Genomic DNA, 44656 nt, shown 5'->3' with positions numbered 1-44656 from the left:
ATGCCAGGCGACAACGTTGAAATGTCAGTAGAATTAATCCACCCAATCGCAATGGACCCAGGTCTACGTTTTGCGATCCGTGAAGGTGGTCGTACTGTAGGTGCTGGTGTTGTTGCGAAAGTAACTGCATAATCACTTTCAGTGAAAAAAAGCGCTCTTTTTAGAGCGCTTTTTTTATACTTAATTGTCTAACAATCACTATAAAGGCTGGCCCTAACTGATATTCCAATGTCCTTATTTCCCCTTAATCCTTTTTATTAAATTTGTATGATAAGAATCAAGAAAACGAACAATAAAGTTTGAGTAACTAGGGTTACTTACTAAGGAGCTTTGGGTATGAATGCTAAAGTGAATATTACGAATCGTGCAGGCGCAAGCTTTCCAGTACGTCGTATGAATTTTGACTTTAATGATGTACCAGAATATTGGATGAATGGTTCTGCTGGACTCACACATTTTATGACTGCATTGTCAGCATTGTTTCCGGCTGGTGAGAAATTCTTTATAGATAGTGTACGAGCAGTACGTTATCACCCAGCTATTAAAGATGATGAAGCACTCCAAAAAGAGATTAGTGCTTTCATTGGGCAAGAAGCAATGCACACTCAAGAGCATGTAAACTTCAATGCTTCTGCTCAAAAGTTTGGTCATAATGTAGAAACTTTAGAGAAATTTACCGATACGGCAATTCAAACAGCAATTAAAACTTTTGTAAAAATTGTCAAACCTTTCGGTATGACAAAAGAAATGGTTGACTTGACTGCTACAACGGCTCTTGAGCATTTTACCGCTACTATTGCCTCGCAATTATTAGTCAATAAGCACATTCAAGAGCTTATGACAGATGAGACAATGTCAACAATGTGGTATTGGCATGCGATTGAAGAAAATGAGCATAAAGCCGTAGCTTATGACGTGTACGAAGGTGTATTTGGTAAAGGTTTAAAAGCCTATGCGTTACGTACAAGTTCTTTGGTATTTGCTATGACTTTAATCTTTTTGATCCAGTCATCCTTTGTGCTTCGTTTATTAAAGCAAGATAACAAGTTGAATTTAGATGAACTATCAGTAATTTATAAATACGGATATAGCCCATCTAAAGGTATTATTAGTGGTATGGCTAAAGAAATGTTAGCTTACTTTAAACCTGGCTTTCATCCAAATGACCTAGATACTGTTGGGCTATTGAAAACATGGAAAGCAAAATTAGGTTTATAGTTTTAATTCATAATTTATAAAGGGCCGATAGTGGCCCTTTTTATTTTCTATAACTATTTTAAAGAGATCGCGGGGTGGATATTGCACTTTTATGGATCTACGAATGACCTCATCTGATATTTCTCTGTCCTCATCTGCACTTAATTGGCACATCGAAAAACGTATGATTATAAATATTAAGAAAATAAATAAAGTTATAAGTGAATTAGCTATTCACTTAAAAGGAGTCTGAGATGAATGCTAAGGTAAATATTTCCAATCGTGCTGGCGCTAGTTTCCCCGTGCGTCGTATGGATTTTGAATTTGCTCAGGTCCCACGCTATTGGGCAAATTATGATGCTGCATTAACACATTTTATGACAGCATTATCGGCCCTTTTTCCAGAGGGTGAGCAGTTCTTTGTAAACAGTACGCGTGCTGTTCGAAATGATCCAAAGCTTGCTGATCCAGATCTTCAAAAAGAAATTAGTGCTTTTATTGGTCAAGAAGCGATGCACTCCAAAGAGCATTTAGCATTTAATGCTTCAGCACAGGCTTATGGTTATGATGTGCGCCATATGGAAAAGCAAACAGGAAAAGTCATTAAGATGGGTACAGCGGTTGTAACCAAATTAATGAAACCTTTTGGCTATACCAAAGAAATGATTGATTTGACTGGAACCTGTGCTCTAGAGCATTTCACATCGACCATTGCAGCTGAACTTTTACAAAACCCTGAAATTCAAGCTATGTTCCAAGATGACACCATGTATCATTTGTGGATGTGGCACGCAGTTGAAGAAAATGAACATAAAGCTGTCGCATTTGATGTGTATACAAGCATGTATGGACAAGGTCCAAAAGCTTATTTTATGCGTTCAACAGCCTTGATTATTGCAATGGCATTAATCTTCGCGACTCAGTCTTATTTTACAGCTAAGCTACTTAAGACTGATGATAAATTAACTTGGAAAGATACGAAGTACATGCTTAAGTTCATGTATGGTCGTAAAGGTTTTATGACTCGTCAAATTCCAGAGTTACTTGATTTTTTAAGACCAAAATTTCATCCAAATGATTCAGATACTACTGCATTGCTAGCAACTTGGCGTGAAAAATTAGGTCTTTAAAATTACTTTAAAAAAAGGGCAATTCAATTGTCCTTTTTTTTGCTCGTTTTTTCGTGGGAAGTTTTTATAATACGCACTACTTTAGAATCTTCATTGCGTTGAAACTCATGATTCGTACTATGCAAAACACTGATGTGGATATTGTCGTTCAAATTGAAAAATCAGTTCAGACACATCCGTGGTCAAGACAGCAATTTATTGAATCTTTGAATTCTTATCAATGTACAGTGATTGAGTCACAAAACAGAGTCGTTGGATTTTGTATCTTACAGCCTGTTTTAGATGAAGCGAATTTGTTGCTCATGGCCGTTGATCCTAAAATGCAAGGGCAGGGTTTAGGATATGAGTTATTAAATGCATCAATTGAAAAATTAGAAAATCAGCCAGTACAAATCTTTTTAGAAGTTCGTGAAAGTAATAAAGCTGCTATCGGTTTATATGAAAAAACAGGCTTTCACCAAATTGACCTGCGTCGCAATTATTATCCTACCCAAGATGGTGGACGGGAACATGCGGTCATTATGGTAAAAACCTGTACAGATGATTTCGCATCTTTATTTAATGATTAAATTATTCCATTCAGAAGGTAACGTGGTCATAAGAGACGTACCTAGCTGTTGGATTTCCTCTGGTGATAATGACCGATTTAAACGGCGCCATTGTCCATCGAGTAGAAGTTCTAAAGGTGTATATTGCGATTTGTAGTTCATTTTGGCTGAGTGCGGTACCCAATAGCCTAAATAAAGGTACTCTAAACCGAGCGATTTCACATATTCAATTTGGTTAAGAATAGAGTAAACACCAAGTGATCTGCGGTGCTCATCGGGATCAAAGAATGTATAGACAGCCGATAGCCCATCATCCATTAAATCACAAGTAGAAACGCTAATGAGCCGATTGTCTTTCCAAAGCTCAAGAAAAAAACTATCTGTGCAGCTATGTACTAAAAACTTTTCAAATTGATCTAAGCTCGGTGGAAACATATCACCATCTGCATGGCGTTCATTAATATATCGTTCGTATAAATCATAATGAATCTGTGCTGCTTGTCGCGTAGGCAGAACAGTCATGGTGAGATCTTGATTTCGTTTCCATGCTTTTTTTTGCATGCTGTTCATTTGGAAATCGGCCACTGGGACACGACAAGACAAACATTGTCTGCATAAATGGCATTCAGGGCGATAAACAAAGTCACCACTACGGCGAAAGCCTAAACGAGAAAGTTCTGAAAGAGTGACCACATCAATTCGGTGAATGGGATCTAAAAACACCATGCGTGCAGATTTATTTTCTAAGTAGCTACAATCATGAGGTGGAGTAATATAATACTGCAGATCATTTAAAAGGGACTTCGGGTGATATGATTTCATGATTGGTCCCTCCTGTTATCATTCCATTAATTTTGCATCTAATGCTATTGTTTTACTTGAAAATACACGTTCTTGATACTTTTTCCAATTGATAGAGGGGTGAATAATTACATCTTGTAACGATTTTAAGTAGTCTTGACGAGAAAGTGTACTGGCTCCCAGACTAATTAAGTGACTGTTTACGAGTTGGCAGTCTATCCATGGTAGCTGATTTTCTTGTCCTATGAGCATTAATGTATAAAAAGCCATTTTTGAAACATCGGTTTCATTGCTAAACATTGACTCACCAAAACATCCTTTGCCAATCGTAACACCGTATAAACCTCCTACAAGCTCCTCTTGTTGCCATACTTCAATGCTATAACCATAACCAGCTTTAAACATCTCACAGTAGCCTTGAATAATATCTTCACTAATCCATGTTTCGTCTGCATAACTTCTTGGCAAAGAACAAGAGCGAATAACTTGTTCAAAGGCATGATTAACCGTAATTGCATAGTCATGTTTTTTCATGTTTCTAAGGAGTGACTTGCTTGGCTTGTAGTTTTGAGGATAGATAACACAACGGGGTTCTGGACTCCACCAACAAATCGGCTCATCTTCATTAAACCAAGGAAAAAGACCATGGGTGTAAGCTTCAAATAGTGTAGAAGGGGAGAGGTCTGCTCCAATACAAATTAAACCATGCCCATCTGGGTCAGCTTCAATCGGGTCAGGAAAAATGAATTGAGAAAGTGGAAGTGTATTCATAAAAATAAAATAAGAGAGCTTTAAGGTTATGCTATAAAAATTAATATATGTCAGCTAGTCATTATTCTAAAAAAAACAGCCGTTATAAGAACGGCTGTTTTAAAACTCTAGAAATCTATTAATTAAAGATTATCTAGATATTTTTCAGCATCTAGAGCCGCCATACAGCCAGACCCAGCAGAAGTAATCGCTTGGCGGTAAATGCTATCTGCGACGTCCCCAGCAGCAAAAACACCAGCTACAGAAGTTGCTGTTGCATTACCAGACGTGCCACTTTGTACTTGGATGTAGCCATCACGTAAGTTTAATTGGCCTTCAAACATTCCAGTGTTTGGCTTGTGACCAATCGCAACGAACAGACCATGAACCTCTACGTCTTGCTTAGAGTCATCTTGAGTTGATTTAAGGCGAACACTAGTTACACCAGTATTGTCACCCAATACTTCTTCAACTTCGTGATTCCAGATAATGCTGATTTTGCCTTCTTTTTCTTTGGCAAATAAATGATCTTGCAAAATCTTTTCAGAACGTAAAGTATCACGGCGGTGTACTAAAGTTACATGTGAAGCAATATTTGATAAATAAAGTGCTTCTTCAACAGCGGTGTTACCACCACCTACAACCATTACTTTTTGGTTTTTATAGAAGAAACCATCACATGTTGCACATGCGCTTACGCCTTGACCCATAAAGTTTTGTTCAGACTCTAGGCCAAGATATTGAGCTGTGGCACCAGTTGCAATAATTAAAGCGTCACATGTGTACTCTTCCATGTCACCTTTAAGAACGAAAGGACGTACATTTAAGTCCACTTCGTTAATATGATCATAGACGAGTTCTGTACCAAAGCGTTCAGCATGTGCTTGCATACGATCCATTAATGCAGGACCTGTTAAACCTTCAGGATCGCCCGGCCAGTTGTCAACTTCGGTTGTTGTTGTAAGCTGCCCACCTAGTTGTAAACCTGCAATTAAAGTAGGTTTAAGGTTTGCACGTGCTGCATATACCGCTGCACTATAACCCGCAGGACCAGAACCGAGAATAATTAACCGAGAATGACGAGCACTCATTGAGGGTATCCTTATTTATTTCGAGAATTTTGAAAATTATACGTGAATTTGCCGACCAATAGCGTTAAATCAATGTGGATAATATTGATCAGGTCAATCGAATTAAGTTATATAACAATATAGAAGTGCCTTATGTTAACAACAACTGTAAAGAATCATGCACCTTTTTTGTAAGAACAGGTGCATAATATAAAGTTCATTCGTTGAAGATCTAAAATGTAGTTCTTCACATCTCTAAACCAATAATTAAATGGGTTACAGGACAGTATATGACTGCGGTGTCAAGTGTTTATGCACAGCGCTTATTGATGACATTATTCTTGGTTTCTTTTGGTATTTATATGTTTTTGGCAACAGTAACATATACACCATTTGACCCGGGCTGGATGCATATTTCCAGTGATACTCAGCAAGTATCCAATGCAAGTGGTATTGCTGGCGCATGGATTGCAGATTTGCTGTTTGGTTTTTTAGGATGGGCAAGTTTGCTTATTCCAATTTTCCTTTTCATTGAAGCAATTCAGGTTTGGTGGCCACGTAGTTTCTTAAATCGTCCATTTCGTTACGCTGCTCAATTCTTTTTAATTCTAGTAATATCTAGCCTACTTTATTTGCACTGGAATGTGCCGGCAGATACTTTAGATAATGCAGCTGGGGGAATTATTGGTTATGAGTTAGGTCAAAGCTTATCTCAATTATTAACAATTTACGGTGCGACCTTATTTTTATTGGTTTTCGGAGTGGTCTTGTTTACTCTTGCATTTGGGGTGCAATGGAATAAAACATGGATTACGCTCAAAGCTACACCAAGTTATTTGCAAGATTTATTTTATAAAAATGTATCACCGAATGAATCGGATTATGACTTAACAACTCAACCTGCCAACAAAGCAGGCGCAGCTAAAGTTGCTGAAAATACAGAGACAAATGAGAATGCTTCAGATGAGAAAGAAATACCAGCTCAATCTGATACAGCTCAACCGCAATCTACGACAACACGACATGATGCGGTTGCTGAGCGCTTATTTGCAGATGTGCTAGCGAAAGAGCAGAGCCGACCTGAAGCTGTTGCAGATACACCAGTTGCAAATACTCAAAACTTTGAGCATACGCTTGAGCAGGCTCATAAACTTGAACGAGATAGCCAACGGTTAGTTGCAACTGGCGAAGTATGGCGTGCTTTACAGCGCGATGATGCGAGTCATAAGCAAGAAATTGATGCGCTTTTAAGAGCTGCTGATGATTCGACAGAAACAGGGCAAGTTCCTGCTCATGAGCAATTCCAGCAAACAATTTCTCAAGTAAATCAAAATCAGCCTTCATCTAAACAAGACATTCATGGTCTTGATTGGAATGATGATGAGATCTTTGATGAGTTACTTGCTGCGGTTCCAAACAGTAAAACTGCAACAGATGTGCATACACCGTTTGTTCAAGATCACCATGTAGAAACCGAACAAACTTCGCAATCTATTAATATTGCGAATGAAACATCTTCGCCTAACTCTAATTTAAATCAGTCACCTAAAAATTTAGCAAATGAACAAGTCTTTGAAGATTTTGATGATTTATTAATAGATGAAGACATTGCTCCAGCAGAGCCTGTAAGAGCAAGTAGTTATGCGCAATCTTCAGCATTTGTAAAAGCTCCTATTCAAACGACTATTCAGGCTGACAAACTTTCAAAAGAAGAGTTTATTGAGGCTTGGCAGGAGACTGCTGGGAAACCGCAGGAAAATTCTGATTTTGATGAAGATGATTTCGATTTTGATGCGCCATTAACTGATGCATCAGGTCGACCAATGTCTCGTGCAATGCAAGTTGCCAAAAAGCGTTTGGATTTGCCAACGTTACCTGGTCTTGAACTACTCGATAAGGTCGATCCGAATAAGAAAGTCAACTTTACTGAAGAGCAGCTTTCTCGTTTGTCTGAGTTACTTGAAATTAAACTGCAAGAATTTAATGTTAAAGCTCAGGTGGTAGAGGCTCAACCAGGGCCAGTTGTTACTCGTTTTGAGTTAGATTTAGCGCCGGGTGTTAAAGCATCTAAGGTAACAAATATTTCACGTGACTTGGCACGTTCAATGTCGATGGCATCTGTACGTGTGGTGGAAGTCATTCCTGGTAAACCATACATTGGTATTGAAGTGCCAAACAGTGCCCGTGAAATGGTACGTTTGATTGAGTTATTGGAAACACCGACATATCGAGACCCTAGTGCATTAATTAGTATGGCGATGGGTAAAGATATTTCTGGTAACCCTGTACTCACTGATTTGGCGAAAGCACCGCATATGTTAGTTGCTGGTACGACAGGTTCTGGTAAATCGGTTGCAGTCAACTCGATGATTTTATCGATGTTGCTTAAATACACACCTGATCAATTACGTTTAATTTTAATTGATCCAAAACAGCTAGAACTTGCGAACTATAGTGATATTCCACATTTATTAACTCCAGTCGTTACTGACATGAAAGATGCGGTAAGTGCCTTGAACTGGTGTGTGAATGAAATGGAACGTCGTTATAAGCTTATGTCGTTCCTAAAAATTCGTAAATTAAGTGACTACAACCGTAAAGTTGAAGAAGCGATTGCGAATGGTGAGGACTTAATTGATCCGACTTGGAAGCCAAGTGATTCTGCGACACAAGAACGTGCACCTCGTTTAACGCCATTACCATCTATTGTCATTGTTGCTGATGAGTTCGCTGATATGATTATGCAAGTGGGTAAAAAAGCAGAAGAAATGATTACCCGTTTGGCGCAAAAATCTCGTGCTGCTGGTATTCACCTATTGCTTGCAACTCAACGCCCATCTGTAGATGTTATTACGGGTTTAATTAAAGCTAATATTCCAACGCGTGTAGCATTACGTGTAAACAGTAAAATTGACTCACGTACTATTTTGGATGCGGGTGGTGCAGAAGACTTGTTAGGTCATGGTGATATGCTGTTCTTAGGCCCTGGTAAAATTGAGCCGGAACGTGTGCATGGTGCTTTCATTAGTGATGATGAAGTAAACCGTATCTGTGATGCTTGGCGTGAACGTGGCGAGCCTGATTATATTGATGAAATCTTGACTCCATTTGATGAAGAACCTGCATCACGTGGCTTTGAAGAGGGTGAGGGTGGTTCTGACCGAGATGCACTCTATGATCAATGTGTGTCATTCGTATTAGAAACTCGAAAAGCGTCTACATCTTCGCTACAGCGTAAATTTAGCCTCGGTTATAACCGTGCCGCTCGAATCATTGATCAAATGGAAGAGAACGGCATTGTGAGCTCAATGGGCCCTAATGGTAAGCGGGATATTCTAGTTTAAGCCAATATAATTTAAGCCTCTTCGGAGGCTTTTTTATAACTTAAATAAAGTGAACCTATTTATAAATGACTTAAAGATTTTATCGTCTAGTAAAAAATGCTAATGTATTTTCCCTAAACAAATAACAATGAATTAAATCAGGAGAAAGACATGTTATTAGCTCTGATTACTTTAGCCTTTATTCACTTTTGTGCGCTGATCACTCCTGGGCCTGATTTTTTTCTTGTATCTCAAACCGCCATTAGTCGTTCTCGTAAAGACGCTATGCTGGTCGTTGCTGGTATAACGGCGGGTGTTATGTTTTGGGCGTGCTTGGCGCTGATGGGGCTAAATCTTATCTTTGAAAAAATGGCTTGGTTAAAGCAAGGGTTGCTCATTGCTGGTGGCTTATATCTGTGTTGGTTGGGCTATCAGATGCTACGTTCAGCTTTTTCAAAAAATGAGCAAGAGAGCAATGTTGCTGTTGAGCTCCCTAAAGCACCTTACTTATTTTTTATAAAAGGTCTAATAACTAATCTATCAAATCCGAAAGCTGTTATTTATTTTGGTAGTGTTTTCTCTTTATTTTTAGCTAATCCTCAACTTGATCAGGTTCACTGGCTACTCTTTATTATTGTCACAGTCGAGACAGTTTTATGGTTTTGCTTTGTGACTTTTATTTTTTCATTACCAAGTTTTAGAGCAGCTTATCGTAATTTTTCAAAATGGATTGATGGTATTTCGGGCGGTATTTTTACCGTATTTGGTATTTTCCTGATTGGTAATCGATAAGTCTAGATAAGAAAAAAGCCTCTTTTAGAGGCTTTTTTAATTGCTAAATTTTAGATCATTGATATAGGAATAATATAATAAAACTGAAAAGAATCAGCAGCCACATGATAGATCCTATAATAATTAAAATGATTTGAGGTGTATTGAATTTTTCTTGCTCAATTGTCGTATTTAGTTGTTTTTGTGCATAGTTCAACGCTTTAAAGGCTGGGATTAAAAATATAATGCTGCAGAGCGAGATAAGCCAGTAAGGATCAGGTAAGCCAACCAGTAAAGATGTAATGAGATATCCTAGATACATCCAACCTGAAGAGAAATCATTAGTATACCCTTGTTCTTTTGCGTATTTTTTTATGTGATTAAATAGTGAATATAAAAATAATATAGAAAAAATTGCACGAGCAGCGGGCATAATATTTAACTTATCTTTGATTAGAAAAAATCGCCATGCTTTAAACATCCACCAAATTGGGTATAAGCCAAACGAAATTAAGGATAGAAAGATAAACTTATTAACACTAATAATTTTCAAATTTTCTATATGATTTGACTGGATGGATTGTGTTTGTTTTAAATTAATATGTTCTGGGTTCATAAATTTATATTTAGAATTAAATGGTATTGATGACTTTAAGATTATTTGTAATAAATGTAAATAATTTAGGTAATTGAATAAACCACATAATCTATCTATTAAGTTTTACTAGGATAGATTATGCAGTGTTATTCAAATAGAAAAGCTAGGCAAACTTTGCTAGAACTTCTAAAAATGGTGCTGATTGACGCGGAAACTTAGCAATTACATCATGGATGCGTTGGCCTTCAGGGTCTTTGGCATTAATATCACGTCCGTCCGCAATAAATTGCGTTAAAAGACGCTCATAGTCTGTTGGGCGCATATGTTTGAATGCATGGTAGAGCACATGAAAATCTGCATTCACACCACTTGGAGGAAGTTGGTTGAGGTAGGCAAAAACACGCTCATCGGACCATTCTTCATTGAAAGTTGCTGGCTGTGATAATGCCATGACAATCTCCTCATTTTAAAAAAGGCAAAATAACTTGCGTTATTTTGCCTTGATTCTGATTTATTGAATAGTCAGAAATAGAATTATCGTTCTTCAGGTAAATTGATATTCATTTCTAACATTTCGATATTAGCTTCAGATCGAACTTGCATTTGGATATGCTGTTCACCTACACCGCTAACATAACGACTAACCACTTGCATGATTTCTTTTTTCATCTGATCAATTTTGTCTTGGCTTAAACGGCGGCCTAAACCTTGTTCAGAAGCAACAATAACTTTCAAACGATCTTTGGCAGTTTGAGCACTTGATGGTTTTTCTTCGCTGCTAAATAATTTACTCCAGAATCCTGCCATATCTACGCTCCAAATAGTCGTGCTAACCAGCCTTTAGGTTGAGCTGTGATGTGTCGATAAGGACGGTCTTCGCCAAGGAAGCGTGCAACCAAATCATCATACCCCTGACCAGCTTTAGTTTCTGAATACAGAATAACTGGCTTACCTTCGTTTGATGCTTGTAATACACTTGGACATTCTGGAATAACACCTAATGTCGGTACGCGTAAAATATCTTTAGAAATATCATCAATTGTCAGCATTTCCTGACGGTCAGCACGTTCCGGGTTAAAACGTGTAATACATAAATGTTTACGTATACGCCCTTCGTTGTGTTCAACTTTCTTGGTTTTGCTATCTAACATACCAATAATACGGTCAGAGTCACGTACTGAAGAGATTTCAGGGTTTGTTACAATGATTGCTTCATCTGCATGATACATTGCTAAAATCGCGCCACGCTCGATCCCTGCAGGTGAGTCACAAATGATGTAATCAAATTCTTGAGATAACTCATCAATAACTCGAGCAACACCTTCGTCGCTCAACGCATCTTTATCACGTGTTTGTGAAGCCGGTAAAATATAAAGGTTTTCGATATCTTTATCGCGAATAAGGGCTTGCTGCAGACGTGCTTCGTTATTAATAACATTAACAAAATCATAAACAACACGACGCTCACAACCCATAATTAAATCAAGGTTACGTAAGCCTACATCAAAATCAATCACAACAGTTTTATGACCACGAAGGGCTAAACCTGTTGCAAAAGATGCGCTCGTTGTAGTTTTACCTACACCACCTTTGCCTGATGTTACGACAACAATTTTGGCCACCGAATCCACTCCTATTATGGTCATACACCCTTAAAAGGGCTGTTTTTTGGTGATTTGCTTAATAAATTAAAGTTCTAGAGCTTCAAATTCAAGCTCTTGCTTTTCATTTAAATAAATATGTACTGGTTTTTTTACCACATGTTTAGGGATATCATCTGCGACACAATACGTTCCGGCAATGGAAACGAGCTCCGCCTCTAAAGATTGGCAAAAAATGCGTGCAGCTGCGTGCCCGCCCGCACCAGCAATGACTCTACCACGAACTGTGCCATAAATATGTATATTTCCTGAAGCGATTACCTCGGAACCACTATTCATGCCAGCCTTTAAAATAATATCGCCGTTATCCTGTACAAGGGATTGGCCTGTACGCAAAATTTCATCATGATAAGAGGTAATATGAGCGACCGCTATCTTGTTTAGTGGTTTTTTTGTTTCTGATGAAGACGAGGCAGGGGCCGTAGTAGGTTTTTCCACAATCGCCACTTGTTCAGCTGTTGCTTTAATGCGCTGTAATGGTTGATCTGCCGGTAAAACAGGGAATTGAATAGCGCGAGCTTCATCTCCTAAAATACCGTCGATTACCGCCATTGGTTGTAAACCTAAGCTCACCAGAAGTTGAATTAAAGCAATTAACTCTTGCTCAACTGTACTGTCAATAATCACTAAAGTTCCTTGATAGGAACCTTCATTTAAAATATTTGATAATTGCTGGCGGATCACATCATGATCATTGGTATCGAAGGTTATCCTGCTAAAGTTAACCATTCTGCCGGTAATCCGTATATCAGCCATAAGTCTTCCTTCAAGGCGTTAAACGAGCTGTAATATCGTTAAGTTTATTGTAAATAGGGCAAATGCTAGAACAATTCGTGCCAATTCTCTAGCGTGATTCATAAAAAATTAAATAAATGCTTATTCTTTGATTCGATCATACTCCGCAAGGGTTTGTTGCCATTGTTTGACCTTAACTTGTTTGCGTACAGACTCCAGTGTCTCAAACACGACAGATTCAACCAATTGCTCAAGCTGACGATTATTAATATTTATTTCACTTACTCTTTGAGAAATTAATTGATAAGTGGGATTTGGAGTATCTTGAGATCCCTCAATTAAAGGTTCAATTAAACCTGCACTAATATTTTCACCTAATCTTTGACCAATACTTTGAATTTGTTGTTCAATGCGTCCGCCCACCAAAGGAATTAAGCGTAATAATTGAGTTAACTCAGGCGTATCAATGATGGCTTGATCTACAATTTTACCCACACCTTTTGTAATGGCAGGCTTTTGTTCTTTTAAAGCGGTCGCTAAAGACTCTTGTAATAATGCGGTTAGAGCGACAGTAAATTGTTCACGATGATGATTAACCAAGTCGTGAATAATTTGTTTATGACTAGAACTGGTTTCAAGTTCATATCTAATGCCATCAATCACGGTAATTACAACGCGGTCAGATAACTCTTCCATTACGACGCGATAGTAAAACAACCCAGTTTTTCGCCAGCTTTCCGGAACAACTGGATAGCCTAACTCATGTAAACGGTAAGCAATAATCCCTGCGCGGAATAGACGTAAAAAACGGAGTTGAGGAATAATAGCTAAAATTTCATACCAGTGAATAAACGGGAAAAAGAACCAACGCTTATGGTGCTTGTTGATAATCGCAATAGCCCAGCGCACAAGCAACTCAACAATTAAAAAACCAATAAACCAAGCTTCTGATGTAATCACCCACGGATGTAGTGAAGTACGATAAAAGCTGAGTACTTGGGGCAAGTGAATATGTTCAAAGAACCATGCCCCAATACTGCTCATTAGAAAGAAATTAGTCGCAAGACAGAACAAGTTAAAAATGATAATAAACACCATAAAGATGTCGTAGACCAAAAACAGCTTAAATGAAAGGCTGTTTGGGTCTACATGATGATATTTCGTTTTTTTCCCAGAACTGTTTTGCATAATAACGGGCGCTTTCTTAAATATTTACAGTGGTATATTGAGACTTCATTTGTTCAATAAGTTGATCTTTTTCAGTCCAAATGTCATGAACCCATTGCTGAAAACGTTCACGATAAGCCGCATCATCTTCATAATTGCCGCCAAGCACCCACTCCGGAATTTCAATTTTACGTAAGTTAACCGCAATTTTTGAAACATCTCCGAGCCAGAAATCACTATAACCCGGTACACCATCAGGATAGACGATAGTCATATCAACTAGGGCATCGATTTTGTCACCCAAGATATTTAATGCAAGTGCTAAGCCACCTGCTTTGGGTTTTAGCAAATGCTTATAAGGTGATTTTTGCTGATCATGTTTTTCTTGAGTAAAACGAGTCCCTTCCAAATAATTTAATAGTGTGAAGGGCTGACTTAAAAGCTGCTCACAAGCTTTACGTGCTTCCATCATGTCACGGTCTTTAAGTTCAGGATTCTTCGCGATCTGTTCTTTAGTGTGACGCTTCATCATTGGGAAGCCTAAAATTTTAAATGCTTGCCCAACAAAAGGAATAAAGATGAGTTCCCATTTAGTAAAGAAACGGGTAAGGGGCATACGGGTTAAACCAAAATATTGGTTTACGGTCGTATCTACCCAACTTTGATGATTACAGGTCATTAAATAACGACCTTGCATATTCAGATCAAGTCCTTCATCAATGGTAATGTCCCATTTTAGATTAGGAAGAACATGGTCAATTAGCCAATTATTTACCCCTAACCAGCTATTTGTAATTTGAATATTAGTTTCATCTATTTTTGATGATTTCTTTAAAAGCTTGGTCAGACCTAATGCAAGAACAGGAGGACCATGAAAAAAAGTACTTCCTGTAATGACTGTACCTACAGTGAGTCCACGTGTAATTTTTTTTAGCGCAGATTGTTTATTGGGTGCAGTTGGCATATAAATGACCCCGAATGTCTCAAATCCATAGAAAAGTTGTTCAACTATAACTGTCATAATATGAAATACAACGTTATCTTAGACAACAATGAAGAAATTGTGATGAGCTAGCATCTTAAAGTGCATCAAAATATTACAAAAACATAACTAAACTGTTTATTATTAACAAAATATCAATGTTTTATACTTCCTTTTTGTTTCATTATTCATTCAGACAACAAAACACACAAAGTGAGGAGGCATGCAATGCGTGCATTAGTTATTTCAACAGTGGTAGGGGCAGCAGTAGTTCTTTCTGGTTGTCAAACAACTGGTAATAATCTTGGTGGCGTTGAATACGATAAAGCCGCATTAGGTACTTTAATTGGTGCAGCAGCTGGTTATGGTATTTCTAAATCAAATGCAAACTCTAGCCGTCAAAACAATCGTGCTGCGGCAATTGGTGCAGTTCTTGGTGCTGCTGGTGGTGTATACCTTGACCAGAAAGAGAAAAAATTACGTCAACAAATGGCGGGTACTGGTGTAGACGTTGGCCGTAACCCAGATGGTTCTGTTCAATTGATCATGCCTGGTAGCATTACTTTTGATACAAACAAATCAAACATCAAGCCAAACTTCTACGCAACTTTGAACAAAGTGGCTCAAACTTTGGCTGAAGATAACAAGAGTGCAATTCTTGTAACTGGTTATACTGATAACACTGGTAATGACTCTATCAACATTCCATTATCACAAGCACGCGCTCAATCAGTACGTAGTTATTTAGCTAGCCAAGGCGTATCTGCTAGCCGTATCGACGCGCAAGGTTATGGTTCATCTAACCCGATCGCAGATAACTCAACTGCATCTGGCCGTGAACAAAACCGCCGTGTAGAAATCAGCATTTATGCTAAACAATAAGATCTAGTTTATTGTTTCAAAAACCACCTTCGGGTGGTTTTTTTATGGGTGCATTACAAGAAATAATCACGACATTCTGCGGCGCATAAATTGCATTATTAGACATCATTTATACATATCCGTAGATTTACTATTGGGATTCTAAAAAAGAGATGACTATAATCATGCTCGAAAAATTAAGAGGTAATACACGATGTCATCTGCCAGTCAATTGAACAACAAGCAAGAAGAAGCCATGAAATATACTCAGGGCCCTTTATTGGTGCTTGCTGGCGCTGGTTCAGGTAAAACATCAGTAATTACGCGTAAAATTGCCTATTTAGTGCAACATTGCCGTATTCCTGCACATCGTATAACCGCGATGACCTTCACAAACAAAGCTGCGCGTGAAATGAAAGAGCGTGTGACCAAGCTTTTGTCGCGTGAAGAAGCAAAAGGTTTATCAGTTTCTACCTTCCATACTTTTGGTTTAAACCTTTTACGTTTAGAACTTAAAAATTTACCTTTAAAAGCTAATTTTTCGATTTTGGATGCAGATGACTGTAAACGTATTTTGATGGATCTTATGCATCGCGACAATTTATCGGGTGCAGAGAGTAAAGAATTAATTGCTAAAGCAATGAAGAAAATTTCAGATTGGAAAAACGATCTGATTTTGCCGGAACAAGCACATTCGACTTGTGAAACACCGGAAGATGTCCAGTTTGCTCATCTTTATCAACTTTATGAACGTAATTTACGTGCCTACAATGCCGTCGATTTTGATGACCTCATTGTTATGCCAACACGCTTATTGCAAGAAAATGCAGAAGTACGTGACAAATGGCAAAACCGCGTTCGCTATTTATTGGTTGATGAGTATCAAGATACCAATACGGCTCAGTATATTTTGGTCAAACTTTTAGTTGGGGTAATGGGGCAGTTTACCGCGGTAGGTGATGATGACCAGTCGATTTACGCATGGCGTGGTGCTAAACCTGAAAATATGGCATTGCTTAAGCAGGATTTCCCAAATTTACATATTATTAAGCTTGAACAAAATTACCGTTCGACCAGCCGTATTTTAAAAGCTGCGAACTGTGTGATTCAAAATAATCCACATATTTTTGACAAGAAATTGTGGAGTGATAAAGGGCATGGGGAAGTCATCCGAATCATTACATGTCGTAATGATGACGATGAAGCAGAGCGCGTGGTAAAAGACTTACTGACTCATAAGCTAATGAACGGTAAGAACTGGAAAGATTATGCCGTTTTGTATCGCGGAAACTTTCAGGCACGTGTATTAGAAACCCAGCTTCGCCAAATGCAAATTCCGTATAAACTCTCTGGCGGTACATCGTTCTTCGCGCGTGCAGAAATCAAAGACGTGATGAGTTATTTACGTCTTATTATTAATCCAGAAGATGACAGTGCTTTCTTACGTATTATTAATACACCTAAACGTGCAATTGGCCCTGTTACTCTAGAAAAGTTAGGTTTATTTTCACAAGAAAATAATTTGTCTTTACTCGGTGCTTCTGCTGACCAGCGTTTAAGCATGGTGCTTCCTAAAAAGGCAGAAACACAGCTTCATGAGTTTGCCGATTTTATCGCGACATTTACTCGTGAATTGTTAGAAGATGATGAGCCTGTGCCTAAAGTTCGTCAAATGATGAATGAAGCGGGTTATATGGATTATGTTCGAGAACAGTCAGCAACACCTGCACAAGAGAAAAGTAAGCTCGATAACATCGAGAACTTATTTACCAGTATTCAAAATCTGATTAATCGTGCTGAAGATGTTGATGAAAAGAATATTGAAAGTGTCATCCGAAAACTAGTTTTGCTCGATCTGTTAGAACAGCAGCAGGAAGAAGAAGATACAGACAAAGTTAACCTTCTTACTTTGCATGCAGCAAAAGGTCTGGAATTCCCATATGTGTACATTATGGGACTTGAAGAAGAACTATTGCCTCACAAGAACTCGATTGCAGCAGAAACCATTGAGGAAGAGCGCCGTCTCATGTACGTGGGAATTACACGTGCACGCCAAGGTTTAACGTTAACTTTAGCGGAACAGCGCAAAAATGGCGGACAGATGAAACAAATGACGCCTAGCCGTTTCCTTGATGAGCTTCCACAAGATGAGCTCGAGTGGTTAGGGCGTAAAAAGAAAATTGCGGCTAATGTTGACCCTAAAGAACAGGCTCAACAATATCTGGCAAATTTAAAAGCTTTATTAAAGCGTTAATTTTTTTAATTTTTAGGAAATCCCATGAAAGTTCAAGTGAAATTGCTCGATCCGCGTTTAGGTAAAGAATGGCCTTTACCTTCATATGCAACAGCAGGTTCAGCGGGTTTAGATTTACGTGCCTGTTTAGATGAAGCAATTGATATTGAACCAGGACAAACTGTTTTAGTTAAAACAGGTATGGCAATTTATATTCATGATGTAAATTTTGCTGGTTTAATTTTACCGCGTTCAGGTTTAGGTCATAAACACGGTATCGTGCTTGGCAACTTAGTTGGTTTGATTGATTCGGATTATCAAGGTGAATTGATGGTTTCAGTTTGGAACCGTGGTCAAACTACATTCCGTTTAGAACCAGGTGAGCGCTTGGCACAGTACGTTTTAGTGCCAGTCGTACAAGCTGAATTTGAGCAAGTAGAAGAATTTGAAGAAACTTTACGTGGCGCTGGTGGCTTTGGTCATACAGGTAAACAGTAAGTTTTTCTAAAATATTAACGAAAATCAAACGCCTGTTGAACAGGCGTTTCTTTTTATATCTTGAATGTTACAATGGATTATATTACAACACGCTTTACTCATATTCTTTTAACTTTTTTAGCAAACAAACCTTTCAAAAATTTTGAATAATCTATGTTTTTGCGATAGATCGAATTGATCTTTAAATAGAAGATACGCTATGAATGTAAGACACTCATTTCCAAAAAGTATTTTTCGTGCTTACGATATTAGAGGCAAACTTTCTTACTTAACCACGGACGTTGTCCGTTCAATTGCCTACGGATTGGCACAACAATACAAACAAGCAAAGCAAACTCAATTAGTGATTGGCTATGATGCCCGTCTCACAAGCCCAGCCTATGCACACTTAATTGAAGAAATTTTAATAGAACAAGGTTTAAAAGTGACTAATATTGGTTGCTGTTCATCACCAATGATGTACTACATTGCACGAGATTTTGGTGGCAATGGCATTATGGTGACAGCAAGCCATAACCCAAAATCTGATAATGGTATTAAGTGGATTTTAAAAGGCGAACCGCCGTCTCCGGAAATGATTCAACAGGTGGGTGAAGAAGCCCAAACTTATGTACCAAGCCATTCAATTTCTGTACTTGAGTTAACCTTACCGCAATTTAAGGCTGAATTTTGCCAGCAATACCAACAAGCCATTTTTAAAGATATTCAGCTAAAACGTCCTTTAAAAGTTGTTTTAGATGGTTTGCATGGTTCAGCTGGGCATTGTTCAAAACTAATCTTAGAAAAAATGGGGTGTGAAGTCATTGCTTTACGCACTAATCCAAATGGAGAGTTTCCAGATCACGCACCAGATCCATCACATGCAGCTCATTTAATTAGCTTGCGAAAAGCCGTGGTCGAGCAGCAGGCTGATATTGGTATTGCTTTGGATGGCGATGGAGACCGCGTTGTTTTAGTCGATGAAAAAGCACAGATATTGACCGCAGACCGCTTATTGTCGCTTTTTGCGCAAATGTGCCTTGAGCAGCATCCAGAGCAAGAGATTGTTTTTGATGTGAAATGTTCACGTATGGTTCAAGAGACTGTCGAAAAACTCGGTGGAAAGGCAAAAATGATCCGCACGGGAAGTAGCTTCCTACGGGCTTATTTGTCTCAGTCGGGTGGGCGTGCCATTTTCGGTGGAGAATATGCAGGTCATTATGTGTTTAATGATGGCCGTGGTTTTGGCTACGACGATGGTTTATATGCCGCATTACGAGTAATGGAGTATTTTACTCAATCGAGTGCTACAACAATTTCTGAATTATTTGCTCCATATCCAGAAAGATGTTGTACAGAAGATACCTATATTGGTACTTATCAGTCCGATCCAAAGTATGTATTACAAGATATTGAGATTTTAAGTCATCGTTTAGGGGCACGTATTAGTAAAATCGATGGCGTACGTCTTGATTTTGATGATGGTTTTGGCATTATTCGAGCATCAAATACTGGTGAATACTTCACAGTACGATTTGATGCAGATAATCCTTTACGATTAAAGGAAATCCAGCAAAAATTTGTGGATATGTTACAAGAACACTATCCGCAAATTGCACAAGAACTTTCAGAGGCCTAAGTAAGGAGAGGCGTAATGCCACAACATCAGCATATCGGTGTCGACAAAGCAAAAATCTTGATTGAAGCTTTGCCGTATATTCAACGCTTTACTGGTAAAACGCTGGTGGTGAAATACGGTGGCAACGCAATGACTGATCCGGAGCTTGAAAGTTCATTTGCTCGAGACATTGTTTTACTTAAAACTGTAGGATTAAATCCGATTGTTGTTCACGGTGGTGGGCCACAAGTGGACTCATTCTTAAAGCAGTTAGGCCGTGAATCTGACCGTATTGATGGTATGCGTGTAACTGATGCTGCAACTATGGAAGTGGTTGAAATGGTGTTAGGTGGGAGCGTAAATAAATCAATCGTTAATTTGATTAATAAACACGGTGGACGTGCGATTGGTTTAACAGGTAAAGACGGCAATTTACTTCGTGCCCGCAAATTGCTTATGGAAAAGCAGGAAGAAGATGGTTCTATCAAACATATCGACTTGGGTATGGTTGGTGAAGTGACTGGCGTTAAAACAGATGTATTGGAAATGTTCACCCAAAGTGACTTTATTCCAGTTATTGCACCGCTAGGTGTAGATGAAGAAGGCAATACTTATAATATTAACGCTGATTTAGTTGCAGGTAAGGTTGCAGAAGCATTAGGCGCTGAGAAATTAATTTTGCTCACCAATATTAGCGGTGTGCTTGATGAAAATAAAAATCTGTTAACTGGCCTTACGACACAAGAAGTTGATCGCCTCATTGAAACAGGTGTGATCTATGGCGGTATGATTCCTAAGGTAGGCTGTGCGCTTGATGCTGTTAAAGGCGGCGTTGTGAGTGCACATATTGTTGACGGTCGCGTGCCACATGCCACATTACTTGAAATCTTCACTGATCATGGTGTTGGAACGCTGATTTCTAACCGCACTAAAACAGCTTAAGAAATCCGTTATTCTTAATAAAAAGATCACTCTAGGTGGTCTTTTTTTATACCATTTTAATTTGGTCATTTTTTTGTCATGAGCTTTGACTAGTGTAAGGGGTGTCACTAGGAGCGTTCATTATGCTGGAAAAATTTAATCAATATCGCCAAACCTGGACTTTACCTTTAAATCGTCATAAAGCAATAAATCAGACGCAATTTCGTTTTGAGTGGGTTGATAATTTAAAAGAATTACAAGATGTACAACGGTTTCGTGCACAACAATTTAGTCAACAATTCGGAATCAAGTTTGAAGATAACCTAGACCAAGATATTTACGATTTTGGTTGTGAGCACGCAGTCTTACGTGAAAAGTGGACTGGAGAAATTGTAGCGTACACGCGTCTAAAACTATTTCAAGGCCATGAAATAGCACAGAGTTACAGCGCACATGAGTTTGATATAGTTCCTCAGCTATCGCATCTACCAAATGTGTTAGAAATAGGCCGTACTTGTGTACATCCCCGCTTCCGTAATGGTAAAGCGTTATCTATGTTGTGGTTAAACCTTGCACCCAAAGTGCTATGGTCAATGCGTGCTAAATATTTAATGGGCTGTGTCAGTATTCATTTGCAAGATAATTTGGCTAGAGCGTACTACACGCATCGCCAGATTCAGCAGTTACCAGAAAGTAAAACGATTGATATCCGTTCAAAAAAAATCTATGAACCTGAATATCCTGAGTTTAGCTTTCCACAAGATGAACGTATGCCAAAGCTGTTCCAAATGTATCTGAGCATGCAGTCAAAACTATCGAAACAGGCATTTTTTGATGAAGAGTTTAACTGTTTGGATTATTTTGTATTTCTTGAGGTGAATAAAGTTGCGACCTCATTTGTTATGAATAAAATGGTGCAGCGTTAATCATATTTTCTATTTTGTAATAGCCAGCACATATTGAGATTTGCAAGCACTTTTACTCTCATGCACAATAGAGCAGATGGGGTAATTAGAAGTAGTTTAAAAAGCGATATGTGCCAGCTATTAGGAATGAATTGTGCAACACCAACGGATATCACTTTTTCCTTCCGTGGTTTTTCACAGCGTGCAGGAATTACCTCAGATCATAGTGATGGATTTGGCATTGCATTTTTCGAAGATAAGGCGTGCCGCTTATTTGTTGATAACCAATCGGCAGTTGAGTCTCCAATTGCCGATCTCATTCGTAATTATCCTATTAAATCACGTAACGTGATCGCTCATATCCGTAAGGCCACTCAAGGTAAAATTACTTTAGAAAATTCTCATCCATTTATTCGAGAGTTGTGGGGACGGCATTGGATTTTTGCTCATAATGGCGATTTACATGACTTTAATCCGCCCTTAAGTGGGCGTTTTACACCTGTGGGCAACACAGATAGTGAACGAGCTTTTTGCTATTTGCTTGATCAGTTGGTTGAAGCATTTGGTTATGAAGAACCAAGTCTTGATGAAATATTTGAAGTATTAGAAAAGATTTCTCCGCAAATTGCAGAATACGGTACATTTAATTATTGCCTATCTAATGGTAAGGCATTATTTAGTTATGCCATTACTAAGTTACATTGGCTCGTTCGTGAATATCCATTTAATCATGCTCATTTAATTGATTTAGATGTTGAAGTCGATTTTAGTCAGGTAACCACACCTGAAGACCGTGTGGCAGTAATAACTACAGAACCTTTAACACATAATGAAAATTGGACAGCATATCAACCTGGTGAAATGATTTTATTTCAACATGGTAAACCAATTAAAAAGGCGATTACTTTTGTAGAAAGATTGAAACGTGAACAAGAAAATCCTGAACTTAAACGTATTACGCGCGCAGATCAGTATTAATATAAAATAGATTTAAAATATATAAACAAGGAAGCTTATATATTTTATTCATTTAATGTAAAAATAGTTTGTTTAAAAAATACTTTATTATTTTAGTTGGTTAATTTTAATTAAATCATACAAAAACAATAACTTGTGTTGAATATAATTTTTATAAGCTAAAGCCGACAAATTAGGTTTGTTTTTATTTATATTCTTTAAATATATCATACAGTTTATGCAACAATCATTAAGCATCATTGGGGAGATGTATGAAAATGAAATGGGCTTCAGAATATAATACGGGTATTGATGTTATTGATGAGCAACATAAACGAATACTTGATTATATTAATGAGATTGATGATGTAAAAGATGAAGAGGATAGACGTCGTATTAAGGATGTTTTAGACAATATTATCGATTATACGCAATCACATTTTACTTTCGAAGAGAGTTTGCAAGAGGAAGCTGATTATAAATATCGTGTACCTCATAAACGTGTACATGATTTGTTTATTAAAAAAATAGAGCTATATCGTGAACGTTTTGAAATGGGTCACACAATTGAAGCCGAATTACAAGAAATTTTGGCTAAATGGTTAATTAACCATATTCAACATGACGATGCCGATTATGTGGGGGCAGTAAAAGAAAATATGATGGGAATTATTAGAGAAAAAGAAAAAAAGAAAGGGAAAAACTGGTTTGCTCGGTTTTTCTCATAACCTGAAATAAAAATAAATCATAATTTCAGTTAGCGCGGCAAACTATCGTTTCGGTAGTTTGCTTTTTTTATTGAGCAAACTTTGATTTTCAAGCATGACACGGGCAAAATATCTCTAGTCTTTTTCAAGGAATGCATAATGCAGGACATACCTATGTCACGATGGTTATCGCCCCTGATGGCGTTTTGCTTATCTTTCATCATTATGGCGACATTGGCACCCACGATGGGCATCCAGATTGATCGTCAACTCGATTTCTGGTTATTGTGGTTAGGCACAATGTTGTTATTGGCACTACCAGTTTGTTATTTGGAAATTGCGTTAGCAAAACGGTCGAAGACTACAGCCTTAAATGCTTTATCAAGTTTAACTCGTGAAGCAGATAGTTCCCCAAAATGGCGTTTGGTTGGCTGGCTTGCAGTTATTTTTATTCCATTTTTAGCTGGTAATGTATTAAGTACCGCTGGCAATTTACTGACTACACAGCTTAATAATAGTGTTTCAGGGCAACTCGTTTTTGCTGGCTTTGCTGTTGTGGCCCTCATTTTATCCCTTATTCCACGTCAGATTTTAATTTTACTGATGACGATTGGTGTAATTGCTTCTCTTGTTTTAGCTAACACGATGGGAACGACTTTACAGCCTTGGCATTGGACTAATGTTGAGTTTAAAGAGTGGGGTAATGCAACTGTACTTGCACTTGTTGCGAGTGGGTTAGGCTTAGGGCTTTACTGGCAAAATAGTGTAGGTGCTGTTCAGCCACAAGAAGGAGCAACGAAAACTGTTCTTCCAATCTGGTTAGCTCAGTTAATTGCTGTGATTGCCTTCGGATTCTTTTCTTTACAAGCACAGCTTCCTGTTTTTACTTGGATCTTTACCGCAGTAATGACAACAGCATTATTTGTCCAATTGGCTAGAGAGCAGCTTGCTCAGCGTCAGCTTATGCCTATTTTACAGTGGGTGATTATTGTTGTAGCGATTGCTGTTTGGGCTGTGCCTGAGCTTCATAACATCTTTACGCTGATTTTGATGCTTTGGGGATTACTTATTTGCTTGATCTATGCCATTTTTGCTGGCTGGATTATGAAAATTAGCCATTTGCGTAAATCTATGAATTTTAGCAATGAGTTGTTTTATAACTTATGGCGCATTGCGGTACGTATTGTATTGCCGCTTTCAATTGTGATTGCCATGATTGCGGTAATTGGACAAATGATCTGATGGAAAAAGCTCAGCAAGTGTGGGTTGCTTATGCAGCTCCAGAGCAACAGTTTTTAGTTGCTATTCCATTTGAAGCTGGTATGACTGCATTACAAGCAGTTGAGACGAGTGGTTTGCAGACACAGGTCAGTTTGCCTGAGCCATTACAACTTGGCATCTTTGGTGCAAAAGTTGAAGCACATACGATTTTGCAAGCTGGTGATCGAGTTGAGGTTTATCGACCTTTAACGATCAATCCCAAAGATATACGTCGTAAACGCGCTGAGAAAAACCCTGTGGGGCGATATATTAAAAGTAATCGCTTTAAGCAATAAGCCCCATAAACAAAACCCCTCAAAGTATTTCACTTGAGGGGTTTATTTTTATTAGAAAAAACGATTATAGTGGTGGTGCAGTTAAAATCGCTTCTTTAGAAGCAGGTAAACCTGGTTGCGATTCTGGAATAGTTTCTAAACCTTCAATTTTAGTTACAGTACCAGTTCCATCAAAGTAAATTTTTAAATGCTGACCATGTGCTGCGGGGATTTTAGCTTTTTTAGCATAAGTTCCCGGGATATAGTTGTAAATGTAGTCCCAACGTAGAGGATTTAGAGGATCAGTCACTGTTGGACTACCAAGCAAAAAACGCACTTGCTGGAAATTCATGCCGACTTGTACTTGAGAGGCTTGAGCTTTGGTCAATGGAGTCCCTTGAGGAATATCAACCTTATACACACCAAAGATTGAACAACCAGCAAGGAGTGAAGTGACTAATAACGTCAGCACGAGTTTTTGCATTTTGCTACACTATCCCAATAAATTATGATGCATTTGATCAAAGGATAGATCATACTTCATCTAAATTCTATTGCCTATTCCAACTTGAGATTTGTTGAGAGACCTTTTTTCATGCCTATTTCCAATCAAGATTTGCGCAAAGCTGGACTTAAAGTTACCCTTCCACGAATTAAGATTTTGGAATTATTAGAAAATTCAAAACAACATCATCTTAGCGCTGAAGATATTTACAAGACTTTGTTAGAACAAGGGGAAGATGTCGGCCTTGCGACAGTTTACCGTGTGTTAACACAATTTGAAGCTGCGGGTATCATTCAGCGCCACCATTTTGAAAACAATCATTCTGTTTTTGAAATTATGCAAGAAGATCACCACGATCATTTGGTTTGCCATAATTGCAATAAAGTTATTGAATTTACTAATGATATTATCGAGAAAGAACAGCATGCTGTAGCAGAGCAACATGGGTTTACCTTAACGGGTCACTCATTAAATCTCTACGGTTACTGTAACGAACCTGAATGTCAGGAAGTGCTGCGCAAGAAATAATCGTTTTCACACAAAGAAAACAAATAAAAAAGGAAGGTTACGTTTAACCTTCCTTTTTTTATGAAGAAATTACTGTCGGTCGAAGGTTAAATGCTGATTTGTGCCTGCAATTTGATCAGGACTTTCTTCGGCAAGCTTAATTGTTAAACGCAAATCGTTTGGTGAGTCGGCATGTTTTAATGCATCTTTGTACGTAATTTGGCCTGACTTATAAAGATCAAACAGTGCTTGGTCAAAAGTTTGCATACCGAGTTCACGTGAGCGTTTCATTAAATCTTTAATTTCATGAATTTCGCCTTTGCGAATATAGTCTGAAATTAGTGGTGAGTTAATGAGAATCTCAATCGCTGCACGGCGCGAATTACCATCAGGCGTTGGAATAAGTTGCTGTGCAATCATGGCCTTTAAGTTAAGTGATAAATCCATGTAGAGCTGGCTATGACGGTCACTTTCAAAGAAGTGAATAATACGGTCAAGTGCTTGGTTGGCGTTGTTCGCATGCATTGTGGCTAATACAAGGTGACCTGTTTCGGCGAAGCCAATCGCGTAGTCCATAACTTCACGAGAGCGAATCTCACCAATCAAGATTACATCGGGTGCTTGTCGCAAAGTATTCTTTAAGGCAATTTCGAATGAGTCTGTATCAATTCCGACTTCACGTTGAGTAATGATGCAGCCAGCGTGTTCGTGAATAAACTCAATCGGGTCTTCAATGGTAATGATATGACCTTTAGAGTTATGGTTCCGATAGCTAATCATTGAAGCTAAAGAAGTCGATTTACCTGTACCTGTTGCCCCTACAAAAATAATGATGCCGCGTTTGGTCATCGATAAATCTTTAAGCACAGGTGGTAATTGCAAGTCATCAATTGAAGGAATTTTAGTTTCAATTCGACGTAATACCATGCCTGGCATGTCGCGTTGCTGAAAAGCACTGACACGAAAGCGGGCAGTTTTATCACGGTTCATAATGGCAAAGTTACATTCACGAGTCTCAGCAAATTCTTTGCGTTGTTTTTCACTCATGATGGAATGTAATAGTTGTCCAATAATTTCGCCTGAAAGACTATTTTTTGAAATGGGAACAATTTGCCCGTTAATCTTCATCGATGGTGCAACGCCATCTGTAATAAAGAGGTCGGATGATTTTTTTTCAACCATTAGGTTGAGTAGGTCATTAAAATCCATATTTATTCTCTAGTTATTTTTATAGGAATGATTCAGGCTGTTTGGCAGCAGTACGAGCTGTTAGAGGGCTGATCACACCGCGAGACACCAAATTTTTTAAGCTTTGGTCGAGGGTGGTCATGCCATGATTTGCGCCAGTCTGAATAGCTGAATACATTTGCGCGACTTTGTTTTCACGAATTAAGTTACGAATTGCAGGAATACCAATCATGATTTCATGGGCTGCGACACGGCCACCGCCATTCTTTTTAAGCAGGGTTTGTGAAATAACAGCCTGTAAAGATTCAGACAGCATGGCACGAACCATGTCTTTTTCTTCGGCTGGGAATACGTCAATTACACGGTCAATGGTTTTCGCAGCAGAAGTGGTATGCAGCGTACCAAACACCAAATGACCTGTTTCGGCAGCAGTAAGCGCTAAACGAATAGTCTCGAGGTCACGCATCTCACCGACCAAAATAATATCTGGGTCTTCACGCAGTGCTGAACGTAGTGCCTCATTAAAGCCGTGTGTATCACGATGCACTTCACGTTGGTTAATGAGACATTTCTTAGACTGATGTACAAATTCGATAGGGTCTTCAACCGTTAGAATGTGGTCATAACGGTTTTCGTTGATGTAGTCCATCATCGCTGCAAGTGTAGTCGATTTACCAGAACCTGTTGGACCCGTAACTAATACAATACCGCGTGGATAGTCACAAATGTCTTTAAAGATTTGACCTAAGCCTAAATCTTCCATGGTGAGTACTTTGGACGGAATGGTACGAAACACTGCACCCGCACCACGGTTTTGGTTAAATGCGTTAACACGAAAACGAGCAACGTTGGGCACTTCAAAAGAAAAGTCAGTTTCGAGTTTTTCTTCGTAGTCACGACGCTGTTTATCATTCATGATGTCGTAGACCAAACGATGAACATCTTTATGATCTAGAGCAGGTAAGTTAATGCGACGGACTTCACCATCCACGCGAATCATTGGCGGCATGCCAGCAGACAAGTGTAAATCGGACGCGCCATTTTTCACAGAGAAGGCGAGTAGCTCTGTAATATCCATAATTTCCCCAAGTAAATCAAAATATGTCATTATTTTGTAGAATAATATACGGCTTTCACCGAGGCTTACCAACACCTCGCTTTAGGTGAAAAGCAAAAAAGTTTTTTGAAAATGAGAACCTTGTCAATGAATTACCTGCAAGATGCGCGACAGCACGTATTACAGCAAATCCAAAGTGCTTGTGAACATGCTCAACGTGCGCCTGAAACCGTACAACTTTTAGCCGTATCGAAAACACATCCAAGTGAAAGTTTGCGTGAAATGTATGCAGCAGGGCAAAGAGCATTTGGCGAGAACTATTTGCAAGAAGCTTTAGATAAAGTCGAAGCTTTACAGGATTTAGGCATTGAATGGCATTTCATTGGTCATGTTCAACGCAACAAGACGAAGCATTTGGCCGAGAAATTTGATTGGGTACATGGTGTAGATCGTTTAATTATTGCCGAGCGCCTATCTAACCAGCGTGGTGATGATCAATCTGCGCTTAATATTTGTTTGCAAGTGAATATTGATGGGCAAGACAGTAAAGATGGCTGTGTACCAGATGAAGTTGCCGAGTTAGTTGGTCAAATGAGTCAACTACCGAAAATCAGGTTACGTGGCTTAATGGTCATTCCAGCGCCTGACAATACTGCCGCTTTTGCAGATGCTAAAGCCTTGTTTGATGCTGTGAAAGACCAACATGCCCACCCAGAGGATTGGGACACTTTAAGTATGGGAATGTCGAGTGATTTAGAAGCTGCAATTGCGGCTGGTTCAACCATGGTTCGTGTAGGAACAGCCTTATTTGGTGCTAGAGACTATTCGCAAAAAAGGTGATGTAAGCTTTATCTTACAGAAACTGCGGCCTTTTGCGGCTATGGCAGGCAACGCTTTTTTCGTATTATGAACTCATCAGGAAACAGGATGTTTCTAAGAATAACAATAAACAGTGATGAATGGATGCATACAGGTACGACAGGAGTTATACCAACGCAGAATCTAAAAAAGCCCCGACAGGATGTCGGGGCTTTTTAGTTTTAACCTACTACTTCTATGGTACTTGCACCTGCGCCGAGTGGTTTTACCTGAATTTGTACAGGAATACGCTCATGCATTTCTTGAATGTGTGAGATGAGAATGACCTGACGACCCTGATTTTGCAATTGGTCTAAAGCATTCATGACCATGTGCAAAGATGAGGCATCTAAAGTACCAAAGCCTTCATCAATAAACAGTGATTCAATTTTCATTGACCCCGATGCCATATTGGCAATCGCTAAAGATAAGGCCAGTGCAGTTAAGAACGACTCACCGCCAGATAAAGAAGCAACAGAGCGGGTTTCTCCATCCATGTCATGGTCAATAATGGCAAGGCTTAAAGACTGATCTAGGCGTTTTAGCGTATAACGTTGCGACAGCATCGCCAATTGCTGGTTGGCATGTTCAACTAAAATATCTAGGTGATATTGCTGAGCGTAGTCGCGGAACTCTTTACCTTTGGCGTCACCAATCAAACCTGAAATTTTGCTCCAGCGATGTTCTTCTTGCTGAATATTTTGAATTTGCTCGGCGTATTGTTGCTGCTTAGCTAGATTTTGCTGATGCACTTCAAGTTTAAGTTTAAGTCGATCACGTACTTCAAGCTGGGTTTTGAGCTGTGCAATATTGTCTTGAATAAGGCTAACAAGCTTTTCATATTCAATATCTGGCTGAGTTTGTAAGTGCTCGCTCAATTGCTCGTGCATGGTTTTAAGTGCAGAAGAGGCTTCACTTAATAAACGCTCGGCATGATTAAGACGGTTACGAATGTCTTGCTCTTGGGCGGAATTGATTTGCATGAGCGCCGTAAGATCAGTTGCCTGAAAATCAGTATGGGCTTTTAACCAGTTTTGAATTTGTTCATCAATCTGCTGCTGGTGCTCCGCAGTGTGTCGATGTTGATGCTTAAGCTGATCGAGTGCTTGTTTTTGCTGCTCAAAGTGCTGTCTAGTTTGTTCAAAACATTGTTTAGCCTCGTGATACGCCGTTTGTTGTTGCTGACGTTTAACGTCATGCTCAATTAGCCATTCGTGCGGTTTAATATCAGAGAGGCCCGTCATTTGCTGAATGAGCGACACCGCTTTTTCATTATTTTGTTGGCCTTTAAGCGTAATCTCTTGGAGATTTTGATCGATCTCATCAATTTGCTTGGCCATTTGTTCAAAGTTAGCAGTCAACATTTTAAGTTCTTGTTGCTGCTGTTCAAAACGATGTGAAAGCTGTTCTTGTTGCTCAAGCTGCTTAGCGCGTGCATCAAGAATAGTCCAAGTCTGCTTAGCCGTTTGGCTACTCGACTGCTGCCATGCGTGCTGTTCGGCTTCAGATAAACACTCAACAATATGTTGAACTTGTTGTTGCCATTGCTGTGCCGTATTGAGCAAGCTTTCATTGCGCTGAATAGATTGCAGCAGTTGATTGTGATGTTTAATCGCTTGGGTTAAACGCAAGTTTTCTGAGTCAAATGAATTTATGGCAGTTTGCGCAGCTTGTCTGAGTTCGTTCAGCGTTAGCAAGATCTGCTCAGGAGCTTGATTAAGCTCAATATGTAATTGATTGAGCTTAAACGTTTGCTCAAGCTCTTGTTGCAAGCTTGATTGTTTTGTTTGAAGTTGAGCTAGATATTTCTGAACTTGCTCAAGCTCGGTACGACACTGGGTAAGTGCATGTTGCTGGGTTTGCCATGCATTAAATTTAGTTTGCTCGAGTGCAACAGCTTGCTGCTCTTGTTGTTGCTGCAAATCGAACAAGGCTTTGGAGACTGCACTGTCATCAACACGATAGGGATGATGTGTACTTCCGCATACTAGACAAGCTTCGCCTTCTTTAAGATTGGCCCGTAACTGCTCAATATTTTCAGTGTGTAGTAAACGCTGCTGTTGCAAAATGTGCTGTAACTTTTCACGTTCAGTTTTTGCTGTTTGGTAGTCTTGTTCAGCTAACTGGCAAACGGTTTTAAGCTGTTCTTCTTGCGCGGAGGTTTGAGTATGTTTTTCGTTGAATTGTTGAAGCTCAGCATATAGCTCATGATAAATTTTTATTTTTTGCTGAATCAGATCTAACTGAGTGATTTGAGCAAGTTTCTGATCTTTATCTTTACGCTGTTGCTCAAGTTTTAACTCAATTTGTTCAACTGTGCCGAGTGAAGCTGTGAGTTGTTCGAGTTCACTTTTAGCTTCCGATAATTTTTGGCGGGCAAGGGTAGGATTGCCAAGCTGTTGTTCAATTGCTTCGTAATTTTGAATAAATTGCCCGAGCTGATGCAGATGCGCTGAAAGGCCCTTATCTAATACCGCATATTGCTGAGTTTGAGTAAGCTGCTGTTGTAGATGAATTTTGTTCTGCTCAAGCTGTACAATCTGCTGTTGCACAGTGTTTTGCTGTTGTTGCACTGGACTGAGTTTCTGCTCAAGTACATTTTTCTTTTCTTTGCACTTTTTATATTCATCAGCAATAAAAGCACGTTCCTGAATGGACTGCCGAACTTGATTTAAAGCATATTGATGCTGTTGCTCAAAATCGAGTGTTTGTTTGAGCTCTTGTTCTGCGAGTTGATATTGTTTTTGCCCCGTTTCAAAAATTTGCACCAACTCATTAAACTTGGTTTGCGCTTGCTGAATTTGCGGCTCAAGCTGTTGCAATGTTTGTAAAATTTGAGATTTCTGAAAAACTTGTGGGCGTATTTCAGAGAAAACTTCGAGTCGTTTTAATTGCTCACGCTCACCAGCCAATTGCTGATGGTGATTTTGTTGAGTTTGAAATTGTTGCTGTTTAGCTTGAACTTCTTGTTCAAGTTTTGCTTTGCGTTCAAACCATTGTTGTTGTTTGTCTAAGACATTTTTTTGTTGTTCTAACTGTTGATGATTTTGTTCGGCCTGCTGATATTGTTCGGTAAATGCAGCAATTTCTTCATCAGACAAAATTTCAATGTGGCCTAAGAACTCTTCAAACTGTTTACGCTGCTTTGCAATATCGGCTGTTTTACGAAAGGCCAATTCACCGATTTTGGCGAAAATACTGGAGTTGGTTAGGTACTCGAGTAACTCACCGCGTTCGCTGTCTCTTGCTTTTAAAAATGCGGTTACTTCTGACTGGGCAAGTAATACAGCACGCGTAAACTGTTCAAAAGAAAGCTGGGTAATTTGTTTAACTTTTTCATCAACCGCTTTGGCTTTATCAGCAAGCACGACACCATCGGTTAAGCATTTTAAGTGGCGCTGTACGCTTTGTAATTTACCATTTGGGTTTTCACGTGCCCGTTTAATTTCCCAACGAGCCAAATAGCGCTTTTGATCTTGTGCGATAAAGCAAAGCTCAGCAAAACCATGTCCTGTACCACGGCGTAAGACAGTTAAAGGTGAGTTAGTGAGTAACTCAGAACCATCAACATCTTTTAATTTACCATCACTGTCTTTCAAGCGAGGCACCCGATTAAACAAAGCCAGACACATGGCATCTAAAATAGTCGATTTACCAGCACCAGTTTTTCCCACAATCGCAATGAGACCTGCATGGGCGAGAGGCGCGCTTTCAAAATCAATAAAGTGTTCATCAGAAAGAGATGCCAGATTTTTTATTCGAATGGATAAAATTTTCATGACATATCCTTAAGGTGTTGCATCATTTTCAAGATATTTTTGTGCTTCTTGTACTAGACTTAGAAAATCTTTTAAGACCGCATCATCAGCGTTGTAACCTTGTTTTTCCCAGATATTTTGAAAGAGTTTTTCTGGTGTTGGCGGTTCAAGTGCGATTTGCTGAGTGGTATTTGAATCAGCCGCATCTTTATTCACATATTGACGTGAAATACGTACTAAACGGTAGCGGTCAGACGGTAGAGCTGCTTCAAACTGCTGACGTAAATTAGGCTGTGGCGGCGTTAAACTATAATATTCAATATCGACATATTCACGGTGGTCAATATTCTCAATCACGCCGCTTGGTAAGGCTTTGAGTTGTTGCAAGACTTCATTTAATTCACCACGAATGCGGTGCAACTGTATACAACGCGGAATTTCTACAGCGTCAAATTGCAAACGGCTGTCTGCCTCCTGAGTCGGATCAACTTTGACCTCAACCACTTGGTGTTTATAGTTTATTTCACTAAAAGAAAGCGGAATTGGCGAGCCACTATAACGAATGTGTGGCTGACCTACTTTTTGTGGTTTATGTAGATGTCCTAAAGCGACATAGTCGACAGCATCTTCAAACAAAGTAGTTGAAAGTGCCTCTTCATTACCAATAATAATTGGGCGTTCAGAGTCGGATGTTTCCCCACCTTGCATATGCGCATGCGACATCAAAATAAGTGCTTGGTCTGGTGTCTTGCGACGTTTGGCTTCTGCTATGAGTTGCTGGTGCAAATAGGCAATTGCGTTTTTGCTATTGGTGGTATGTTCGTTAAAACCCGTAATTTCGGCCGAACGTAAAAAAGGCAGGGCAAGGCACCACGCCACAATATCCTGATTTTGATTATAAATAGGCAAAAGTAGTCGATCGAGATCTAGAGTTTTATCTTCATTCCAGCGAACCACGCCCACGGTTTTTGCATTGTATTTTTCTAAAAGTGGTTCGACCTGTTCAATACGGTAGCCTGAGTCATGATTGCCCGCAATCATGAGTGTTTGCATGTGCGGTGCAATGCGATGTGCATCTGCTAAAAATTGGTAGAGTTGTTTTTGTGCTTGTGAACCCGGGTTAATGACATCAAAAATATCGCCAGCAATAAGCAGGGCATGCGGTTGTTTTTCTTGAATTTGAGTGAGCAACCAGCTTAAAAATTGTTGGTGTTCGTAGTGTCGTGAATGATTATAAAAAAACTGCCCCAAATGCCAGTCAGAAGTATGTAGAAAATGTACGGACATAGAAACAGACATCAAGCCAAAATAAACACAGATACGTTAGCATAAATTGGCAGGAGATTTTATCAAGACATTTTAAAGTGCTCGTTATTTAAGCCCAAAGTAAAACTTGAATTAAATTTTTCACTTTAAACTCTGCTTTGTTACTATCAGGTCAAACCATGAACTTTGAGAATAAAATGACCATTCATGAATACGAAGTAAAAATACAGTGGGAAGGCAATACAGGAACTGGCACTTCTTCTTATCGTTCATATAAAAGAGACTTTAGTATTCAACATCCGCAAAAGGCCACGATTCAAGGTTCATCAGACCCAGCCTATTTAGGTGATGTGACCAGATGGAACCCAGAAGATTTATTGGTTGCATCAGCTTCAGCTTGTCATAAGCTTTGGTATTTACACCTATGTGCAGTCAATCATATTCATGTGCTGAGTTATGTCGACCATGCACTTGGTTTTATGGAAGATGCAGATCCAGTTAAACGTGGTCACTTTACCCAAATTATTTTAAGACCAGAGATTGTTTTGGAAAAAGGTGCCGATCAAGAGCTTGCTGCAAAACTACATGAAGAAGCGCATCATGAATGCATGATTGCCAATTCGATGAATTTCCCAATTACATGTGAAGCCAGCTTTAGCTTTGCTGAATAATTAATATGGAATAGCCACCGATAAAAAGGCGGTGGCTATACATTAAAAAAATAAATAGAGTCGTTAAATAAGATCTTTAAGCTGCATTTTCATCGACTTGGAAAATACCAAAAACGTTGTGGTCTAAATCGACAAAGTAACCATGCCAAGCACGACCGGGAATGGCGAATTTATCCATCGCGACAATACCACCTTGCGCTAAAATTTTTGCAGCCACTTCATCGAAGTTTTCGACCTGAACCGAACAGGTAAATGCATTGGTGCCATATTCCATTGGAGGCGTTTGAGCGGGGCGTTTTAATAGTCCACCCATAATCGAAGGTGTCTCTATGCGGTAATATTCAATTGGTAAGTTTGGATCTAATTTAAATTGCCAACCAAACACAGCTTGGTAAAACTGCGCATCGCGGGCAGGGTTTGAAGACTGGATTTCAAAATAGGCAATAGTGTTCATATTATTTAAATCATATTTTTATGGTGCAAAAAGTATACGCATAGCCTTTATAGCCACGAAAGCATTATTGTGTATGGGGAGCGTAAAATAAATGAAAGTGCTAGAAAATAAAAACCGACGATTCGAGTGATGAGAGAATCGTCGGTCAAAAACTTCATCAAGGGTTTCGGCTGCTAACAAAACCTAATCCGAAGGAAGGAAAGAGTCGTAATGAAAGGTCACCGAAACAATTTTGCGGATGCCGTGCAAAGGAAGTATTCGGTTGCTGCGACCTTGTTACCCTATATAACGTCAAGAGATCAGGATTGGTTGACAGAAAAATGAAAAAAAATCGAAAAAAATTTATAATTATTTTTTGAACCCATAAATTAGGCAAAAATATGACCAAATTACGTTTTTACTTTCTCTGGTTTTTTGGTTTATGCATCGTGCTCACCTTAATTGTAGGTGTGGTTGCAGCACTATTACCAGCGAGTGTAGGCGGTATTTTAACAGCCGTTCCATATTTAGGCGCAATGATTTTTGTCTTATTTAAATTTTTAAAGAAAGAACGCCGTGCACCGACTGTACCAGAAAAGAAGAAATTTACTTTAGGTTTTACCTTGATTTTTTGGGGCTATAACTTGTGTGGTGTTTTATTTGGTCTGTTTTTATTTGCCAGAAAAGACCCTGAGATTTTGCAAAACTTTATGCTTTACCTCAAACAACCTCAATTTTTAAGCATTATGGTGATTATGCTTTTAATGTTAGCTATTCCGCTTTATTTAATTACCTACTGGTTTTATGGCAAACAAGCACAGCGAATGGCTGACAAAATGTTTAATGTGCAATAGATCACTACGAAAACTCATACGATTAAATATAAATGAGTCTTATACAATTAAATAAAACTTGAATCCTCAGCTTAGGGGGAAATATGAATAAGAATGTATTAATTACAGGTGCGAGTGGTTTTATCGGAACGCATTTAATTAAGTTCCTTTTAGAAAAAAATTATAACGTGATTGCTGTGACACGGCAGGCTGGAAAGACATCTGACCATCCTGCCTTGCAGTGGGTGCAAAAGTTTGAAGATATTTCGACACGGCAAATTGATTATGTGGTGAATTTGGCAGGCGCAAATATTGGCGAGAAACGCTGGACCGAGTCACGTAAAAAACAACTCATTGAAAGCCGAGTAAATACGACCCGAAAATTGTATGCGTGGCTCAAGCAATCTGAAATTTTTCCGGAAGTAATTGTGTCTGGTTCTGCAATTGGTTATTACGGAATAGATGATCAAGAAAAGTGGACAGAAGTGTGCACAGAACAAAGCTCGCCACAGCCCATTTTCATGTCTCAGCTTTGCCAAGAGTGGGAACGCGCAGCGTTAGCAGACGCTCAGCAAAATACTAAAATTATTCGTTTAGGTGTAGTGTTTGGGCAGGGCGGTGGCATTTTGTCTAAAATGTTGCTTCCTATTCGACTCAATTTAGTCGGTCAAATTGGTCACGGTCGTCAGCCTGTAGTTTGGGTACACATTGAAGATGTATTAAATGCAATAGAGTTTATATTTCAGCATCCTCAATCTGCTCAAATTCACAATATAGTAGCGCCAGAAAACGTGGCTCAAAAAGCTTTTATTGAACAAGCTGCTGAGGTTTTAAATAAGAAACCACTGTTGTCAGCACCAAGCACGGTTTTCCGCTGTTTGTTGGGCGAACAGTCGCAATTGATCTTAAATGGTCAGTACGTCAAACCCGCTGCCTTACAAGCAGAAGGCTTTGAGTTTGCTTATCCCAAGTTAAAAGCAGCTTTAGAGAATATACTCGCCTCAGGCTAAGATTTTATTTTGCAAGCGCTCTGGTGAATATGCTTTGGCATCAACTAAGGTTGGTTGACCTAGCATAAGCTGACGGAGCAATTGCGCAGAGCCTGCACCCATACATAATCCATTTCTAAAGTGACCAAAGTTTGCCCACAGGTTATCCATTTCAGGCATTTTGCCAATGTATGGAACGCCATTTGGTGAACTTGGTCTGAGTCCTGCCCAACGATGTACAACCGGGAAATCGGCCAGTTCAGGCACCATTTCTAAACATGCTTCTAAAATATTGTGCTGAGTGTTTTCGTCGGTAGACGTGTCAAAACCACGATGTGCCATGCTTGACCCACACACAATATGACCGTCCATACGTGGAATCAGATACATGACTCGATTCATACACATGGTCGGTAGCCAGTGAGCAGGGGTTTTAAATAACAGCATTTGACCTTGAACAGGTTCGACTGGAATTTCGAGTTGTAATTGTGAGTTCCAGTAATGGCTCCAAGCGCCCGAAGTTATTACAAAATGATCTGCTGTATGTTTGCGACCATCTTCGGTTTGTAGGGCTTGTATGGCATCACCTTGTTGAATCAGTTTTTTAACAGGAGTGTGTTCGAAAAACTCAACATTTGGATGTTGCTTTAAATAGCGAATCAAGGACTGTAATACACGTGGATTACGAATATTAGACAGTTCAGGGAAATAAATGGCTTCTTGGAACTGATCGGAAATATGTGGATTGACTTGCTCTAGGGCATCTCGCTGTAAATATTCACAGCGCTGCATGGGTTCTTGATGTTGATTTGCATAGGAAAGTCCAACATCAAAATCTTCTTCATCAAAAATCAGCATGCCTGTGTCATGAATTTCAAAATCAATCCCTGTAACAGGGTAGAGCTTTTGATTCCATGCTTGATAAGAGGCTTTGCCAAATTGAGCGAGTTGGTTCACTGCATGCACATAGCGCCACGGGTACATCGGAGAGAGAATACCTCCACCAGCCCAAGAGGCTGCTTGTCCCGCTTGTTGTTGATCAAAAATGCTGACTTTACAGCCTTGTTCAACCAACTCCAGCGCAGACATTAATCCACTTATGCCCGCGCCAATGATTGCAATATGCATGCAGTGTTATCCTTTCTCTGCGAACTTAGTTCATTTCCTTGAGTTTTTCAGCAGCGGTTTCTGCAAAGTAAGTCCAGATTCCGTCTGCACCAGCGCGGCGGCAGCACATGAGTGATTCTAAAATTACTGAGTCTGATAACCAGCCATTTTGAATTGCACCCGCTAACATTGCATATTCGCCACTCACTTGATAAATGAATGTAGGAACACCAAAGGTATCTTTCACTTCACGTACCACATCCAGATAAGGCATGCCCGGTTTTACAATTACCATATCGGCGCCTTCTTGAATATCAAGCGCGATTTCATGTAGTGCTTCGGCACGGTTGGCAAAGTCCATCTGGTAGTTATATTTATTACCACCTTTTAGGTTGGATGCAGAGCCAACAGCATCACGGAACGGACCATAAAAGCTAGATGCATATTTCGCAGAGTAGGCCATGATGTTGGTATAGATGTGACCATTGGCTTCTAAAGCCTGACGAATTGCACCAATACGGCCATCCATCATGTCACTTGGTGCAATCACTTCGGCACCTGCTTCTGCGTGACTTAAGGCTTGTTTAATCAAGCATTCTACAGTCTCGTCATTGAGCACATAGCCAGTTTCATCAATAATGCCGTCTTGACCATGCGTGGTGTATGGGTCGAGGGCACCATCGGTAATTAACACCATTTCTGGTAATTCTTTTTTAAGCAGACGACATGTGGTTTGTACTAAACCATCTTCACGCCATGCAGCTTCTGCGGTGAGGCTTTTATCTTCTTGCGGGGTAACTGGAAAAAGAGCCAGTTTTGATACGCCCAATTCCAGAAGTCTTTCAGCTTTTTTCAGTAACAAATCTGCCGACAAACGCTGAATGTTTGGCATACTTGGAATATCTTGGGTCTGATTTTGTCCCGGTAATACAAATACTGGATAAATCAAGTGATTGGTAGTGAGCTGTGTTTCGCTGACCATCGCACGCAACTGGTCATTTTTACGGATACGGCGCATGCGAGTGGCTGGAAATGCAGGACGATTGAACGTATAAGTCATAACAATCTCGATGTTCGGTATTACACTAGGATAGGTTGGCGGATATTCCATTACTGTCAACCGACTGCTGTATTGTAGCCCCATAATGCTGGATTTGTACAAAATTATGGGTGTTTATCATGCTTTTAAATTTAGGCAATGTATGAGTGATGAAAAGAAAAATTGGACTGGGAACATCCATTTAGGTGCAAAAACTGACCTAACTGTGGTTCTCAACCAATTATGTAAGGCGTTTAATAGCTCTCCTTTTTTTAAGCATAGTGGAATGATTATGCGTGTGGTGGACGGGCACATTGAAGGCTATATCGAGATGCAACCCAACCTGATTGGCAATCTGGCATTTCAGATTTTGCATGGCGGCGTTGCTGCAACCTTGCTTGATAGTATTGGCGGAATTGTGGCCATGGAACATCTCTATCGCCGTTCAACCCCAGAAACTTTAACTGAAACCATTAAGCAAGTGTCGCGTTTGGCAACAGTCGACATGCGTGTAGATTATTTAGCACCGGGGCGTGGTAAATATTTTATTGCCCGTGCTGAAGTGTTACGTTTAGGTCGTAAGGGCTGCACCATGCGCATGACTATGGTCAATGATGAAGATAAAGCCATTGCTGCGGGCATTGCTTCATATGCCTATTAAGCAATGAATTGAACCATTTAAAAGCGCCAAGTGCGCTTTTTTTAGTGTTTGAAAAGCTAAAATTTTTACAAAAACTTTGAGATAAACATTAATTTAATTAGAACGAACGCATGAGTTATAAATTTTTATTCTCATATTATGAGGTTTTAGCGTTAAAATTACCTCCTTTGACAATGCGATATGTCTTGTTTATAGAAAAATAAAAACTCTATAACAAGGTGTAGTGCGAGATTGATGGCAAAGCCAACTCATCTTTAGGAACATACCATGACTGATGCACAAAGCAATGTAGAAGAAACAGTGCCAACAACATCTGCCTCGGATGACAACAATCAAAACAAGCGCAAAAAATTTCTTGGTTTTTTTGCGCTGATTTTATTGATCGCCGCTATTTTATATGCAATTTGGGCATTATTTTTAAATCATTCCGTGAGTACGGATAATGCTTATGTCGGTGCTGAAACCGCGCAAATTACTTCAATGGTGAGCGGTCAGGTCGCTCAGGTTGTCGTAAAAGATACCCAAACGGTACATCGTGGTGACGTGCTGGTTCGTATTGATGACCGTGATGCCAAAATTGCATTAGCGCAAGCTGAGGCGGAACTCGCAAAAGCAAAACGCCAATACAAACAAACCGCAGCAAACAGTAGTTCTTTAAACTCTCAAGTTGTGGTTCGTGCTGACGAAATTAACAGTGCTAAAGCACAGGTTGCTCAAGCGCAGGCCGACTACGACAAAGCTGGGTTAGAACTCAACCGCCGTGCACAACTTGCCGCGTCTGGTGCAGTGTCTAAAGAAGAACTCACTAAGGCACAAAGTGCAGTTGAAACAGCCAAAGCAGGGCTAGAGCTTGCTAAAGCTGGTTTAGCACAAGCGTCTTCAAGCCGTAAAGCTGCCGAAAGTACCTTAGCTGCAAACGAAGCCTTAATTCAGGGTGTAAGCGAAGTTTCAACACCTGATGTACAAGTTGCGCAGGCACATGTTGAACAAGCTCAGCTTGATTTAGAACGTACCGTGATTCGTGCGCCAGTTGATGGTGTAGTCACACGTCGTAATATTCAAGTTGGTCAACGTGTTGCACCGGGCACCAGCATGATGATGATTGTGCCGTTAAATGATTTATACGTAGATGCAAACTTTAAAGAAAGTCAGTTGAAAAAAGTCCGTCCGGGTCAAATCGTTACGCTTACTTCAGATTTATATGGCGATGACGTTGAATATCACGGCAAAGTGATGGGCTTCTCTGGTGGTACAGGCTCTGCCTTTGCCTTAATTCCGGCTCAAAACGCAACAGGTAACTGGATTAAAGTGGTTCAACGCTTACCAGTTCGTATTGCACTTGACCCGAAAGAACTTGCTGAACACCCACTGCGTGTTGGCTTGTCGATGGAAGCAAAAGTCGACTTATCTGCGAAGTAAACGCTTATGAAAACGCAAACACCTTTTGCCGAACTAAGCGGTGGCCGTTTAATACTGGCAGCGTTTGTTATTGCCTTGTCGAACTTTATGGTCGTGCTCGATACGACCATTGCCAACGTATCTGTACCGCACATTACCGGTAACCTTGCTGTTTCAAGTACACAAGGCACATGGGTTGTTACGTCCTATGCAGTTGCAGAAGCGATTTGTGTACCTTTAACGGGTTGGCTTGCAGGGCGCTTTGGTACCGTTCGGGTTTTTATTTTTGGCCTGATTGGTTTTACCATCTTTTCTTTTTTGTGCGGTCTAGCAAACTCGTTAGGTATGTTGGTGTTTTTCCGTATTGGACAAGGTCTATGCGGTGGCCCGCTCATGCCACTCAGCCAAACCTTGCTCATGCGTATTTTCCCTCAAGAAAAGCATGCGCAGGCGATGGGCCTATGGGCAATGACGACCGTCGTTGGGCCAATTTTAGGACCAATTCTGGGTGGTCTGATTAGTGATAACCTGTCTTGGCACTGGATTTTCTTTATTAACATTCCGGTCGGCATTGTTTGTGTTTTAGCGGCAATCCGTTTGCTTAAACCAGCCGAAACAGAAACCATTTCTTTAAGAATCGATACTGTCGGTTTAGGTCTGTTAATTCTCTGGATTGGTGCGCTACAGCTCATGCTCGATTTGGGGCACGAACGTGACTGGTTTAATAGCACCAGCATTGTGGTATTAGGCTTAACTGCCGCCATTGGCTTTGTGGTGTTCCTCATATGGGAGCTGACCGACAAACACCCCGTCGTAGATGTCAAAGTCTTTAGGCATAGGGGCTTCGCAATTTCAGTACTGGCCTTGTCGCTCGGCTTTGGCGCGTTCTTTGGCAGTATTGTACTGATTCCACAGTGGCTGCAAATGAACCTTTCTTACACCGCTACATGGGCCGGCTATTTAACTGCAACCATGGGCTTTGGTAGTTTGACCATGTCACCGATTGTGGCAAAGCTTTCGACCAAACATGACCCACGTGCGCTGGCGAGTTTCGGTTTGATTTTGCTGGGCGGGGTGACCTTAATGCGGGCATTCTGGACCACAGACGCCGACTTTATGGCACTGGCTTGGCCGCAAATCCTGCAAGGTTTTGCTGTACCGTTCTTCTTTATTCCACTGTCGAACATTGCACTCGGTTCGGTACTCCAGCAAGAGATTGCATCTGCTGCGGGTCTTATGAACTTCTTGAGAACCATGGCAGGGGCGATTGGTGCTTCAATTGCAGTGACCGTGTGGGACGACCACGCTAAAGTTGCACGTAGTGAAATGGTGTCAAACCTAAATACTGCCGAAGTTCAAAATAACCTTGCACAAAATGGTTTTTCGGCTGACTCGACCTTAGGAATTATTTCAAACCTCGTTGATAAAGAAGCGATTACCATGTCAGCAAACCATGTATTTTTGCTGTTTGCGATTGTATTTGTCTTTGCGGGGCTGGTCATTTGGCTGTGTCCGAAACCCAAAGGAGATGTCAGCGGAATGCCATCTCATTAAACACAAAAAAGCATCTCTTCGGAGGTGCTTTTTTTTAGGCCCACTAAAAAATAGAGCGAGTCTATAAATGGTAGATTTTGCCTGTATTTCACTAAATAAAGCATGCCAGAATCGGGCAGATCAATTATAAAAGCATGTAATATCAAGCAAGGAGGCTTAATACAGGGCACAGGAAAAAACGCCCTTAAACATTCAATATTATAAAACCTTATTTTTATCAAAGATTAAAAAAACTTAATACCTGAAAACAAAGAAGCTTGCATGGCAATTGCATGGATAGGCAGGCGTATATATTGGAGTTATCACGTGAATAAAAGATATTCATTTTTGTTCAGTAGTTTATTAGCAGTCGGTTTATTACAAGGATGTGGAGATGATTCTTCAGATCAGCCCAAGGATGATTCAAATACAACCCCGCCCAATTTAATTGTAGATAATGATCCCACCAGTTGTAGCAAACTGGCACAAGACGGTTCAAGCGTGGTGGTCGGTTCAAACCAAAATGGTGACCCAGCAGCGCCTGAGGGTGCATCGGGTTATAGACTCGGTAACACGGTTAAATACGCAGATAAATATATGGTGGTGGCAAATACGCCACTTGCGGTAAAAGCGGGTTGTGATGTTTTAAGAGCAGGCGGTAGTGCAGTCGATGCAGCCGTTGCGGTACAAGCGGTTTTAGGTTTAGTCGAGCCACAATCGAGCACCATTGCTGGCAGTGGTTTTATGATGTATTACGATGCCAAAACTAAAAAAGTCACAGCTTATGATGGTCGTGAAACCGCACCAGCCGCAGCCAATGAATATTATTTAATTCGCCAAGATATATATGACCCAAATTCACCAGCACCTGTACCAAGTGCCCGCCGTAGCGGTCGCTCGATTGGTGTGCCGGGAGTGATGCGTTTACTTGAACAAGCACAAAAAGAACATGGCAAACTCAAGTGGAACCAGCTTTTTGGCGAAGCGATTGGTTTGGCTGACAACGGTTTCCGCATTCCGGGCCGTTTAGCAGATGCAATTGCAAGTAATGCAAACAGCTTAGCGCTCGATGCAAATGCAATGGCAACCTATTTCTACACAGATGGTTCACCTCGTAAAGTCGGTGAGACCATGACCAATAAAGCCTATGCAAAAACCCTAGAAGCACTTGCCACGCAAGGCGCAAATGCGTTGCACACTGGTCCTATTGCTCAAGCGATTGTGGCAAAAGCAGGCCAAACACTAGGGGATGACCCAGCACGAACTCCAATTACGCCAAGTTTAATGACCTTGCAGGATTTATCGAACTATCAGGTTAAAAAACGCGACCCGATTTGTACAACGTACCGTGACCGTTACTATGTTTGTACCATGCCGCCTCCATCTTCGGGAGGGATTGCAGTTGCGCAAACACTAGGTATTTTAGAAAACTTTGATATGTCGCTTTATCCACCTAAAAATCCTGAAAATGAAGGTGGTGTGCCAGATGTGATGGGCGTGCATTTAGTGTCTGAGGCAGAACGTTTGGCCTACGCCGACCGTGACAAATATGTGGCAGACACCGACTTTGTCGCTTTACCAGCACAGGGTATACCAAGTTTTATTGATAAAAATTACCTGAAACAACGAGCCGCACTGATTAACCCGAACCAGAGTATGGGCATTGCACCAGCAGGTAATTTCAACCCAGCTTCGGGTGTGGACACCACTGTTGAACATGGCACGACTCAGTTCACGATTGTAGATGCCTATGGCAATGTGGTTTCAATGACATCGACTGTTGAATCGAGCATGGGTTCATTCCACATGGTGGATGGTTTCTTGCTGTCAAACCAGTTAACTGACTTTAGTGCGAACCCTTATGACAGCACTGGGGCACCAGTTGCCAACCGTGTAGAAGGTGGCA

General features: G+C 39.9%; 42 protein-coding genes and 1 pseudogene (1 of these 43 only partly in view). 25 read left to right on the top strand and 18 right to left on the bottom strand.

Features of this window, described 5'->3' with window-relative positions; translation table 11 throughout:
* The 4 genes and pseudogenes from KTJ10_RS10535 to rimI all read left to right on the top strand — a co-directional run.
* Positions 1 to 132, top strand: a pseudogene (locus KTJ10_RS10535) (elongation factor Tu); the annotation flags it as partial.
* Positions 133 to 336: 204 nt separating this feature from the next.
* Positions 337 to 1218, top strand: a complete 882-nt coding sequence (locus tag KTJ10_RS10530) for a metal-dependent hydrolase (RefSeq protein WP_262441975.1) — start codon at positions 337 to 339, stop codon at positions 1216 to 1218.
* 233 nt (positions 1219 to 1451) lie between these two features.
* Positions 1452 to 2327: a metal-dependent hydrolase gene (locus KTJ10_RS10525; RefSeq protein WP_002121736.1), complete on the top strand. Its 876-nt coding sequence runs from the start codon at positions 1452 to 1454 to the stop codon at positions 2325 to 2327.
* 107 nt (positions 2328 to 2434) lie between these two features.
* Positions 2435 to 2896 carry a ribosomal protein S18-alanine N-acetyltransferase gene (gene rimI, locus KTJ10_RS10520; protein ID WP_068527257.1) on the top strand — a complete coding sequence of 154 codons (462 nt, stop codon included), beginning with the start codon at positions 2435 to 2437 and terminating at the stop codon, positions 2894 to 2896.
* Here rimI and KTJ10_RS10515 read toward each other — a convergent pair.
* From KTJ10_RS10515 to trxB, 3 genes are all read right to left on the bottom strand, one after another.
* Positions 2882 to 3697, bottom strand: a complete 816-nt coding sequence (locus KTJ10_RS10515) for an arginyltransferase (RefSeq protein ID WP_004703325.1) — start codon at positions 3695 to 3697, stop codon at positions 2882 to 2884. The genes rimI and KTJ10_RS10515 overlap by 15 nt on opposite strands.
* An 18-nt stretch (positions 3698 to 3715) precedes the next feature.
* On the bottom strand, positions 3716 to 4447 hold the full coding sequence (gene aat / locus KTJ10_RS10510) for a leucyl/phenylalanyl-tRNA--protein transferase (protein WP_262441974.1): 732 nt from the start codon (positions 4445 to 4447) through the stop codon (positions 3716 to 3718).
* 122 nt (positions 4448 to 4569) lie between these two features.
* Positions 4570 to 5517 (bottom strand): thioredoxin-disulfide reductase, encoded by a 948-nt coding sequence (gene trxB / locus KTJ10_RS10505; RefSeq protein ID WP_002121722.1) that lies wholly within the window; start codon positions 5515 to 5517, stop codon positions 4570 to 4572.
* A gap of 269 nt (positions 5518 to 5786) precedes the next feature.
* Between trxB and KTJ10_RS10500 the strand changes: the two genes are divergently transcribed.
* Together KTJ10_RS10500 and rhtC are read left to right on the top strand one after the other, a co-directional pair.
* Positions 5787 to 8840 (top strand): DNA translocase FtsK, encoded by a 3054-nt coding sequence (locus KTJ10_RS10500; RefSeq protein WP_262441973.1) that lies wholly within the window; start codon positions 5787 to 5789, stop codon positions 8838 to 8840.
* Between the two features lie 150 nt (positions 8841 to 8990).
* Positions 8991 to 9611, top strand: a complete 621-nt coding sequence (gene rhtC / locus KTJ10_RS10495) for a threonine export protein RhtC (protein WP_262441972.1) — start codon at positions 8991 to 8993, stop codon at positions 9609 to 9611.
* Positions 9612 to 9666: 55 nt separating this feature from the next.
* On the opposite strand, the gene KTJ10_RS10490 is transcribed toward rhtC, so the two are convergent.
* The 7 genes from KTJ10_RS10490 to KTJ10_RS10460 form a co-directional block, all read right to left on the bottom strand.
* The gene (locus tag KTJ10_RS10490) at positions 9667 to 10206 is read right to left on the bottom strand and encodes a hypothetical protein (RefSeq protein WP_262441971.1); all 540 of its coding nucleotides are present in this window, start codon (positions 10204 to 10206) and stop codon (positions 9667 to 9669) included.
* Positions 10207 to 10351: 145 nt separating this feature from the next.
* Positions 10352 to 10639, bottom strand: a complete 288-nt coding sequence (locus tag KTJ10_RS10485; protein ID WP_002121755.1) for a PA4642 family protein — start codon at positions 10637 to 10639, stop codon at positions 10352 to 10354.
* Positions 10640 to 10722: 83 nt separating this feature from the next.
* Positions 10723 to 10995 carry a cell division topological specificity factor MinE gene (gene minE / locus KTJ10_RS10480; RefSeq protein ID WP_000896934.1) on the bottom strand — a complete coding sequence of 91 codons (273 nt, stop codon included), beginning with the start codon at positions 10993 to 10995 and terminating at the stop codon, positions 10723 to 10725.
* Between the two features lie 2 nt (positions 10996 to 10997).
* The gene (minD, locus tag KTJ10_RS10475; RefSeq protein WP_002121719.1) at positions 10998 to 11810 is read right to left on the bottom strand and encodes a septum site-determining protein MinD; all 813 of its coding nucleotides are present in this window, start codon (positions 11808 to 11810) and stop codon (positions 10998 to 11000) included.
* A gap of 66 nt (positions 11811 to 11876) precedes the next feature.
* Positions 11877 to 12605, bottom strand: a complete 729-nt coding sequence (gene minC, locus KTJ10_RS10470) for a septum site-determining protein MinC (protein WP_199978025.1) — start codon at positions 12603 to 12605, stop codon at positions 11877 to 11879.
* Positions 12606 to 12725: 120 nt separating this feature from the next.
* Complete coding sequence (locus KTJ10_RS10465) at positions 12726 to 13772, bottom strand: hypothetical protein (protein WP_086264821.1); 1047 nt, start codon at positions 13770 to 13772, stop codon at positions 12726 to 12728.
* Between the two features lie 16 nt (positions 13773 to 13788).
* Positions 13789 to 14715, bottom strand: coding sequence for an acyltransferase (locus KTJ10_RS10460; RefSeq protein ID WP_199978120.1), 927 nt, complete (start codon positions 14713 to 14715; stop codon positions 13789 to 13791).
* 246 nt (positions 14716 to 14961) lie between these two features.
* Between KTJ10_RS10460 and KTJ10_RS10455 the strand changes: the two genes are divergently transcribed.
* The 10 genes from KTJ10_RS10455 (at position 14962) to KTJ10_RS10410 (ending at position 24968) form a co-directional block, all read left to right on the top strand.
* The gene (locus KTJ10_RS10455) at positions 14962 to 15615 is read left to right on the top strand and encodes an OmpA family lipoprotein (RefSeq protein ID WP_005070886.1); all 654 of its coding nucleotides are present in this window, start codon (positions 14962 to 14964) and stop codon (positions 15613 to 15615) included.
* A gap of 193 nt (positions 15616 to 15808) precedes the next feature.
* Positions 15809 to 17848: a UvrD-helicase domain-containing protein gene (locus KTJ10_RS10450; RefSeq protein ID WP_005070868.1), complete on the top strand. Its 2040-nt coding sequence runs from the start codon at positions 15809 to 15811 to the stop codon at positions 17846 to 17848.
* 24 nt (positions 17849 to 17872) lie between these two features.
* Positions 17873 to 18325, top strand: a complete 453-nt coding sequence (dut, locus tag KTJ10_RS10445; protein WP_002121799.1) for a dUTP diphosphatase — start codon at positions 17873 to 17875, stop codon at positions 18323 to 18325.
* A 199-nt stretch (positions 18326 to 18524) separates the two neighbouring features.
* Positions 18525 to 19943, top strand: a complete 1419-nt coding sequence (locus KTJ10_RS10440) for a phosphomannomutase/phosphoglucomutase (protein ID WP_262441970.1) — start codon at positions 18525 to 18527, stop codon at positions 19941 to 19943.
* Positions 19944 to 19958: 15 nt separating this feature from the next.
* A complete protein-coding gene (argB, locus tag KTJ10_RS10435; RefSeq protein ID WP_002121716.1) occupies positions 19959 to 20864 on the top strand; it encodes an acetylglutamate kinase in 906 nt (301 codons plus the stop codon).
* A gap of 122 nt (positions 20865 to 20986) precedes the next feature.
* Positions 20987 to 21769, top strand: coding sequence for a GNAT family N-acetyltransferase (locus KTJ10_RS10430; protein WP_002121744.1), 783 nt, complete (start codon positions 20987 to 20989; stop codon positions 21767 to 21769).
* Positions 21770 to 21877: 108 nt separating this feature from the next.
* A complete protein-coding gene (locus KTJ10_RS10425) occupies positions 21878 to 22726 on the top strand; it encodes a class II glutamine amidotransferase (RefSeq protein WP_262441981.1) in 849 nt (282 codons plus the stop codon).
* Between the two features lie 251 nt (positions 22727 to 22977).
* Entirely contained in the window at positions 22978 to 23433 is a 456-nt protein-coding gene (locus KTJ10_RS10420) for a bacteriohemerythrin (RefSeq protein ID WP_002121698.1), read from the top strand.
* Positions 23434 to 23586: 153 nt separating this feature from the next.
* Positions 23587 to 24654, top strand: coding sequence for a hypothetical protein (locus KTJ10_RS10415; protein WP_262441969.1), 1068 nt, complete (start codon positions 23587 to 23589; stop codon positions 24652 to 24654).
* Positions 24654 to 24968, top strand: a complete 315-nt coding sequence (locus KTJ10_RS10410) for an RnfH family protein (protein ID WP_086264827.1) — start codon at positions 24654 to 24656, stop codon at positions 24966 to 24968. The genes KTJ10_RS10415 and KTJ10_RS10410 overlap by 1 nt, the downstream gene beginning before the upstream one ends.
* 64 nt (positions 24969 to 25032) lie before the next feature.
* On the opposite strand, the gene KTJ10_RS10405 is transcribed toward KTJ10_RS10410, so the two are convergent.
* The gene (locus KTJ10_RS10405; RefSeq protein WP_002121740.1) at positions 25033 to 25431 is read right to left on the bottom strand and encodes an outer membrane protein assembly factor BamE; all 399 of its coding nucleotides are present in this window, start codon (positions 25429 to 25431) and stop codon (positions 25033 to 25035) included.
* A 111-nt stretch (positions 25432 to 25542) separates the two neighbouring features.
* Between KTJ10_RS10405 and fur the strand changes: the two genes are divergently transcribed.
* Entirely contained in the window at positions 25543 to 25980 is a 438-nt protein-coding gene (gene fur / locus KTJ10_RS10400; protein WP_016141990.1) for a ferric iron uptake transcriptional regulator, read from the top strand.
* Between the two features lie 69 nt (positions 25981 to 26049).
* Here the strand turns inward: fur and KTJ10_RS10395 are convergent, their stop codons facing one another.
* Positions 26050 to 27168, bottom strand: coding sequence for a PilT/PilU family type 4a pilus ATPase (locus KTJ10_RS10395; protein ID WP_032037409.1), 1119 nt, complete (start codon positions 27166 to 27168; stop codon positions 26050 to 26052).
* 19 nt (positions 27169 to 27187) lie between these two features.
* Entirely contained in the window at positions 27188 to 28225 is a 1038-nt protein-coding gene (locus KTJ10_RS10390; protein ID WP_262441968.1) for a type IV pilus twitching motility protein PilT, read from the bottom strand.
* Positions 28226 to 28351: 126 nt separating this feature from the next.
* Here KTJ10_RS10390 and KTJ10_RS10385 point away from each other — a divergent pair, with 126 nt between their 5' ends.
* Complete coding sequence (locus KTJ10_RS10385; protein ID WP_262441967.1) at positions 28352 to 29044, top strand: YggS family pyridoxal phosphate-dependent enzyme; 693 nt, start codon at positions 28352 to 28354, stop codon at positions 29042 to 29044.
* Between the two features lie 200 nt (positions 29045 to 29244).
* Here KTJ10_RS10385 and KTJ10_RS10380 read toward each other — a convergent pair whose 3' ends face one another.
* Positions 29245 to 32841 carry an AAA family ATPase gene (locus KTJ10_RS10380; RefSeq protein ID WP_262441966.1) on the bottom strand — a complete coding sequence of 1199 codons (3597 nt, stop codon included), beginning with the start codon at positions 32839 to 32841 and terminating at the stop codon, positions 29245 to 29247.
* A gap of 9 nt (positions 32842 to 32850) precedes the next feature.
* Positions 32851 to 34119, bottom strand: coding sequence for an exonuclease SbcCD subunit D (locus tag KTJ10_RS10375; RefSeq protein ID WP_031944601.1), 1269 nt, complete (start codon positions 34117 to 34119; stop codon positions 32851 to 32853).
* A gap of 164 nt (positions 34120 to 34283) precedes the next feature.
* Here KTJ10_RS10375 and KTJ10_RS10370 point away from each other — a divergent pair, with 164 nt between their 5' ends.
* Positions 34284 to 34757, top strand: a complete 474-nt coding sequence (locus KTJ10_RS10370) for an OsmC family protein (protein ID WP_216070927.1) — start codon at positions 34284 to 34286, stop codon at positions 34755 to 34757.
* 76 nt (positions 34758 to 34833) lie between these two features.
* On the opposite strand, the gene KTJ10_RS10365 is transcribed toward KTJ10_RS10370, so the two are convergent.
* Entirely contained in the window at positions 34834 to 35211 is a 378-nt protein-coding gene (locus KTJ10_RS10365) for a VOC family protein (protein ID WP_005075324.1), read from the bottom strand.
* Positions 35212 to 35591: 380 nt separating this feature from the next.
* Here KTJ10_RS10365 and KTJ10_RS10360 point away from each other — a divergent pair, with 380 nt between their 5' ends.
* Together KTJ10_RS10360 and KTJ10_RS10355 are read left to right on the top strand one after the other, a co-directional pair.
* Complete coding sequence (locus KTJ10_RS10360; protein ID WP_262441965.1) at positions 35592 to 36044, top strand: ABZJ_00895 family protein; 453 nt, start codon at positions 35592 to 35594, stop codon at positions 36042 to 36044.
* Between the two features lie 83 nt (positions 36045 to 36127).
* The gene (locus KTJ10_RS10355) at positions 36128 to 37033 is read left to right on the top strand and encodes a TIGR01777 family oxidoreductase (RefSeq protein ID WP_262441964.1); all 906 of its coding nucleotides are present in this window, start codon (positions 36128 to 36130) and stop codon (positions 37031 to 37033) included.
* Here the strand turns inward: KTJ10_RS10355 and KTJ10_RS10350 are convergent.
* Positions 37025 to 38140, bottom strand: coding sequence for an NAD(P)/FAD-dependent oxidoreductase (locus KTJ10_RS10350; RefSeq protein ID WP_262441963.1), 1116 nt, complete (start codon positions 38138 to 38140; stop codon positions 37025 to 37027). The two genes, KTJ10_RS10355 and KTJ10_RS10350, sit on opposite strands and share 9 nt — an antisense overlap.
* Positions 38141 to 38165: 25 nt before the next feature.
* A complete protein-coding gene (hemB, locus tag KTJ10_RS10345) occupies positions 38166 to 39179 on the bottom strand; it encodes a porphobilinogen synthase (protein WP_004748084.1) in 1014 nt (337 codons plus the stop codon).
* A 142-nt stretch (positions 39180 to 39321) separates the two neighbouring features.
* Between hemB and KTJ10_RS10340 the strand changes: the two genes are divergently transcribed.
* The 4 genes from KTJ10_RS10340 to ggt form a co-directional block, all read left to right on the top strand.
* Positions 39322 to 39819: a thioesterase family protein gene (locus KTJ10_RS10340; protein WP_004703260.1), complete on the top strand. Its 498-nt coding sequence runs from the start codon at positions 39322 to 39324 to the stop codon at positions 39817 to 39819.
* Between the two features lie 267 nt (positions 39820 to 40086).
* Positions 40087 to 41238, top strand: coding sequence for an EmrA/EmrK family multidrug efflux transporter periplasmic adaptor subunit (locus tag KTJ10_RS10335; RefSeq protein WP_004794098.1), 1152 nt, complete (start codon positions 40087 to 40089; stop codon positions 41236 to 41238).
* A 6-nt stretch (positions 41239 to 41244) separates the two neighbouring features.
* Positions 41245 to 42771 carry a DHA2 family efflux MFS transporter permease subunit gene (locus KTJ10_RS10330; RefSeq protein ID WP_262441961.1) on the top strand — a complete coding sequence of 509 codons (1527 nt, stop codon included), beginning with the start codon at positions 41245 to 41247 and terminating at the stop codon, positions 42769 to 42771.
* A 306-nt stretch (positions 42772 to 43077) separates the two neighbouring features.
* Positions 43078 to 44656, top strand: partial view of a gamma-glutamyltransferase gene (ggt, locus tag KTJ10_RS10325; protein WP_262441960.1) — the 5' portion only. The gene runs 404 nt beyond the window's last position; the window shows 1579 of its 1983 coding nt (coding positions 1-1579); it begins with the start codon at positions 43078 to 43080; the stop codon falls past the right edge of the window.

The organism is Acinetobacter sp. WU_MDCI_Abxc222 (assembly GCF_025514755.1).
Classification (GTDB): Bacteria; Pseudomonadota; Gammaproteobacteria; order Pseudomonadales; family Moraxellaceae; genus Acinetobacter; species Acinetobacter geminorum.
This window is presented reverse-complemented; position numbering and strand designations above follow the sequence as displayed.

Bases quoted from the DNA above. Each gene is read 5' to 3' on its own strand.
- KTJ10_RS10530 (WP_262441975.1), top strand. From the start codon at position 337: ATGAATGCTAAAGTGAATATTACGAATCGTGCAGGCGCAAGCTTTCCA.
- KTJ10_RS10525 (WP_002121736.1), top strand. From the start codon at position 1,452: ATGAATGCTAAGGTAAATATTTCCAATCGTGCTGGCGCTAGTTTCCCC.
- rimI (WP_068527257.1), top strand. From the start codon at position 2,435: ATGATTCGTACTATGCAAAACACTGATGTGGATATTGTCGTTCAAATT.
- KTJ10_RS10515 (WP_004703325.1), bottom strand. From the start codon at position 3,697: ATGAAATCATATCACCCGAAGTCCCTTTTAAATGATCTGCAGTATTAT.
- aat (WP_262441974.1), bottom strand. From the start codon at position 4,447: ATGAATACACTTCCACTTTCTCAATTCATTTTTCCTGACCCGATTGAA.
- trxB (WP_002121722.1), bottom strand. From the start codon at position 5,517: ATGAGTGCTCGTCATTCTCGGTTAATTATTCTCGGTTCTGGTCCTGCG.
- KTJ10_RS10500 (WP_262441973.1), top strand. From the start codon at position 5,787: ATGACTGCGGTGTCAAGTGTTTATGCACAGCGCTTATTGATGACATTA.
- rhtC (WP_262441972.1), top strand. From the start codon at position 8,991: ATGTTATTAGCTCTGATTACTTTAGCCTTTATTCACTTTTGTGCGCTG.
- KTJ10_RS10490 (WP_262441971.1), bottom strand. From the start codon at position 10,206: ATGAACCCAGAACATATTAATTTAAAACAAACACAATCCATCCAGTCA.
- KTJ10_RS10485 (WP_002121755.1), bottom strand. From the start codon at position 10,639: ATGGCATTATCACAGCCAGCAACTTTCAATGAAGAATGGTCCGATGAG.
- minE (WP_000896934.1), bottom strand. From the start codon at position 10,995: ATGGCAGGATTCTGGAGTAAATTATTTAGCAGCGAAGAAAAACCATCA.
- minC (WP_199978025.1), bottom strand. From the start codon at position 12,605: ATGGCTGATATACGGATTACCGGCAGAATGGTTAACTTTAGCAGGATA.
- KTJ10_RS10465 (WP_086264821.1), bottom strand. From the start codon at position 13,772: ATGCAAAACAGTTCTGGGAAAAAAACGAAATATCATCATGTAGACCCA.
- KTJ10_RS10460 (WP_199978120.1), bottom strand. From the start codon at position 14,715: ATGCCAACTGCACCCAATAAACAATCTGCGCTAAAAAAAATTACACGT.
- KTJ10_RS10455 (WP_005070886.1), top strand. From the start codon at position 14,962: ATGCGTGCATTAGTTATTTCAACAGTGGTAGGGGCAGCAGTAGTTCTT.
- KTJ10_RS10450 (WP_005070868.1), top strand. From the start codon at position 15,809: ATGTCATCTGCCAGTCAATTGAACAACAAGCAAGAAGAAGCCATGAAA.
- dut (WP_002121799.1), top strand. From the start codon at position 17,873: ATGAAAGTTCAAGTGAAATTGCTCGATCCGCGTTTAGGTAAAGAATGG.
- KTJ10_RS10440 (WP_262441970.1), top strand. From the start codon at position 18,525: ATGAATGTAAGACACTCATTTCCAAAAAGTATTTTTCGTGCTTACGAT.
- argB (WP_002121716.1), top strand. From the start codon at position 19,959: ATGCCACAACATCAGCATATCGGTGTCGACAAAGCAAAAATCTTGATT.
- KTJ10_RS10430 (WP_002121744.1), top strand. From the start codon at position 20,987: ATGCTGGAAAAATTTAATCAATATCGCCAAACCTGGACTTTACCTTTA.
- KTJ10_RS10425 (WP_262441981.1), top strand. From the start codon at position 21,878: ATGTGCCAGCTATTAGGAATGAATTGTGCAACACCAACGGATATCACT.
- KTJ10_RS10420 (WP_002121698.1), top strand. From the start codon at position 22,978: ATGAAAATGAAATGGGCTTCAGAATATAATACGGGTATTGATGTTATT.
- KTJ10_RS10415 (WP_262441969.1), top strand. From the start codon at position 23,587: ATGTCACGATGGTTATCGCCCCTGATGGCGTTTTGCTTATCTTTCATC.
- KTJ10_RS10410 (WP_086264827.1), top strand. From the start codon at position 24,654: ATGGAAAAAGCTCAGCAAGTGTGGGTTGCTTATGCAGCTCCAGAGCAA.
- KTJ10_RS10405 (WP_002121740.1), bottom strand. From the start codon at position 25,431: ATGCAAAAACTCGTGCTGACGTTATTAGTCACTTCACTCCTTGCTGGT.
- fur (WP_016141990.1), top strand. From the start codon at position 25,543: ATGCCTATTTCCAATCAAGATTTGCGCAAAGCTGGACTTAAAGTTACC.
- KTJ10_RS10395 (WP_032037409.1), bottom strand. From the start codon at position 27,168: ATGGATTTTAATGACCTACTCAACCTAATGGTTGAAAAAAAATCATCC.
- KTJ10_RS10390 (WP_262441968.1), bottom strand. From the start codon at position 28,225: ATGGATATTACAGAGCTACTCGCCTTCTCTGTGAAAAATGGCGCGTCC.
- KTJ10_RS10385 (WP_262441967.1), top strand. From the start codon at position 28,352: ATGAATTACCTGCAAGATGCGCGACAGCACGTATTACAGCAAATCCAA.
- KTJ10_RS10380 (WP_262441966.1), bottom strand. From the start codon at position 32,841: ATGAAAATTTTATCCATTCGAATAAAAAATCTGGCATCTCTTTCTGAT.
- KTJ10_RS10375 (WP_031944601.1), bottom strand. From the start codon at position 34,119: ATGTCTGTTTCTATGTCCGTACATTTTCTACATACTTCTGACTGGCAT.
- KTJ10_RS10370 (WP_216070927.1), top strand. From the start codon at position 34,284: ATGACCATTCATGAATACGAAGTAAAAATACAGTGGGAAGGCAATACA.
- KTJ10_RS10365 (WP_005075324.1), bottom strand. From the start codon at position 35,211: ATGAACACTATTGCCTATTTTGAAATCCAGTCTTCAAACCCTGCCCGC.
- KTJ10_RS10360 (WP_262441965.1), top strand. From the start codon at position 35,592: ATGACCAAATTACGTTTTTACTTTCTCTGGTTTTTTGGTTTATGCATC.
- KTJ10_RS10355 (WP_262441964.1), top strand. From the start codon at position 36,128: ATGAATAAGAATGTATTAATTACAGGTGCGAGTGGTTTTATCGGAACG.
- KTJ10_RS10350 (WP_262441963.1), bottom strand. From the start codon at position 38,140: ATGCATATTGCAATCATTGGCGCGGGCATAAGTGGATTAATGTCTGCG.
- hemB (WP_004748084.1), bottom strand. From the start codon at position 39,179: ATGACTTATACGTTCAATCGTCCTGCATTTCCAGCCACTCGCATGCGC.
- KTJ10_RS10340 (WP_004703260.1), top strand. From the start codon at position 39,322: ATGAGTGATGAAAAGAAAAATTGGACTGGGAACATCCATTTAGGTGCA.
- KTJ10_RS10335 (WP_004794098.1), top strand. From the start codon at position 40,087: ATGACTGATGCACAAAGCAATGTAGAAGAAACAGTGCCAACAACATCT.
- KTJ10_RS10330 (WP_262441961.1), top strand. From the start codon at position 41,245: ATGAAAACGCAAACACCTTTTGCCGAACTAAGCGGTGGCCGTTTAATA.